Below are 57,671 nucleotides of genomic sequence, written 5' to 3' on the forward strand. Positions count from 1 at the left end.
TGAAAGCTTTAAACATCTTACACAACTACAGCCTAGTCAAGCTAAGTGGTGGCTGGCACTTGCAACCTCAAAAGATGCATTAGGAGAGTACCTCGATGCTAAACAGCTTTACAAAGTGGCTCTAGATTTAGGTGGATTAAATACAGCTATGACGCAGCATGCATTACAGCGTTTAGTTGCGCTAAAGGAGGCCGTATGAGACCTAGTTTAAAAATGCGCTTAGGCGATTTACTTGTTCATGAGCACATGATCACCGAGGCGCAACTAAGCGAAGCGCTAAACGTTCAAGCTGCGACGGGTCGTAAATTAGGTTCGACGCTTATTACACTTGAGTTTATTAGTGAACCACAACTATTACGTTTTTTAGCGCAGCAATTACAAGTACCTTTTTTAGATATATCACAGCGAAAAATATCAGCTGATGTATCTAAGCTTTTATCTGAGGTTTATGCACGTCGCTACAGAGCATTAGTAATTGAAGACAATGGTGACTCTGTTTTAGTTGGGATGAGCGATCCTGCTGATCTAAGGGGGCTTGATCAACTTGCGACTATGCTTGCTCCTAAACGAATAGATTTAGCTGTTGTTCAAGAAAGCCAAATTATGGCTGCGTTTGACAACGTGTATCGCCGTACAGATGAAATTACCAACTTTGCAGCACAACTTCATGAAGAATATCAAGACGTAGAAGAGTTTGATTTAAATTCTTTAGGTGATGAGACATCAGATGCAACCGTTGTAAAGTTACTGCAATCAATATTTGAGGATGCTGTACAAGTTCGTGCATCCGATATTCACATTGAGCCAGATGAAGGTTTGCTTCGCATTCGTCAACGTGTAGATGGCATATTACAAGAGCACACTCTTAACCAAGTAAAAATAGCATCGGCATTAGTGTTACGTTTAAAGCTTATGTCGGGATTAGATATATCTGAAAAACGCCTCCCTCAAGATGGCCGGTTTAATATAAAAGTACGCAGCCATAGTATTGATGTGCGTTTATCTACCATGCCGGTTCAGCATGGTGAATCAGTTGTAATGCGCCTGCTTGACCAATCCGCAGGATTACTATCGTTAGATGAAACGGGTATGCCTGTACACATATTAAAACGTGTGCGCAGCATTATAAAACGTCCGCATGGCATGGTTTTAGTTACCGGGCCAACAGGTTCGGGTAAAACAACCACACTATACGGTGCATTAAGTGAGCTGAATCAACAAGAAAGTAAAATTATTACAGTAGAGGATCCCGTTGAGTATCGTATTGGCCGTATTAACCAGGTACAAATAAATAATAAAATAGGGCTGAGCTTTGCAAGTATTTTACGGACCGCTCTAAGGCAAGATCCTGACATTATAATGGTTGGCGAAATGCGTGACCAAGAAACCGTAGATATTGGATTAAGGGCCGCTTTAACAGGCCACCTCGTACTATCAACGTTACATACCAATGATGCAATTACCAGTGCTATGCGTTTAATCGACATGGGGGCACCGGCTTACTTAGTGGCAAGTTCACTGCGCGCGATTATTGCTCAGCGATTAGTAAGACGAGTATGTAATGACTGCAGAGTACCGTACTTGCCAGATCGCCAAGAATTAAGTTGGTTAAAATATTTAGGCGAAGAGATTACAGATGCTCAATTTTCTAAAGGGCAAGGTTGCACCGCATGTAATCACAGTGGCTATAAAGGGCGTGTAGGTATTTTTGAGTTACTCGAAATGGATGATGCAATGATGGATGCATTACGAGTTAACGACACGCAAGGTTTTGCAAAAGCCGCTAAAAATAGCGCGAATTTTTCGCCGCTCTCAACAATGGCATTAAACTATGCTAAGCAAGGTGTTACCTCTTTAGATGAAGTATTTAAAGTGGCTGAATATATCCCAGAAATAGTAGGGGATATTGATGCAACTATATAGCTACAAAGCTAAAGACAGCAAAGGTATGTTGGTTAAAGGGCAATTAGAAGCGAGTAACCAAGCTGGCGTAGCTGATAGTTTAATGAAGCGTCAATTTATACCAATATCAATCTCTTTAGTTGAAACAAAAAATAACATCAAAATTTTTGATAATTTATTTGTCGAAAAAATAACGCTAGACGACATGATTATGTTTTCTAGGCAAATGTATTCGCTATTAAAAGCAGGTATACCAATTATACGAGCAATGGTTGGGTTGGCAGAAACAACACAAAATAAAAAATTTAAAAATGTACTAATAGAAGTTACCAAGCAGCTCGAACAAGGCCGCGACTTATCCAGTGCAATGGCGATACATAACGAGGTATTTAGCCGTTTAACAGTATCCATGGTAATGGTTGGTGAAGGCTCTGGACGATTAGAAGATGCGTTTTATCAACTCGCTATTTATTTTGAGAAAGAACAAGAAACCCGAAAGCGTATAAAAGCAGCTATGCGCTACCCTACTTTTGTTATTTTGGCTCTAGTAGCGGCTATGATTATTTTGAATATTTTTGTTATTCCTACCTTTGCCAGTATGTTCGAAAAATTTGATGCCGAATTGCCATTAATGACTCAAATATTAATTGGCACTAGCAGCTTTTTTGTTAACTACTGGTGGTTATTATTGGTGATGGTTATTGGTTCTGTTTTTGCTTGGAGGCGTTATTTAAATACAGAGCCTGGACGCTTTAAGTGGGATCAATATAAATTAAAAATTCCATTTATTGGGGATATTTTAAAACGGACATTGCTTGCGCGCTACAGTCAAAGTTTAGCTATGGTATTGCGCTCCGGTGTGCCTATGACCACTGGTTTATCACTAACAGCGCATGCCGTAGATAACAGCTATATGGAAAAAGCGATTATTACTATGCGCCAAGATATAGAAAAGGGCGATAGTTTACTCAGAGCCTCAAAAAGTTCTCAGCTGTTTTCTCAGCTTGTATTACAGATGGTGGCGGTAGGTGAAGAAACGGGCCGGGTTGATGAGCTCTTACAAGAGGCTGCTGATTATTATGAGCGTGAAGTTGATTACGACTTACGGAGCTTAACTGCAAAAATAGAACCTATTTTAACTGTGTTTGTTGCCATTATGGTGCTGATTTTAGCGTTGGGTATTTTTATGCCGATGTGGAACATGATGTCCGCGATTAAAGGTAATTAACCAAGTGATTGCATCAAAGGCTTACTCAAAAGGTTTCTCATTATTTGAGTTAGTTATTGTTGTGATTTTACTGGCAGTAATTTTGAGCTTTGCTATACCTCAATATATAGGGATTAAAAATCAAGCGCATAATGCAAGCGTTGACGCTATAGCAGGTAGTTTCTCATCGGCCGTTGGCATGGTTAGGGGTCAATGGGAATTAGAAGGTAGGCCAAACAGCAGGTCAAACAAAACATTTGTTAATTATGGAGGTGTAATAGTTGGTATTGATGGATCGTTAGGTACACCAACAAGTGATGAAACAGAAAAAAAAGATACTCGTGCAGAAGCTATAAATGCGAATAAATGCCGCCAAGTTTTAAATATAATTTTACAAGATGCACCCAGTAGTACGTTAAGTAATGAAATATCAAGAATAAAAAGTGTAAGTTTTTTAGTTATGTACAATGCAGAAAGTACGCAATGCGACTACTATTTAACTCATACCATTGATATTAAAAGTATACCTACCAATACGGGTGAAATATCAGGTTTAACAGGTTTTTCATACTTTGCTAAAACAGGCAAAGTAAAAATATTTAAAAATTAAGTAATTAAAAAGAGGCTTACTTATGAAAACGCAATCGTTAAAAAGTTTACCAATGAATAAACAAGCAGGTTTTACACTTGTTGAATTGATCATCGTAATTGTTATTTTAGGCATTTTAGCTGTTACCGCAGCACCTCGCTTTTTAAACTTGCAAGGTGATGCCAATGCTTCAACACTTGAAGGCTTACAAGGGTCGATTCGCAGTGGTATGAATATTGTGAATGGCAAATCTATTATTGCTAGTGATCACAAAAAGGATGAGGCTACAGTTACAGTAGATACTGGTGTAGCAGTACCTACTGTTTATGGTTATCCAGCAGCAACAGAAGAAGCCTTTGAAGCATTTTTAGATGTCAACTTTGCAGATGGAACACCAAATGCAATTGATTCAGCTGATTTCAATTTATTTGTAAACGATACAACAGTAACTATTTTTCCTAATAGTTACACTGTGGATGCAACTACTGTTGATGATTGTCGAATTGAATACACGCAAGCTACTGCGACGACAGGCCCTGTAGTTGTAACTCCTCCAGTGATTACACTTGTTACTACGGGTTGTTAATTACATAAATGATAAGCAGTAGTAAGCAACGATTGCGTGGCTTCACACTCATTGAGTTAATTATTACTCTAGTGATATTGGGAATACTGTCGGTAACGGCAGTTCCCAAATTTCTGGGCAGCTCAACAGAAGACGCCTATTCGTATCGAGACCGTACTTTAAATGCACTTAGGACAGTGCAGCTACGTGCAATGCAAAATACAGCAACAACAAGTTGCCATACCCTTTATATAACCTCCACACTTATTGCTCCCTCCACACCCGATACATGTACCGGTGGAGCAGATACCAATAACACCGATCATTTAGTGGTACAAATAAACACGCAAAGAAGTGATATAACATTTAGCGCTTTAGATAGTAACGCGAATATATTTACCCAAATTAGTTTTGATCCTTCAGGTAAATCAAATCAAACCTGTACTACGCAGTGTCGAATAGATGTTGGATTAGCTGGCGTATGCATAAGTGGTGAAGGGCTTATATATGCGTGCCCTTAAAGTAAAAGGTTTTACTCTAATAGAGCTTATTATTGGCATTGTCATGTTTGCAATTGCATTAAGTATTATTACAGCTTTAATTGCCCCACAAGCCAAAAAAAGTGCAGAGCCGATTGTGGCTTTAAGAGCCTCTGAATTTGGTCAATCATTAATGAACGAAATCCAAAGTAAGTCGTTTGATGAGCACAGTGATAGAAGCGCACCTTTTAGACGTTGCGGCGAAACAACCTTAGGTGCTGAGGCTTGTACCGCACCTGCTGACTTCGGAGTAGATAACTCAGAAACCAGAACCAGTTATAACGATGTAGATGACTATATTGCACTGTCTAACCAGCCTATAACTAATAGCTTAGGTGAGGTGTTAAGCCAATACAGTGACTTTAACTTAGTTATTACAGTCCAGTACGATAGCGACTTTAACGAATCGACCACCAACGATGGCACAACCTTTAAGCGCATTACTATAGAAGTAACATCACCCTTAGGCGAAGTTTACGGATTTAGTGCATATAAAGGGAATTACTAATGCAAAGAGCTAAATACCAAAATGCATTTACCCTTATAGAACTATTACTTGTCATGGTTATTATTGGTATTTTAGCCGTAAGTGCATTTTCATTTATTGGTGCTGGGGTCAGTATTTACTCACAAGGGGTTGAGCGCCAAGAAGCAGTAGCTCAGGCCCGCTTTTTAATAACGCGACTTAGTAAAGAGCTTCGCCACGCTACGCCAAACTCATTAAGGCTCTCTTGCGATAACAGCACTAGCGGAGCATGTAGTGCTCAGCAGTGCTTAGAATTTACGCCGTTTTTATCAGCGACTCACTATACAAATTACCTACCTACCGTAGCGCCTTTTAATGTTAGCGCTGTTGATTTTGAACTTAATAATTTAACGCAGCCGCAAGTTGGAGATTGGGCAACAACTTACCCGTTAAGCAGCGCTGATATATACGATGAGAATAATAATAAGCGTTTAAAACTATCAGCATTTAATAGCTCCACCACTAGTGCAATTGATGAGTGGCAATTTAGTAAAGCGTTTGCCCAAGAGTCGCCAAGTAAGCGCCTTTATTTACTCTCTCAACCTGTAAGTTTTTGCGTTGAAGAGCAGTATTTATATAGATATACCGATTACGGTTTTACTGTTAATCAATTAGATGCCGTGAGCTTACAAATAAGCAGTGGTGTTAAACGTGATTTATTAGGTATTTACATTGCCAATAATTTAGCGAGCGATTTATTTTTTACTCTTGATGCGCTCTCCCTACAAAGAAACGCTGTGCTTAATGTGAATGCGCAAATGCAATTTAACGATACTGAAGTAATGAATTTTAACCATGAGGTGCATATTCCTAATGTACCTTAAAAAAAATCATCACGGAAAAGCCTTACCCAGTAAACAAAAAGGGAACTTAATAATTGTTTCTTTGGTAATTATTGTTGCTTTATTAGCACTAGGATTAGCATTAGTTAAAGTGCTTTCTGGTGCATCTCAACAAAATACCATTGAGTATTACGGCGCTCGCGCTTTTATGGCGGCGCAAAGTGGATTAGAAAGTGGTTTAACGCAACTCTTTCCAATAAATAGCTCAGTGCAAAGCTGTGCATCAGTTACAACTAATTTAACCTTTCAAACTGCATATTTAGCTAATTGTAACGTGCTGGTGAGTTGCGATGAATATATAGACCTACCCGACAGCAGCACAACAAACGGGCTTGTTAATATTTATTACTTACAAAGTAGTGCAACGTGCGCCGCAATTGATTGCCCTGCAGGAAATGATTGCAGAAAGGATTATTGGGAAACACAAAGAACACTCAGTGTGGAGGCTAAAACTTTACCATGATAAAAAGTGCATTAGTCATTATATTTTTTAGCTGCGTGTTACTTTGTAATCACGCAAATGCAGTGCCTCCAAAAATCGAGGGCCGTTATATAGAGCTGCAAGATACATACACATCGCCTGTTTGGACAAAAGTAAATTTTCAACAGCAATATATAACGCCTCCTGCTGTATTTATGCTCTCAACAAACCAAGGTGGAAACCCTGCAATAATAAGAATACGTAATATAACCACAACTAGCTTTGAGGCCTTACCGCTTGAACCTTCAGGAGAAGATGGTGGGCATATTAGTATGGGGGCGCACTATTTAGCTGTTGAGTATGGTGTGCATCAATTTCCAGACGGCACAATTATGGAAGTGGGCAGTACAGACTTATTACTCGAATTACAGTATGGCTCTAAGTCTGGCTTTGCTCCACTGACACCTAAAGGCTATAAGTCTTTAACATTTGCTGAACCGTTTACTCAAAGGCCAAACTTTTTCCATTCGTTACAAACACTCAATAGCATAGACAGCAATCCACCTTCTGAGGCATTAATTCCGTTTTTAACAGTTGCAGTAGAAAGTAATTCGCTATCTGCCAGCGGCGTTAATATTGCTTTAGAGGCATCTGAAACAGCACTTGGGCTCATAAAAAACGAAACTGTTGCTTACATGGCAGTGGAGCCAGGAAGTAACCGCACATTTACTGACGATAATGGCGTTGAGGTATCGTGGGAAACTTTTTTCACAGGCTTTGAAATTGACGGTTGGAGCGATGGCTGTAATTACTTTAATTTTACTAATAACTTTAGTGTGGCTCCTTTGGTGGTTGCAAGTAAAAACTCACGCCAAGAAGATGATGGCGGGTGGCTACGCAGCTGTAACCTAAGAACTGACAGGCTAGGGCTTGTTGTTGACGAAGACCGTGATGGCGATAACGAGCGCCGTCACGTAAACGAGGAAGCATCAATACTCGCCATGACCAGTACCTTTGTATTTAATGGTGATATTTTAGATTGTGATACGTTATTCCCAGGCGCTATTTCTACTTATAACAACGGTGAAGTACAGCTGGTGCAGGGGGTAGAAATAACCGATGGTAATGCGCAGTTTGTCACCACCACAAATTTAATTTCTACAGCGCTGACGAGCCCTCCTTTGTGTAATGGTCAGGCGTGTGTTGCTGGTGGTTATAACTCTTTAGAACCGAATCAAGCGGCGCAGGTGCCAACGGTTACAAATGATGGTAGCTCAACAGGGCCCGTACCTACTTCTTTAGCTGGCGACTATTATTACGATGAGTTGCAGTTAAGTATGCTGGAAACACAATACAGAGTAACAGCGCCTACACGTATTTTTTTAAAAGACACAACCTCACTTCTATCAACTTCATTTTTGAATATAGGTAAAACAAATATAGTAGTAGAAACTGGCGCGTACTTGGCTATTTATGTCGATGGTGCGGTTGCTATTGCAGCCGATGCAAATATTGCGGGCTATATTGTTGCCACTGGTGAGGTAAGAATCGCTCAAAATGTGACGTATCAGGGATCAATTACATCGGCTACTCAAATTATTACCGAAGGGAGCTCAACGTTTGACGCTCTACCAGTACCCGAAAGTATCCCTGGTTTTTGTGGTATTTATACACCAGAAACACTGGATCATTATCGTTTAACAATAAGCGATAACAAAGGTCTAACGTGTGAAGCTAAAGAAATGACACTCACAGCCTGCGCTAATGATGCCTGCGACTTATTATTTGCGGAACCCTCTAGTTTAAACCTTTCTCCAGATAATAGTGGTCAGCAAAGTTGGGTTACAGGGGAGAATATTAATTTTACAGGCTCAACAACTGTTGAGTTTGCTAAACGTACAACTGGTAGCGTTACATTTGGATATAACACTGCTGATCCTTCTGCACCTCTTCGTTGTTATATCGGTGGTAATAATGTTGGTTTGAGTGGCTGTAAAGTTACGTTTTCTGATGCTGGATTTATTTTTAATAATGATACAGATGGAAATACTACAATTCCTACTCAGTTATCAGCAAAGCCTTCAAATACTGGATTTAATGCAAAAGCGCTATCTATTCAAGCGGTAAAAACAAATACCACTACGGGCGTATGCGAAGCTGCATTTCCCGCTGGTGGTGATGTAAGCTTAGATTTATCGTATACATGCAGTGCTGGTGCAAGTTGCTCTGATACGGTTTCACTTAGTAACAACAATAATACCTTTGCGGTCGAGCAAGCAGCTAAATCGTTCACGCTAAACTTTGATAGTGAGTCTAAAGCCCCGATTGTTATAAATTATCCCGACGCAGGAAAGTTGAGTTTAAATGTAAATACCAATTTAATTTTAGACCCAGTCACTAATTTATCAGTAAATCTAACGGGGAGTTCAAATGAGTATGTTGTAAAGCCATTTGGATTAGCGATGGAAGTTGCAAGTGATGGCTATGCAGCAGATGCCAATGGAAGTTTATTTAGATTAACTGGCGAAGCATTTGATTTAAAAATGAATGCGGTGCAATGGCAAACAGGGCAAGACACTAACAACGATGGTTACCCAGATAACTACAGCAATATTACAAATAACACCATTGCCAAGCACTTTATTACAGAGCAACCACTTGTAGAGGCATTACTTAAAGCGCCTACGCCAGGCGTTCAAGGTACGCTTGAAGCGATGAGCACTGTTGCCTTTAGTGACACAGGCAGTTTGAGTGAATCTATATCGCAGTATAATTACGACCAAGTTGGCATAATTGATTTAACAGCAGGTCTGCAAGATGCCGATTACTTTGGCGCGGGAGATGTAAAAGGTGAATTATATAACGTTGGCCGTTTTGCACCTTCGCAGTTTCAGGTAGTGGGGGTTCAAGCTGCCGCACAATGCACGCAATACGGCAGTAATTTAACTTACCTTGATCAACCTTTTGAACTCGGCTTTACAGTACAAGCACTAAATCAAAATGGTGAGCTAATGGCTAATTATAAAGAGGGCTTTGATAAGTCCAGTGTAGCCATTAATGCCGAAAATAATGAAGTAGCTAACTATGTACCCGCAACTAATTTTGCTAGCCGCTTAGTAAACCTAGGGAATAATAACTGGGGAGATATAAGCGACGGCCAATGGCAAATGAGTCAAATAAACACCACACTTCAAAGATTAGGTGTAGGGCAAGCAGATGGACCGTTCGCTATGGTCAGTTTAATGGCAACGCTTTCTGACATAGAAGGAGCAACGCTCATTGATGCAAATGATAAACCTAATACACAAACAGCATGTTCGGGTGGCTGTAATAGTGTACGACTAAATACATTACCAATAGAGTTTAGATTTGGACGTTTAGTACTTGGTAATAACGCAGGCTCCGATCTCGACCCTTTACTTATTCCTATGCAGGCTCAGTATTACAACGGCAGTGGATTTGTAAATAACGCAGAAGATAACTGTAGTGTATTTGATCATACCCAAATCACTCAAATATCACCTAACAGCCCGCAATTAGCCTACGAATATGGAACGGGTGTATCTGGCCAGTTAGAGGCGGGAGTGTATCCGGCAAACAATGGTATTTATGCGCAGCCAAATGGTTTGGGTGAATTTACCTTAGAATATAATACTTATGATTGGTTAAAGTGGGATTGGCAGGGGGATGAAACACAGCTTGATCCTCGTACTATTTTACAATTTGGACGCTTTCGAGGAAATGATCGGGTTATTTACTGGCGTGAAACACGCGAATAGTTGTAAACTAAGATAATAATTGAACAAAGCTTGTGTTTTGTGCTGCAAGTACATAGCATAAGGCTTTAATTATAAAAAATAATAACGACCAAATAATTGCCGCTTTTTGGGACTGGAATATATGCGAATTACTCCTTTATCTCTGTTAATTTCAGCTAGTTTGTTAGCTAGTAGTGCATTTGCACAAGACACAGCTACAGTAACTGGAATTGAGTCAGAGATTAGTGTTAAACAGACAGAATACGATAACTCGACAAGAATACTTGAAAAACATCTTAAAGAAGAAAGTCAGTTACAAAATCAACTAGAGCTACTTCGTTCTCGTTCTACAGAGCTAGATAAAGAAAAAAACCAAGCGCTCGATGCGATGAACGAAATGTACCGTCGTTTAATTGACGATCCCACTATTAATATTAGTGCGGCTCAATCACGCTATCAAAAAGCGGTGATTGATCATAAGCAAAACAAAGATGATATTTCTATGCAGTTGGCGGCAATTGCATCCCACCGTAAAGATATAGAGCAAATTCGTGTTGCTAAGCATACGCTTTTAAATACTTTAGAAAGTTTAAAAGAGCAGTTAACTACAGCCAGAGTAGAGCGTTTACGTAACGAGTTTACACGTGAAGGCACGCTTGAAGTTAACCATACGATTAACTGTAAGCGAACAGAAACGCTAGCAGCGTGTGAGCAACGCGGTCAGCAAATGGGGCTACAAAAAGCAACTAAACGCTTTGTAGATCAAATATTTGCAAACTTAACAGAAGAGCGCATTGTTGAGCCAAAACGTAATTTGGCGGGCGCTCAAGTACAAATATTAAGTAGCCATGTAGTTAACAGTGCATTTAGCGGCCAAGGTAACTACAACGTTAACTTAAGCGTAACCATGCGCGGCGAAGTAAACAGTAGCCGTTTATGTAGCTTATTAAGCATTGATAACCGTTATTGTTCTGAGTACGGCACGCCACTTACTGCTGCTTATCAACCCGCGTATAACAATACATTTACTGATAGTCAGTTAACATTCAGTAATAGCGCGGATAATAGCAACACGGTGTCGGTTTCTCGTTTAGAAAAGCAGCCAGTACGTGATTATTCAGTTAAACCTGCATCGGTGAAAAAAGATTACCCTTCTATCCTTAATAAGAAGAAGGATCAATCAATAGAGCTGACATTACGATCAAACGTATACGACGATGAAGTGTTTATCGATGGTGTAAGCTTTGGCTCAACACGCTTGATCACACGTTTACCGCCGGGTATTCACAACATTGAAATACGTAAACTTGGCTATAAGCCTTATCAAGTTCGTGTTGATTTAAATAAAGCACAAACAATTAATGCAAATTTGGTAAAAAAGCCTAAGTCGATTGCTGCACCGACCTATACTCGAGAGCAACCAGAAGTAACAACACGCCAGGTTAGTGAAAACGTTAATGTATTAAATGCAAACGTTGAAACGCCGGTTGTCGTTATTCCTGCAGGCAAATTTAAAATGGGCGATATCAATGGCAATGGTTTAGCTAATGAACGTCCAGTAATTGAAAAAGTAATAGCAAATTCTTTCGCTATGCAAAGTAAAGAAGTAACCGTAGGTGCCTACGAAAAATTTGTAGCAAATACAGGTTATAAAACTCAAGCGGAAAAAAATAAAGGGTGTGCGTATTATTTAAATGGCGAACCAGTATGGGAAGCAAATTTAAATTGGCGTAATCCTGGTTTTGAGCAAGGCAGTGACTTTCCTGCTGTATGTTTAACTTATAACGATGCAAAAGCTTACGCTGAGTGGTTATCGGGTCAAACAGGGCAGCAATTTCGTTTACCTAACGAAGTTGAGTGGGAATACGCAGCACGTGCAGGAACCGAAACAGAATACCCTTGGGGTAACGAAATTGGTAAAAACCTAGCTAACTGTGGTTGGTGTGGTAGTGAATGGTCAAATAGACGTGCATCACCAGTAGGTTCTTTTTCTCCAAATGCATTTGGATTATACGATACCGTAGGCAATGTATGGGAATGGACCGATAAAGAATCAGGTGAGTCTGATGTAGCAGTAAGAGGCGGAGCGTGGAATTTTGCACCAAGCCTTGCTCGTGCATCTACGCGTTTAATTTTAGCGCCTGATTTTAGATCTAACTACATTGGTTTTCGCTTAGTTCGCGAACGATAAACTCAATTAAGGAAGCTTTGCTTCCTTTTTTCACAAATTCACAAAGGCGCTGCGCTTTATATTGCTCATATAGTTGAGCATGTTAAAGTGAGGCAGCTAATATAAGAACGTATTTCAAAGGTCATCCAGCCTCATGTTTAAAAAACTCCGTGGTATTTTTTCTAACGATCTATCGATCGACTTGGGTACAGCCAATACCCTAATTTATGTAAAAGAAGAAGGTATTGTATTAAACGAACCTTCTGTTGTTGCTATTCGCCAAGAACGCGCTGGTGGACCTAAAAGTGTTGCATCTGTAGGTACAGAAGCAAAACAAATGCTAGGCCGTACACCGGGAAATATTAAAGCAATCCGTCCAATGAAAGACGGTGTAATTGCTGATTTTTATGTAACTGAAAAAATGTTACAACACTTCATTAAGCAAGTGCATAACAATAACTTTATGCGCCCAAGTCCGCGTGTACTAATTTGTGTACCGTGTGGTGCGACTCAAGTAGAAAAACGTGCAATACGTGAATCTGCAATGGGTGCCGGTGCTCGTGAAGTTTACCTAATTGAAGAACCAATGGCAGCAGCTATTGGGGCCGGTTTACCAGTATCAGAAGCAACAGGTTCTATGGTTGTTGATATTGGTGGTGGTACAACTGAAGTGGCTATTATTTCACTTAACGGTGTTGTTTACTCATCATCTGTTCGTATTGGTGGTGATAAGTTTGACGAAGCTATTATTAATTATGTACGCCGTAACTTTGGTAGCTTAATTGGTGAAGCGACAGCTGAAAATATTAAGCATCAAATTGGCTCTGCGTTCAAAACTGATGAGCCAATCGAAATTGAAGTGCGCGGTCGTAACCTTGCCGAAGGTGTTCCGCGTTCATTCACGCTTAACTCACACGAAATCCTAGAAGCTCTACAAGAACCGTTAATGGGTATTGTGAGTGCAGTAATGGTTGCGCTTGAGCAATCACCACCTGAGCTGGCATCAGATATCTCTGCCCACGGCATGGTACTTACTGGCGGTGGTGCATTGTTAAAAGATTTAGACCGTTTATTAATGGAAGAAACGGGTATTCCGGTTGTTGTAGCTGATGATCCACTTACGTGTGTTGCGCGTGGTGGTGGTAAAGCATTAGAAATGATCGATGTTCATGGTGGTGACGTTTTTAGTTACGACTAATGAAATTAATGTTTGGACGCACAGTCTCTTTGCAACTGCGACTTTTTGTCGCAGTGCTTTTGAGTATCGTACTCATAGTTGGAGACAGATATACGCAAGGTGGTACCGTTGTTCGTACCAGCCTTAATACTCTAGTTAGCCCACTAATCTATGTTGCTAATTTACCCTACGAATTATTTAGCTTAAGTGCTAAAAGCCTGCATACGCGGGATCAACTTCTTACAGAAAACGAAGCGCTGAAAAAAAAGCAAATGCTACAAAGCGAGCAACTTCAGCAGTATCAATTTCTAGCCAGAGAAAATCAAAAACTGCGTGCCTTATTAGGCTCATCTGCAAAGCAATCAAATCGTAAAATAATTGCTCAAGTACTTTCTGTACATTCAAACCCGTATAGTCATCAGGTTGTTATTAACCGTGGTACAACTGACGGGCTTAGTGAAGGCCAAGCTGTAATTGATGAAATGGGTGTAGTAGGGCAGCTTACAAAGGTTGGTTCAACAACTTCACGCGTGCTACTAATGACCGACACCACACATGCCACACCTGTGCGTATACTTCGTAACGATGTACGAACGGTTGTTGAAGGCATAGGTAAAATTAACGTCGTTAAGCTCTCTCACGTTCCGCACAGTTTAGATGTACGAATTGGCGATGTACTTGTTACATCGGGTTTAGGGGGCACATTCCCTGAAGGATACCCGGTGGCAGTAGTAACTGAAATAAATCGTGATGAAGGGCGACCGTTTGCACAAGTTTTTGCAGAACCTATTGCGCAACTAGATCGCATTCGTTTGCTGGTTATTTTATGGCGTAATCAACAGGAGCAAATCAGCGATGATTAACCGTTATTCATTGTTAATTGCGCTAAGCATCTTTTTTGCGTTAATAATGGCACTGATGCCACTTCCATTTTCGTTTGAACCATTTAGACCTGACTGGGTTTTACTTGTACTTATGTATTGGTCGCTAGCAGTACCGCATCGTTTAAATATTGGTACTGCTTGGGTCGTTGGTTTATTAATAGATTTAGCGTCTGGCTCACCGCTGGGCGTGAACTCGCTTACATTCTCGGTATGTATTTTTGTAACCGCGAGCAACTTTCAAAAAATTCGTAACTTTTCGCTTTGGCAACAAAGCCTACTAATTGGTTTATTTTTAACGCTGTATCACTTAATGCAGTTTTGGCTAAATCACTTTTTGTTAGGGGTTTATTTTAATCCACAGTACTTATGGCCAGTAGCAACCGGAATGGTTAGCTGGTTTTGGGTCTTTTTACTACTTCGTAAATATCGCAGACATTTTAGGATCAGGTAATGACTACCGCAGTATATTTGGCATCAGCCTCTCCCCGTCGTAAAGAGTTATTAAGCCAATTAGGTGTCGAATTTACACAATTTAGTGTTGATGCAGATGAAAGCCCACTTCCAAACGAGCAACCTAGAGCACTTGTTGAGCGTTTAGCGCGCTTGAAAGCCCAAAGCGGTGTAGAGCTTGGATATACCGATCGCCCTGTACTTGGTAGTGATACCGTGGTTGTTATAGACAACGAGTCATTGGGTAAACCTCGCGATAAAAACGATTTTACACACACGTTAAAACGCCTATCGGATAACACGCATCAAGTTCTTACCGCAGTTGCATTTGCGACGCAAAATGATGTGCTTAGCTGTGTTGTAAGCACAGATGTTACTTTTAAAACCTTAACAGATGAAGAAATTAATGCTTATTGGGAGTCAGGTGAGCCACAAGATAAAGCCGGTGGCTACGGTATCCAAGGTTTAGGTGGTCGCTTTGTAACTCACATTGCGGGTAGCTATTTTTCTGTTGTAGGCTTACCTTTATATGAAACCGAACAATTACTAAAAACATTCTTAAGAAGGTAACATGAGTACAGAATTACTGATCAATGTCACACCGAGCGAAAGTCGTGTTGCCCTAATAGAAAACGGTGTACTGCAAGAAATACAGCTAGAGCGAATCGGTAATCTAGGTATTGTAGGCAATATTTACTTAGGAAAAATAAGCCGTGTACTTCCGGGTATGCAGGCTGCTTTTGTTGATATCGGCCTTGAAAAAGCTGCATTTTTGCATGCATCCGATATTGTAAATAGTGCCTCTATTGTTGAAGGCGTAGACGACGTACCAATAAAAAAAGTACAAGATATTAGAGAATTAGTTCGTCAAGGCCAATACATTATGGTGCAAGTGGTAAAAGATCCGCTAGGCACTAAAGGCGCAAGACTCACCACTGATATAACTATCCCTTCTCGCTATTTAGTGTTTATGCCTGATGCGACCCATGTAGGGGTTAGTCAGCGTATAGAAACTGAAGAAGAGCGCTCACGTCTTAAAAAAATAGTCGCAGAATATGGCGATGAAAATGGCAGTTTTATTGTACGTACAGCAGCTGAAGGTGCTAGCGAAGCTGAATTACGACACGATGCCGGCTTTTTAAGAAAATTATGGGAAAAAATAACATCACGTCGTAGAAAAACGAGTAAAGCCAGTATCCTACACGAAGATTTAACGCTTGCCTTTAGAACCCTGCGTGACTATGTAGGCGAAGATATGGAGCGCATTCGCGTTGACTCTAAACTCAGCTATGAAGAACTAAAGTTATTTACTGAAGAGTTTGTTCCACAGCTTTCTCAAGTGCTTGAATACTACCCAGGCGAGCGACCTATATTTGATTTGTTTGATGTTGAAAACGAAATTCAAAAAGCACTACATCGTAAAGTTACGCTAAAATCGGGTGGTTATATAATTATTGACCAAACAGAAGCAATGACGACTGTTGATGTTAATACAGGTGCATTTGTAGGGCATCGTAATTTAGAAGAAACAATTTTTAATACCAACGTAGAAGCAACCTCTGCAATTGCTCGCCAGCTTAGGCTGCGTAACTTAGGCGGTATTATCATTATCGACTTTATCGATATGGTAAGTGAGGATCATAAAAGGCGGGTGCTTCATTCACTTGAATCAGCCCTTGCAAAAGATCGCACTAAAACGAATATTAATGGGCTTTCAGCGCTTGGCCTTGTTGAAATGACGCGTAAACGTACACGCGAAAGCTTAGAGCATATTTTATGTGATGTATGCCCTGCATGCTCCGGTCGTGGTTCACAAAAAACAGTTGAAACGGTTTGCTATGAAATACTACGTGAAATAGTGCGTGTTAACCGAGCATACGCAGCGGACAAGTTTATGGTGTACGCAGCACCTGCTGTAAGTGAGGCGCTACTAAACGATGAGTATCATAACCTTGCTGAGCTTGAACTATTTATTGGTAAGCAAGTCAATATTCAAACCGAGAGCTTATACAGCCAAGAACAGTTTGATGTGGTAATGATGTAATGAAAGCAAAAGCGGTCTGTTTTTTTTGTTTTAGAAAGTTATGGCAGACTTGCGCCATAATTTTGGTATTACTGGCCGTTATTGTTTCAATTTTAAAATATACCCTCCCGTATGCAAACGAATACAAAGGTGACATAGAAAGCTATTTACACGAAAAGTTTGAAATAAGCTTATCTATTGGCGAAATATCAGCTAGTTGGCAGGGCAGTGGTCCTGCATTAGTGCTAGAAAATTTATCGTTTAAAGATAACGAAACCGCGCCAATATCACTCACCATTGCTAAAACCAGCTTAGAGCTAAACCTATGGGAAAGCTTAAAAGCACTGCAACTTAGATCTAATTATTTTGTTATTAATGGTTTTCATACCAGTGTAAATATCACCAACTTATTTAAAACCGGTGATAACGACGAAGTTTCTTTTGAGCAAAAAGAGCTAATTGAAGAACTGTTTTTGGGTAAAACGGGTCATTTTGCAATAGAAAATTCCAGTATTAACTTTATTTTAGAAGACGGTAAAGAACGTAAATTACTTCTTCAAAACATTGTTTGGCAAAATGAAGATGAGCAGCACTTTGGCAGTGGAAGCTTAGCACTACCGGGAATTTCGGTCGGAGACTTTGACGCGCGCATAGCACTTACCGGGGATACTCTAGAGCAGGTTGCGGGCGACATCTATGTGCAGGCTAATAAGGTCGATGTATCTAACTGGTTAGCGCAATATATAAATACGCAAAAACAACAACTACATAGCGATATTAATTTACAAGCATGGCTAAAACTAGATAAAGGTTTTGTAAGCGATGTGAAAATGCAGTGGTTACCAAGCTTTGTACGCTGGCAGCGAGAAGAGCAAAGCCACCAAGTTAGTTTGAGTGAAGGTGGATTCCATCTATATCCAGAACAAAATAGCTGGCACTTAAAAAGTACCGGTTTAACATTTAATAGTAACGATAAAGCATGGCCAAGTTTAGAGTTTGAAGCCCAACTAGGGCTGCAAAATAAAGTGTGGCTGCATCAAGTTGATTTTGAATTACTGAGTAACCTAGCCGGGCTAAGTAATTTTAATGCACTTGAACCATTTTTAGAACGCCAACCTAGTGGGCAAATAGATCAAGCTTATTTAAGTTTTTCTAATGCACAGCAATGGCAATTATGGTTTGAGGCTAACAATATTGGCTGGCAAGAATTAAGATCGGTACCAGCAGCGCAAGGGCTTAGAGTAAATGGTTTACTTACCCAAAGTACTGGTCGAATAAATTTATTTGGCGAAAGTGGCACATTAGTCACAGGCGAAAGCTTTAGTAACGACATAAATTATAATCAGCTAAATGTAGAGCTAGATTTAGCTAAGCGAGATGATGGCTGGCATATAAGTAGTGACAATATCTGGTTTGATAATGATGAAGTTACTCTTGCTGCAGAATTACAAATTAGCCTAACAGATGATCCTCGATTAGATCTTTACGCAGAAGCGTTCGCCCCAGATGCCAATATTGCAGATCATTACTTCCCATTAAAAGCGATGAGCCCTGAACTTGTTAGCTATTTAAATGGTGCAATTAAAGGCGGAGAAGTATCTAAAGCACAGGTCTTATTTGCAGGGCCTTTGTCTGGTTTCCCATTTACTGATGGTAGTGGTCAGTTTGATGTATTAGCACAAATAGACAATGCAACCTATGAGTTTGACCCTGATTGGCCAGCGGTCACTAATGCTGATGTACAGCTACATTTTGCTAATGAGCGAATGGACATATATAGCCAGCAAGGCAAGTTGGTTAATTTAGATATTGGTAATAGTGTACAGGTGAGCATTGCAGATTTAATGAATGCTGATGAACTTATTGTGCAAATTGATAAAAAAGCAGAGATGGAAAAGTTACATGACTTTTTTGCAGCGACACCTATTGCCAAACCTCTTGCTGAAATTTTTAAAGTTGTACAGGGCAAAGGCGAAGCCGATGCCAGTATTGAGCTTTTAGTAGGCTCTAAGTTTAAAGGCGGAGCCAGTGTTAGCGGCAAAGTTAATTTAAATGACTTACCAGTATTTATAGCAACGCCAGGTATTGAGCTTAAAAACTTAACTGGCGAGCTTAATTTTAAAAACGACAATATTACACTTAAAAATGCGACTGCGAAGTGGTTGGGCATGCCGCTAAATATTAATTACAGCAGCAAAAGTGATACTAAAAATTACCAAGCAAACATAGATATAAACGCCAAAATTGACGCCGATACACTAATTGATAGTGGACAAGGTATATTAAAAAATTATTTAAGCGGGCAAAGCGATGTTGATATTGGTTTAGTACTTAATTTTACCGAACAAGGCTTTAATTATCGTGCACAGGTAAACTCAGAACTACTTGGCTTAACGAGTAACTTACCCGCACCTTATAATAAAAATAGCGAACAAGCGTGGGCACTTGATGCAGTAGTTCAAGGTGATGATATTTCTAATCTCATTACAGCAAACGCTAATCAACAGTTTTACTTTAATGCTATTTTAGAAAATGGAAAATCACAGTTTAGTAATGCCCATTTTGTGCTCGGAAAACAAGATTTAGGATTAAACCAAAAAGACTTAAGCGTAAATATAAATCTTGAGCAGAGTGAATTAGTGCCTTGGTTTGATCTGATTGATCAAATAATTAAAGCAGGTAAATCAAACCCAGATAAAGAATCAAAAGGGATTATGCCACCGCTTAATGAGGTGGTCGCAAATATAGGTATGCTTGATGCGAGTAACATCATCTTTAATGATTTTGAAATGCGTTTAGCACCATCAAAAGACGATTTATACCTAAAGCTAAATGCTAAAGAACTTAGAGCTGGGGCTTTTATTCCTACATCACAGCCTAGCCAGCCTATACGAATTAATGCCGATTACTTAAGGCTTAATTTTGCACAGCCTAGCGAGCAATTAATTGAAATAACAGATGTGCTTCCTGAGGAAGACTTGAGCTGGCTTACTAAAATACCTGCCATTGAGTTTGAATGTAGTGACTGCAAAATTGATCGCTATCAGCTTGATAAAGTGAGTGCGTCATTATTAGGTGATGGCGAGCGCTTATCGATATCAGAACTTGTAATCGATAAAGGAGATCATGTACTGCGCACTAAAGGGCAGTGGCAAAATGGTTTAACAACGCTAAGTGGTGAGCTTAAAAGTGATGATATAGGCGCATTGTTTGGCGAGTTTGATATTACCTCTGCAATTAAGGATTCTAAAGCTGATCTAAATTATGATCTTACTTGGCAAGCAGCACCTTATGATTTTGATGTGAAAACTTTAAGTGGTGAGGTTACTTGGGATTTAGGGGAAGGTCACTTAACTGAAATAAGTGATGGTGGTGCACGCGTATTTTCGCTGTTGAGCCTTGATTCACTCGTACGCAAACTGAAACTTGATTTTAGAGATGTATTTTCAAAGGGCTTTTTTTATAACAGCATGCAAGGCTCTATGCAGTTAGAAAACGGTATCGCTTACACTAAAGATACTAAAATGGACGGCGTACCCGCCGATTTAACCATTAAAGGTTATGCAAATTTAAACACGCTAGATATAGATTACGACCTTGCTGTAGCGCCACAAGTAACCTCAAGCATTCCGGTTATAGTTGCGTGGATGGTTAATCCAGTAACAGGGCTTGCTGCTTTAGCACTTGATAAAGTTATTCATTCTGCGCGCGTCATCTCAGAGATCAATTTTAAAGTAACGGGTAAAATGAACGACCCTATTGTTCAAGAACTCGACAGAAAAAGTCGTGAAGTTACACTACCTCAAGCTGCGCAAAATCAGCCACAAGCATCAGTCGATTTAAAACTTAAAGATGCACAAGTAACAGTAACGCAATGAACAAAACAGCAAGCATAAGCACACCCACAATAGTTGCCCTACAAATGTGTTCAGGGCTAAGCCCTGATGAGAACATAACAAGCTTAAAGCGCGCACTTAAAACTCTGCCAGCAACAAGGCCATTACTTGTTTGCTTGCCTGAGGCTTTTTTAGTGTTTAGTAAAACTGGTAACGATACGTTACGTGTTGCTAAGCAAGTTGAGCAATACAAATTACAACTTAGTGAATTGTGCCAACACCATAATATTTGGTTAAATGCAGGCACAATGCCTGAGCCATTTAACGAACATAAGTATTACGCAGCATCGCACTTATATAATAATCAAGGCGAGCTGGTTGCAACGTATAACAAAATACATTTATTTGATGTAACCGTAGATGATAAAACAGGTAGCTATCGAGAGTCAGATTTTACCCAAGCAGGTCGCGATGTAGTGGTTGTTGATTCTCCCTTTGGTAAAATTGGCTTAACAGTATGTTATGATCTGCGCTTTAGTGGCTTATTTAACGAACTAGTACGCCAAGGCGCCAATATTATTTTAGTACCCAGTGCATTTACAGTCCCTACAGGGCAAGCGCATTGGCAACCGCTATTAGCAGCTCGCGCAATAGAAACACAATGTTATGTAGTTGCAGCAGCTCAGTACGGTACACATGAAAATGGCCGACAAACATATGGCCACAGTATTATTATTTCGCCTTGGGGCAATACCCTGAGTGAATTGCCAACAGGCACCGGTTTTATAAGCTGCAACGCAGATTTAGACCAGTTACAAAAAATTAGACGAGATATGCCCGTGCAGTCTCATCAACGATTTAGAGAGCATTTATTATGAATTCGGTTGAACAGCATTTACTACAAGACAGCCAGCTAAATAGAGAAGAGCTCGAAAAAACGCTCGCTTACATACATCAGCATGAAGTGGATTACGCCGATTTATATTTTCAATCAAGCCACCACGAATCATGGGTGCTTGAAGACGGCTTAGTTAAAGAAGGCTCTTATAACGTTGAGCGTGGCGTTGGCGTACGTGCTGTAAGCGGCGAAAAAACAGGTTTTTCTTACTCTGATGCAATAAATCTTGAAGCACTTAATAAAGCGGCTACAGCGGCTCGTAGCATCGCAGATGCTGGCGAAGATAGAGCGATTAAAGTATTTAGTGATGTTAAAGCTAAAGAGCAGTTTGCAGCGCATCAGCCAATTTCGAGTATGAGCGATACCGACAAGGTGAGTTTATTACGCGAACTTGAAAACTATATTCGTGAACTAGCACCCGATGCAGAGCAAGTAATTAGCTCAATGTCAGCGGTATACGAAGAAGTATTAATCGCAGCAAGTGATGGTACGTTTGCCACCGATATTCGCCCGCTTATTCGTTTAAACTGCTCAGTGCTGCTTGAAAAAAATGGTCGCCGTGAACGCGGTGGCGCAGGTGGTGGTGCACGTTTAGATTATGGTTACTTTAAAGAGCTTGTTGATGGTAAACCACGTTGGATGGAATTTGCTGAAGAAGCTGTACGCCAAGCTAAAGTAAACCTTGAAGCTATTGATGCACCTGCAGGCACGATGGAAGTTGTACTTGGTAATGGTTGGCCTGGCGTGCTTTTACACGAAGCAGTAGGGCATGGACTTGAAGGCGACTTTAACCGCAAAGGCGCGTCTGCGTTTAGTGGTAAAGTGGGCCAAAAAGTAGCATCTGAGCTGTGTACTGTTGTTGATGATGGCACCATGGCTGATCGCCGTGGGTCACTTAATGTTGATGATGAAGGCACACCAGCCGCTTACAACGTACTTATCGAAAACGGTATTTTAAAAGGCTATATGCAAGATAAGCTAAACGCGCGTTTAATGGGTGTAAATCCTACCGGTAACGCACGTCGTGAGTCTTATGCGCATTTACCAATGCCTCGCATGACTAACACCTACATGTTAGGTGGTGAGCACAGCCAAGCCGATATTATCAGCTCAGTTAAAAAAGGGGTATTCGCGCCTAACTTTGGCGGCGGACAAGTTGATATAACCTCAGGTAAGTTTGTATTTAGTGCATCAGAAGCGTATTTAATCGAAAATGGTAAAATTACCCAACCAATTAAAGGCGCAACGCTTATTGGTAATGGACCAGAAGTAATGCAGCAAATATCTATGGTTGGTAACGACTTAGCACTTGATAAAGGTGTTGGTGTTTGTGGTAAAGATGGTCAAAGCGTACCGGTAGGCGTAGGCCAACCAAGCCTTAAGATTGATCAGTTAACGGTCGGCGGTACAGCTTAAATATTACTCAAGCGCGAAGTGAATTCGTACCTACATGCTTGATGTTTATTGTAGGTGAGGTTTTATACCTCGCTTTTTGAATACAGACTTAGAAATAGAGCGCGAAATAAATTCGCACCTACGATTTGTATTTTTACTTTGTGTAGGCGAGGTTTATGCCTCTCCTTCACCTTCTTTATTTTTTTCAGCCTCTTTGTACCATAACGCAAAAAAGCACTCTGTTAATTTGTGCTCTATCTCAAGCGCTTTTTCTGTCGGGCAAAACAAGGTAAAGCTTGCTTTAAATTCACCTAAATCGGTTGTACCAAAGTGAATTACCGGCTCTGGGCCAGATATTTTTGCATCAAGTTTACGCTCAATCATCGAATTATAACGGCTTGCTACTTCTTGAAACTCTTCGCAGTACAGTTTAGCTTGCTCAGTGAGTGTGTCGTGAATAGGGTACGGGTTAAAGCTCTCTCTTCGGACAATAATAAAATGATGTGTAACAAAGCGTTTTACAAAGTTTAAGTTTTTAATAGAGCTGGTGATCAGCTTATTATTAGGTATGTATATGGTTTTTCTAGAAAATTGATAAGTATATATATCAATTTCATGCATGGTTGTTTTTATCCAATCCGTTTCAGCTACTTCACCAAAGTAATCACCAACTTGTATCCAATCACCCACTCTAAACGGGCGAGTTGTTACGAGGTAAAAAAAGCCTATTACACACTGAATAAACTCACGCGTTGCAAGTACAATCGCCACGGCAAAAGCAGCAATAGAAAGTGCAAAGTTTTGAATTTCAGTAGACCACACAAATAGCAGCGATATCATCATTACAAAATTAATAAAGTGCTTAATATTGTGTGCGATGTAACGGATGTCTTTTTCTTTTTTTTCTGCGCGACTTTTAGCAAGCTTATCAACAAGCACTTTTAGTACAAATGCAATTGTGATCATTACAATTGAAAGAAGAAACGGATGCAGCAATATATCTTTAGTCATGGTATCCAATTAAATGTGAGTTGATAAAAACAGGCTCAGTATATTGATTTATTAAACCAATTAGCAAATTTAGTGTAAAAAAAGTAACCAATAAAAAATGTAGCTATGTTATTGAATTACTTGATCAGTGCAATGCTTGTGATTTTTAGCCATTCTTTTTCGGCATATGAGTACAAGCTCAATGGCTGAAATAAAAATCAAAGTATAGCCAAGCGTTTCTATACCTTCTTCAACAATGTTTTTTACCGCACGTACATAGTCATCACCCATTACTGAATGCCAAAATGCGCCTTTGCCCATCATTCGCGAAAATGCGAGTAAAGTAACCATGCCTGATAAGCAAATTCCATAACTAGGAGTGAGGCTATAGGCTTTTAAAGCGTTAAAAATACTTCCTCTGTTTGTTATTAAATAAACAAACACGCCAGCTAAAATTGAATAGACGATACTTTGCCAAGCGCCATCAAAAAAGTATAAGTCGAGGTAGGTATCAAACTCTCTCACAAACATCATTGCCGATAACGCAGCTAGTAACACAGCCGGTATTTTGAGTTGAAAGTTAATTTGCGAAGCATAAAAAAATAAAATACAACTTAAAAAAGTTAAAACATCTTGCATATGTTCGGTAAGAGTTTCTTCACTGTAAAGTGCATCCTGTTTTAATTCAAACCCTTCAAGTTGAATTAAATGAGCAACACCCGCTAGGCATAATAAATAAATAAAAGATCGCAGTAAAAACATAAATAACCAAGAGAAACTATAAATGCGCGGGATTCTAATCGTTAAAATACTTTAAAGCCAAAACAAAATTTAAACTTTTAACCTTTTTATCGGTCTAAAATTTTTTCTGTTAAAATAATGGCTTAGATGTTTTTTTAATGTTGAACGGATGTTTTTAATGTGACGTTTTAAGTGGTTTGTTGTGCAAAATATAACAAACATTAAAAAGCCCTTACTAATTACTTAACAAGGGCTTTTTATAATTGAGCGCTTAGAGTTTAGCGTCTAGCGCATCGTTACAAACTCTTCAGAACCTGTTGGGTGAATCGCAACAACGGCATCAAAATCAGCTTTAGTTGCGCCCATTTTCATGGCAACTGCAAAACCTTGAATCATTTCATCAACCGCAAAACCAATACCATGTAGGCCAACTACTTTTTCGTCTGGGCCGGCACATACAAGTTTCATTTTACAAGGCTGGCGATGTTTAGTTACCGCTGTGTACATAGCTGTAAAACCAGATTGGTAAATCTTAACGTTTTCTTCGCCATATTGAGAAATAGCTTCTTGTTCAGTAAGGCCAATAGTACCAATTGGTGGGTGACTAAATACAACAGTAGGAACTAGGCTGTAATCCATTTTTAAATCATCAGGTAGTTCTTTATTAAATAAACGCTCTGATAAAGTACGCCCTGCTTTAACTGCTACAGGCGTAAGTTCAATACCGTTTTCGATAATATCGCCAACCGCGTATACATTTTTAGCTGTGGTATTTTGAAACTCATCAACTTTAACAAAACCATCGCTGTTAACTTCTACGCCGGCAGCGGCAACATTAATTGCATCTGTTGTTGGCTGGCGGCCAATGGCCCAAATTACTTGGTCAACGTTATGAGTTTTGCCATTATCTAAATGTAGCGTTACAGAGCCATCATCTTCTTTAACTAATTTATGAGGTACAGATTCTGTATGAAGAGTAGGGCCTTCAGAAGCCATAACATCAACAAGGGTTTCAACTATGTATGGGTCAAAGTTACGAAGTGGAGAATGCTTACGAACAAATAAATGTGTTTCAGTACCTAAACCATGTAATACACCAGCAAGCTCAACGGCTATGTAGCCTGCGCCTATTACTGCAACGCGTTTAGGTTGCTCTTTTAATTCAAAAAAGCCATTTGAATCGATACCGTGTTCAGCACCTTCAATATGCGGAATGCTTGGGCGTCCACCTACTGCAATTAATATATGATCGGCTGTGTAGTGCTCGCCGTTTACTTCAACTGTTTTATTATCTACAAATTTAGCAAAGCCTTTAATTACAGTAACGCCATTGCTAGCAAGGCCACTGTCGTAACCTTTATGAATTCGGCCTATGTAGGCTTCACGGCTTTCTACTAACTTGCTCCAATCAAAGCCTTTAACTTCAACATTAAAGCCGTAATCTGGGGCATATAAATTAATTGCTTCAGCAACCTGAGCACCGTGCCACATTACTTTTTTAGGTACGCAGCCCACGTTTACACACGTGCCGCCCATGTGTTTTGCTTCTATAAGTGCTACTTTAGCGCCACGCATTGCCGCTCTATTTGCAGAGGCAATACCACCACTGCCACCACCGATTGCAATATAATCAAAGTGTTGTGTCATTTTATGTCCTTAGGCGTTGAGTTTTATGCGCATTAGCATAACATTAAGTTTTAAAAATAAAGAGTGTTTAGGTGACCTATGTTTAGTAAAAAAACATTCGAATTTCTTGCTCTGCTTGATCAAAACAATAATAGAGACTGGTTTAACGACCATAAATCACAGTATGAGGAATACGTAAGAGAGCCCGCTTTAGATTTCATTAGGCAAATGCAAGCACCACTTGCTGAGGTTTCTAGCCATTTTGTCGCATCAGATAAAAAAGTCGGCGGTAGTTTAATGAGAATCCATAAAGACGCGCGTTTTAGTAAAGATAAAACCCCATATAAAATTAATGTAGGGATTCAATTTCGCCATTTTATGGGAAAAGACGTACACGCCCCTGGTTTTTATTTTCACTTAGCAAATGACGAATGTTTTGTAGGTGCTGGTATTTGGCGACCAGAATCAAAGGCGCTTAATGCCATTAGAACCTGCATAGATGAAAACCCAAATAGCTATAAAAAAGCAATTTATGATGAGCAATTTAAATCTATATTTGAAATGTCAGGAGAGTCGCTAAAACGCCCACCAAGGGGCTTTGAAAAAGATCATCCCTTAATAGATGAGCTCAAACGAAAAGACTTTATAGCCATTAGCCCACTTACTCAAAAGCAAATATGCAGTAATAACCTAGTTGATACGGTACTAGAACGTTATAAAGTGGCCGACTCATTAATGGGTTATTTGTGTTTTGCTTTAGAGCAACCTTATTAAAATTAAACAACTTAAAAGCGGCTGAGTTGTTTTTTTACTTTTAGACCCAATTTAAAACGTAATGCATTACCTCAAAGAGAGTATTTATGAGCAACCCACTAATTGGCCTTGAAGGCTTACCACCATTTTCAAAAATAAAGCCTGAGTACGTAGTACCAGCACTAAAAGACGGTATTGAGCTTTGTCGTAAAGCCATTGATGACGTGCTAGCGAAAGGCTCGTACACGTGGGATGACTTAGTATTACCCCTTGAAGAAGCCGACGACAAATTATCGCGTATGTTCTCCCCTGTATCGCATTTAAATTCAGTAATGAATAACGACGAATTACGTGAAGCTTACGAGCAGTGCTTACCGTTAATATCTGAATATTCAACATTTGTAGGTCAGCATCAAGGTTTATACAACGCGTATAATACGCTTTATAACAGCGACGAATTTAAAACGCTGACTACAGCACAGCAAAAAACAATTACTAATGCGCTTCGTGATTTTAAATTATCGGGTATTGCATTAGCGCCGAAGCAGCAAAAACGCTACGGCGAAATTAGCGCGCGTTTATCAGAACTTGCCTCAAAATTTGGCAACAACGTAATGGATGCCACACTTGCTTGGCACAAACATATTACTGATGAAAGCGACTTAGCTGGCTTGCCAGAATCTGCTTTAGCGCTTGCAGCTGACACAGCAAAAAGTAAAGAGTTAGACGGTTGGGTATTCACCCTTGATTTCCCGTCGTATTTACCAATTATGACCTATGCAGATAACCGCGAACTCCGCAGAGAAACTTACACCGCGTTTTCTACGCGCGCATCAGATCAAGGCCCTAATGCTGGTGAATTTGATAACTCAGAGATTATGAGTGAGGAGCTTGCGCTTCGCCATGAACTTGCACAGTTACTAGGGTTTAACAGCTACGCTGAAAAGTCACTGGCAACTAAAATGGCCGAAACACCGGCGCAAGTATTCTCGTTTTTAGAAGACCTAGCGGCTAAATCAAAACCACAAGCAGAGCAAGAAGTGGCAGAGTTAAAAGCCTATGCTGAGCAAAAACATGGTATTTCTGAATTACAGGCATGGGATTTTGGTTACTACAGCGAAAAACTTAAGCAAGAAAAATACGCTATTTCAGATGAAGTACTACGTCCTTACTTCCCTGCAAATAAAGTATTAAGTGGCTTATTCGAAACCGTTAACCGCTTATTTGGTATTAGCGTAAAAGAAGTTACTGATTTTGATACTTACCACAAAGATGTACGTTTTTTTGAAATTGTAGATAGCAGCAATACCTTACGTGGACGTTTTTATCTCGATTTATATGCACGCGACCGTAAACGCGGTGGTGCGTGGATGGACGACTGTATGGGTCGTAAAGTACGTGCTAACGGCGAACTACAAACTCCAGTGGCTTATTTAGTGTGTAATTTTAATAAAGCGGTTGGCGATAAACCTGCATTGTTTACTCATGACGAAGTGACTACCTTATTCCACGAGTTTGGTCATGGTATTCACCACATGCTTACACAAGTTGATGCTGCCCCTGTTGCGGGTATTAATGGTGTAGCGTGGGATGCGGTAGAGCTTCCTAGTCAGTTTTTAGAAAACTGGTGTTATGAAGAAGAAGCATTGAGCTTTATTTCAGGTCATTATGAAACGGGCGAGCCGTTACCTAAAGAGCTACTTGATAAGCTACTAGCGGCTAAAAACTACAACTCAGGCATGCAAATGCTGCGTCAAATTGAGTTCTCGTTATTCGACTTTAAAATCCACAATGATTATAAAGCGGGTGAAGAGTGTCAAATTCAAGCAGTACTTGATGACGTACGCAGCCGTACCTCGGTCGTTAAGCCTCCTGAGTTTAACCGTTTTCAGCATGGCTTTAGCCACATTTTTGCAGGCGGTTACAGCGCTGGTTATTACTCATATAAATGGGCTGAAGTACTCTCTGCTGATGCTTATTCTAAATTTGAAGAAGAAGGTATTTTTAACCCGCAAACCGGTCAAGCCTTCATGCAAAATATTTTAGAAAAAGGCGGCAGTGAAGAGCCAATGGAATTATTTAAAAAGTTCCGTGGTCGTGAGCCTAATGTTGACGCGTTACTACGCCACAGCGGTATTGCAGCTTAAAAACTAATATTTAGCACAAACTAAATTAAAGCGCCTAAATGGCGCTTTTTTATTATTTGTAAATTATTATCTAATAATTTTTAGTAATTTCATCCTGTCGTACTATGCTTTTAGCACACCTATTAAAATGGATTAAGGCATGGCAAAGTTGGTATTAGCAATTGATGACGACAAATATGTTCATCATATAATTGAAGAGTCTTTAGCAGGGTTTTGTAAAATAATTCATGCAAAAGATGGCGATGAAGGATTAAGGCTAACCAATAAATATAACCCTGATATTATTTTACTCGATATTGAAATGCCAGGTATGTCAGGCTATGACGTATGTAAAACGATAAAGCACAGTGAAAGCACTCAAGATATTCCCGTTATGTTTCTCTCATCTAAAATAGAGTTAAGCGATCGGGTAAAAGGTTATAGTGTTGGCGCATCTGATTACATTACTAAACCCTTTAACGCAGAAGAGTTAATAGCGCGTATAAAAGTGCTTTACGAATATCGACAGCAATGTGCAAAGCTAAAACTGGATATAGCAAAAGCGAATAAAACAGCGGAAATAGCGATGACAGAGTCGGGCGATATGGGCCGTATAATGCGCTACGTTGGACAAAGCTATCACGCTAATAACTTTCAATCGTTGAGTGAACACTTTTTTACCTTTTTTGCTCCTTTAAATTTAGATGTTGTGGTTGTGTTTTGGTATCAAGGAACAGGTGTTTTTTACAGCCAGCAAAGTGGTGTTTGCCCGTTAGAGCAAGAGCTGCTGGAGCAACACAGACAAGCTCAACGATTTGTTGATATTGGTAGTAGTACTATAATTAATTACCCCAAAGTATCCCTTTTAATAAAAAATATGCCAGTTGATAACGATGCTTTGTACGGGCGCTATAAAGATCTGTTCCCGCATATATTAGAAGTAACCAACGAGAAGGTTATTACCATGGAAAGAAGCGAAAGCAGTTATGAGCAGGCAGCTCAAATAAGTACAGCCCTTCAAGATATTGTTAAGCAGTTAACTACACAAAATATAGAGCAAAACAAAAGTACTAAAGTGTTTATAGAGCAGCTACATGAGCTTGACTGCGCCATTAAGCTACAACAAACACAAGCAAATCCTGCCGATCTCACTTTATATATATCTCAATTAGATCAAACAATGCAGTTATTTGTATCGGCTAATAGCGATTTAGCCTTTATCAAATATCAGCTTAAACAAGTTGCCGAAAGCCGCAATGAACTTATATCTAATTTACGCACTAAAGCGGAAGCCGCAAAGGTCAATACGAATCATCACAGTGATATAGAGCTATTTTAGTGCTTTAAAGTAAAGCGGTTGATATACTACAGGCGTATTTTATCGTCGGAGTTTATTGTGGTTATTCAGTGTGCTTTTAAAGAGTTACGTCCTTATTTAAATGAATTAGAAACACGCTTTGGTTTAGCCCAATGGGCGCAAAATTGCTGTGGCTTTAGCTTACATTACGATGATAAAGGATTAAGCCTATTTAAAACCGATGAGCCTAAACTAGGTGCAATTAACGTTGATTTTGTAACCGGTGCTGCCGCCCATAGGCGCAAGTTTGGCGGTGGTAAAGGGCAAGCTATTGCCAAAGCAGTTGGCTTAAATAAAGGTGCAACGCCTGTTGTACTTGATGCTACCGCAGGCCTTGGGCGAGACGGCTTTGTACTTGCCTCGCTAGGGTGCAAAGTTATATTACATGAACGTCATCCGGTTGTTGCAGCCCTTTTATACGATGGGTTAAAGCGAGCTTATAGCGATATTGAAATTGGTGTGTGGATGAAAGAAAACATGAGCCTAATATTTGGCTCAAGCCATACCTTGCTCTCTCAGTGCGAAAGCATGCCCGATGTTGTTTATTTAGATCCCATGTTTCCGCATCGCGAAAAATCAGCATTAGTTAAAAAAGAAATGCGCGTATTTCAAGAGCTAGTTGGTGCAGACAACGACGCAGACGACCTACTTGATTTTGCCTATCCACTTGCCAGTAAGCGTGTCGTTGTAAAACGCCCCGATTACGCGCCATTCTTAAACGAAAAAACCCCAAGTATGCAAATCAAAACCAAAAAGAACCGTTTTGATGTTTATGTAAAGGCGGCAATGGTTTAAACATCAAAACAAATTGGTGGTATATCCCTAGAATTTACCCATGTAAGAATCGTTATATTGGCTTGGATCTTAGGATCTAGCCTTTTGAATCTAGGATCTTATTACATTTTCATGTTAGAATTTGCGCAATTTTTTGGCATAGCAAAGTAGCACAGTAATGATCTTAGATGATATTCGCATTGTTTTAGTTAACACGTCACATTCGGGCAATATTGGTTCGGCGGCTCGCGCCATGAAAACCATGGGTTTATCAAAGCTTTATTTAGTTGATCCTGCTTGTGAAATAGACAGCCAAGCAAGTGCTTTAGCTGCAGGCGCAACTGATGTTTTAGGCAATGCAGTTATTGTAGGTACTGTTGAAGAAGCTATCGCTGACTGTACATTAACAATTGGCACAAGTGCGCGTTCTCGTACGCTTTCGTGGCCAATGGTTGAACCACGTGAATGTGGTGAAAAACTCGTTGCTGAAGCTGTAAATGGTCCTGTAGCGCTAGTATTTGGTCGTGAAAACAGCGGCTTAACTAATGAAGAATTACAGCTTTGTAATTACCACGTATGTATTCCTGCTAATCCAGAGTACAGCTCGCTTAATTTAGCTATGGCCGTACAAACACTTAGTTACGAAACACGTATGGCGTTTTTAAATCAACAACCTAAAAAGGTTGAAGAAGACGATGCTGTTTACCCAAGCTCAAAACAAACAGAGCTGTTTTATGAGCACCTTGAAGAGACGCTTTTCAAAACAGGCTTTATTATCAAACAGCACCCTGGTTTAGTTATGACTAAATTACGTCGTTTATTTAACCGAGCTCACCCTGAAGATGCCGAAATGAATATTTTACGCGGTATTCTCACCTCAATTAATAAGTCTATCCCTAAGTAACTTAGGTATAGCTATTAGTTATAAAAACCAATGGGTAAATAACTAGCTAATACTTGACTAAAATACTCAGGTAATTACAATGGCTGTAATACTTGACCAAAGAGGTCAAGTATTGAAAGTTTGTTAACTCTACAATTTAAAAAGTAAGAGTTTATAAATCAAATTTTTATCAAGTGATAATACTTGACTAATTTACTCTGGTAATTAAAATTTGCACTCTTTTGTGCAGGGGGCGTTATGAAGTTAACATCAAAAGGCAGATATGCCGTTACAGCTATGCTGGATGTTGCACTACACACAGGTGTAGGTCCTGTAGCCCTTGCTGATATTTCACAAAGACAAGAAATTTCTTTGTCTTACCTTGAACAATTATTTGCTCGTTTACGTAAAAATGGCCTAGTAAGTTCTGTTCGTGGACCTGGTGGTGGTTATTTACTAGGGCGTGAAGCGGGCGTTATCTCTGTTGGCGATATTATTAGCGCCGTAGACGAATCGGTCGATGCAACACGTTGCCAAGGTGCCGATACCGGCTGTCAGAGTGGTATGCGTTGTTTAACACATAATTTGTGGTCAGACTTAAGCGCACGCATAGAAGAATTTTTGAATAATATTACCCTTGCTGAATTGGTGGAAAAATCAGATGTGAAAGAAATAGCATCGCGCCAAGATAACAGTATCAATAATGCAATTAAGCAGTTGGAAAACATTCAAGTAAGCTGTCAACTTTAAGGTTGACCTGCAGCGGAGAGAGAAATGAAGTTACCGATTTATTTAGATTACGCAGCGACCACGCCTGTTGATGAACGTGTTGCTAAAGAAATGATGCAGTGCCTGACAATGGACGGTAAGTTTGGTAATCCTGCGTCACGCTCACACCGTTTTGGTTGGCAAGCAGAAGAAGCTGTTGACCAAGCGCGTACAGATATTGCTGATTTAATTAATGCAGACCCACGTGAAATTGTTTTCACATCGGGTGCAACAGAATCAAATAACCTTGCTATTAAAGGTGCAGCACAGTTTTACAAGAAAAAAGGTAAGCACGTTATTACCGCTAAAACTGAGCATAAAGCTGTAATCGACACATGTCGTGAGCTTGAGCGCCAAGGTTTTGAAGTAACTTACATGGACGTTGAAGAAAACGGCCTACTTGATTTACAAAAACTTGCCGACACAATGCGTGACGACACAGTACTTGTAAGCATCATGCACGTTAATAACGAGCTAGGTGTGATTCAAGATATCGCGACTATTGGCGAAATGTGTCGCGAACGTAAAATTATGTTCCACGTAGATGCAGCGCAAAGCGCGGGCAAAGTATTAATCGACGTGCAACAGCTTAAAGTTGATTTTATGTCGTTCTCTGCACATAAAGTGTATGGCCCTAAAGGTGTTGGTGCACTTTACGTTCGTCGTAAACCACGTGCTCGCCTTGAAGCGCAAATGCACGGTGGCGGACATGAACGCGGTATGCGCTCTGGTACACTAGCAACTCACCAATTAGTGGGTATGGGTACTGCGTTTAAAATTGCTAAGCAAGATTTCGAAAAAGATCACGCACACATCAGCGCCTTACGTAATCGTTTAATTGACGGCATTATGGCTGATATGGACGAAGTATACTTTAACGGCACACAAGACCAATCAGTACCGGGTATTGTAAACATCAGCTTTAACTTTGTTGAAGGTGAGTCGTTACTTATGGCAGTAAAAGACATTGCAGTATCGTCAGGTTCAGCCTGTACATCTGCAAGCTTAGAGCCTTCTTATGTATTACGTGCACTTGGCCGTAACGACGAATTAGCACATAGCTCAATTCGTTTTAGTATTGGTCGCTTTACTACCGAAGAAGAGATTGATTACACCGTCGAATTAATGAAAAACTCTATCGGTCGCCTACGTGAGATGTCTCCACTTTGGGAGATGCATCAAGAAGGTATTGATTTAGATTCAGTTGAATGGGCTCACCACTAATAGTGTGAGCACATACCCTAGCAGGTAATGAGGATAGAATAATGGCTTATAGTGATAAAGTAATCGACCACGTAGAAAACCCACGTAACGTAGGTACTCTAGATAAGAACGATCCGTCAGTGGCAACGGGTATGGTAGGCGCACCAGCATGTGGTGACGTAATGAAACTGCAAATTAAAGTATCTGCCACTGGCGTTATTGAAGATGCAAAATTCAAAACCTACGGTTGTGGTAGCGCAATTGCTTCATCTTCACTTGTAACAGAGTGGGTTAAAGGCAAAACGCTAGACGAAGCAGCGACAATTAAAAACACTGACATCAGTGCAGAGCTTGAGTTGCCACCAGTGAAAATTCACTGTTCAATTTTAGCCGAAGACGCAATTCAAGCAGCAATTGCAGACTACAAAAGCAAACAAGCGAAGTAAGAAGAGAAACTCATGGCAGTGACATTGACAGATGCGGCAGCAAACCGCGTACAATCATTTTTAGCAAACCGCGGTAAAGGTTTAGGCCTGCGCGTTGGCATTAAAACGACGGGCTGTTCAGGTCTTGCTTATGTACTTGAGTTTGTTGACGATTTAAACGAAGACGATGAAACTTTTGCGGCTAAAGGTGTCACATTAATTGTTGACGCTAAAAGCTTAGTTTACATCGATGGCACAGAGCTCGACTACACTAAAGAAGGCTTAAATGAAGGGTTTAAATTTAATAACCCGAATCAAGCAGATGAGTGTGGTTGTGGCGAAAGCTTTACCGTTTAAGCTTTAAATATCTTTGTAGTATAAATAAGCCCTGCCAGTTAATGTAGGGCTTTGTTATTTCTGAATATTATTGGTTGAAGTTATGCGTTACTTTGAATTATTTGCAGTCCCCGTTGATTACAATATTGATTTAGCAACGGTTAACAAGCACTACTTGGAATTACAGCGTACTGTACATCCCGATCGCCACGCGAATGCGAGCAGCCGCGATAAGTTAATGGCTGTGCAAAGTACCGCCGAAATTAACGATGCGCTACAAACATTAAAGCACCCAGTAAAACGTGCTGAATATATGTTGAGCGAGCTAGGCGTTGATATTCGTGCAGAGCAGCAAACCTTGCAAGATCCAATGTTTTTAATGCAGCAAATGGAACTTCGCGAAGAACTTGAAGAGCTAACATCAGCTAGCGATCCTGATACCGCCATTGTAAATTTTGAAAAACAAATTAAGCAATTAAACGCGCAATACAGTGCACAACTTGCTGAGCAATTAGCAAGTAACGATGAGCAGCAATATCAACTTGCCGCAGATAATATTCGTAAACTGAAGTTTGTTTATAAGTTACGTGAAGAACTAGAGCGTATCGAAGACAGTTTATTTGACGATTAATTACTTGCTGCAAAGCGAGCAACACGAGTTTAAAGAGCATTATGGCATTATTGCAAATTGCTGAGCCGGGGCAAAGCGCGGCACCACACGAACATAAACTAGCAATTGGTATTGACCTTGGTACAACTAATTCTTTAGTTGCAACAGTGCAAAGTGGCGAAGCCCGCACGTTAACTGATGATCTTGGCGCGGCTATGTTACCGTCGGTTGTTCGTTATCAAGCAGGCGGTATTACTGTTGGCGCAGAAGCTGCACAAGCAGCAACGCAAGACCCTGCTAACACACTTATTTCGGTTAAGCGTTTTTTAGGTAAAACTCAGGCTGAAATAGAGCAAAGTTATGGCCAACTACCGTATGAATTTTGTGAGCACAATGGTGCGCTAGCAATAGAAACTGCGGCAGGTAAAATTAGTCCAATTAAGGCATCAAGCCATATTTTAGCCGCATTAAAAGCACGAGCTGAGCAAAGTTTTGGCAACCAAGAAATTTTAGGGGCTGTAATTACAGTACCAGCGTACTTTGATGACGCGCAGCGCCAAAGTACTAAAGATGCCGCAGAGCTTGCTGGTATTAACGTACTACGTTTATTAAATGAGCCAACAGCAGCAGCGGTTGCTTATGGTTTAGATTCAGGTCAAGAAGGTATTATTGCAGTTTACGATTTAGGTGGTGGTACGTTTGATATATCAGTACTTAGATTACACCAAGGTGTGTTTGAAGTAATGGCAACCGGTGGCGACTCTAGCCTCGGCGGCGATGACTTTGATTCGCTCCTTGTTGATTACTTTAAGCAGCAAACAGGTGTGTCAGCATTATCACCTTCAGTTTTACGTTTATTTATCAATAAAGCAAAAGCGTGTAAAGAAGCATTAAGCCAATACGCTAAAGTAAACGTGGGCCTTGAGTTTGACGATCAAAAATACACCGTTGAAGTAACGCGCGAAACGTTTGATGAAATGGCTATGCCACTAATTAAAAAAACGCTGCGCTCGTGTCGTCGTGCTGTAAAAGATGCTGGCATTGAAAATGAAGAAGTGCTGCAAGTTATTATGGTAGGCGGTTCAACCCGTATGCCATTGGTACGTAGCCAAGTACAAAGCTTTTTTGATAAAGAGCCGCTAACTTCAATCGATCCTGATCGTGTTGTAGCCTTAGGTGCCGCGCTTCAAGCCGACGTGTTAATTGGCAATAAGCCCGATTCTGACATGTTATTGCTTGATGTATTACCGTTATCGCTAGGCCTTGAAACGATGGGTGGTTTGGTTGAAAAAATCATTCCGCGTAATACAACGATTCCGGTAGCACGCGCACAAGAATTTACAACGTTTAAAGACGGTCAAACAGCAATGTCATTACATGTGCTGCAAGGTGAGCGTGAGCTTGTTGATGATTGTCGATCGCTTGCTAAGTTTAGCTTAAAAGGTATTCCACCAATGGCGGCAGGCGCTGCGCATATTCGTGTAACCTTTAAAGTTGATGCTGATGGCCTATTAAGTGTTTCAGCTATGGAAAAATCAACAGGTGTACAAGCTGAGATTCAAGTTAAGCCTTCGTTTGGTTTATCTGATGACCAAGTAGCTAACATGCTAAAAGAATCAATGAGCAACGCTAAAGGCGACATGCAAGCGCGTATGCTTAAAGAGCAACAAGTAGAAGCGTTGCGCGTAATAGAAGCGCTTAACGCATCACTTGAAGCCGATGGTGCATTACTTGACGATATGCAACTAGCTAACTTACGCGCTGAAATTGCAGAACTGGTAAAAGTGCGCGAAAATGCACAAGAGCCTGGCGAAATTAAAGCAGCTATCGAAAAAGTCGATAATGCGAGTAGCGACTTTGCATCGCGTAGAATGGATGCATCAATTAAAAAGGCCCTTACAGGGCAGTCAGTAGACAACATTTAAGAGAGATTAGAATGCCACAAATTGTTTTTCTTCCACATCCTGAATTATGTCCTGACGGCGCTGCAATTGAAGCTCCTACAGGTCAAACGGTACTCGACGCTGCGCTTAAAAATGGTATTAGCATTGCGCATGCTTGTGAAAAGTCTTGTGCATGTACTACGTGTCACTTAGTGATTCGTGAAGGATTTGACTCACTTGAAGAAAGTGATGAGCTAGAAGACGACATGCTAGATAAAGCATGGGGCTTAGAGCCTGAGTCACGCCTTGGTTGCCAAGCAATTATAAGAGATGAAGACCTAGTGGTTGAAATACCTAAGTACAATCTCAATATCGTTAATGAAGAGCACTAGTTTTTAACGATGTATATATTAAAAGCCGCTGTTTGATACAGCGGCTTTTTTGTTTGTGAATTGTAGGCGTGACAAGCAAAGCTCTTATGTTATTTTGTAGACGCAAAGCTTGCTGGCGTTATGTGTTTTAACTCTAGGTTATAAATATAGAAGCTGCGCTTCTCACGTGAGCAAAGATCCTAAAATGTTAGCCTTGGCTCTATGTCACGCATTAAAAGCTAACACCTTAAAACGTAATTTTGGAGGTTTATTTTGAGTAATCTTATTTTTTCTGACTCATTTATTAACGGCGAATTTTATAAAACCGATACGCGCTTTAGCGTCAACGATCCCGCTACCGAAAAAAGTATTGTTGAAGTAAGCGATATTGACGAGCAGGGTGTAAATAGCGCAATAACCGCAGCTCAAGGGGCTTTTGTTAAGTTAAAAACGACAAATGCCACTGAGCGAAGCGAAACCTTGATGCGCTGGTATGAGCTAGTAATAAAACACAAGCAAACACTTGCAGAGCTAATGACCAAAGAGCAAGGCAAACCACTCAAAGAATCTCTTGGTGAGATTGATTACGGTGCAGGTTTTATCAAATGGTTTGCAGAAGAAGCCAAACGTAGTTACGGAGATGTAATTCCGCCAACAGATGACTCGCATCGTTTAACTAGCTTTAAGCAGCCTGTCGGTGTTGTAGCTGGTATAACGCCGTGGAACTTTCCTATTGCTATGGTTACTCGTAAAGTAGCGCCAGCTTACGCTGCGGGCTGTAGCTTTATACTTAAACCTTCTGAACACACGCCACTTTGTGCTATCGCACTTGCTCATCTAGCCGATCAAGCTGGTTTTGTTAAAGGTGCATTTAATGTACTGGTTTCTCAAGATGCCAAAACAGTAGGTAAAATGCTGACTGACTCAGAAGTCGTGCGTAAGTTTACATTTACCGGTTCTACCGGTGTTGGTAAGCAGTTGCTATCGCAATGTGCAGACACAATTAAACGCACCTCGATGGAGCTTGGCGGTAATGCACCTTTTATTATTTTTGATAATGCCGACTTAGATGAAGCTGTTGAAGGGCTAATGGCGGCTAAATTTAGAAACAGTGGGCAGGCATGTGTTGCTGCAAACCGTATTTTTATACAACGTAATATTCTCGACAAAGTACTTTCAAAAATCACGCCTAAGGTTGCAGCATTAAAAGTGGCAAATGGTTTTGAAGACGGGGTTGATATTGGTCCGCTTATTTACCCTAAAGCCAAAGAGAAAGTACAGCAGTTAGTACAAGACGCACTCGATAAAGGCGCGACGCTGATTGGCGATAATAGTGACTTAGGTGGCAGCTTTCAAAATCCATTAATAGTAAACAATGTCACCACAGAAATGGATATTTATCACGAAGAGGTATTTGGTCCGGTATTAACGGTTATTCCTTTTGATGAAGAAAGTGAAGTGCTTGCACTTGCTAACGATGTACCATTTGGCCTAGCAGCCTATTTTTACAGCCAAAATATTAAGCAAATTTACCGAGTTAGTGAAGGGCTTGAATTTGGTATGGTCGGCGTAAATGAAGGTGTTATATCAAACCCAGTAGCGCCATTTGGTGGTGTTAAGCAATCTGGTTTAGGCCGAGAAGGCGGCCATCAAGGGCTTGATGAGTACTTAGAAGAAAAGTACGTGTGTATTAAAATATAACGCCCGTTAAGTTTATGAGCGCGAATTTACTTCGCGCTTTTTTATGACGTTAATATGGCAGATATATGAACTTTACCTTTTACTGTTGCTACACAGAGCACTAAATGCTACCTTTGGAGCCATATTTTTTGTTAATAAAACAACATAAAAAAACAAATAAAAAGTAAAAGGATTTCTATAAGTAGAAATAACCCCGTGTGTAAATGCCACCGTATGGTGGCATTTTTTTGTTTGAATAGTTATAGACTGTAATAAGCGCATTTTGAATAAAGGCATGGCTTATAGGTGCTAACTTATAGGTGTGTAACCGGGTAAATTATCAAAATCTATCTCATCTAGCTGCTCTGGATCTGCATACTCGTTGATATAATTTTTATAAACCTCTGACTCAATAAAAATAGCAAAAATATCACCATCAAGATGGTTTTTAGCAACCATTGACCCTAAAATAAATAAACACTCACTGACCGGTTTTGCTTTTTTGTAGGGTCTGTCTACTGCAGATAGCGCTTCAAAAATATCCGTAATAGCCATTAACCTTGCAGGCACCGACATTTGCTCTTTGGTTAAACCTCTTGGGTAACCAGTACCGTCAAGTTTTTCATGATGACCTAAAGCATATTCAGTAACATTGCTTAAGTGTTTAGGGAACGGCAGGGCATCTAAAATATTTTTAGTTACATCCATATGGCGCTTCATTACTTCACGTTCGGCTTCGGTTAGCGTGCCTCTTCGTATTGTTAAGTTTTCAACTTCATCAGCTGAGAGCAGTGGTGTATTAATATCATTAATAACGAGTTGGTATTTGTTTGCAATGCGTTCAATGTGCTCAAGTTCTGCATCACCTAAAAACTCGCCCCCTACATTAACACGCTGTAATAATGCACGGTCTAATGCCAACTGTTTAAGCTCGGTATCAAGTAGGCGTTCAAATTGTTGAACTTCGATAGGTTTTTGCAGCTTCATCGCACAGATGATCTTTTGCTGATACGCTATTTTTAAATCTCGGCTAATTATTTCAAATTTAGCATCTACATATTTTATTCGATCAAAAATAGTTTCTAGTTTTGTCGACTTTTCCATGATGTGATCGGGGGTCGCTATTTTCCCACAGTCATGTAACCAGCCAGCTATATCAAGCTCATGTCGGTCAGCTTCAGTCATCGAAAATGAAGCCAAAGGACCTATATTTATATCATTAACGGCATCAGCTAGCATTAACGTGAGTGCTGGCACTCGTTTACAATGGCCACCGGTATGAGGAGACTTTTCATCTATTGCCATCGCAATTGTTTCAGCAAAGGTCGAAAAGAGATCTTCCATTCCCTTAATTAGTGTTGAGTTAGTTAGCGAAATAGCGCCTAAAGAGGCAAAAGATCGAATTAGAGTGACGAGCTCTTCACTAAAAGGAATGTTTTTATTTTGCGCATCTTTTACATTTATAAGCTGGATTACGCCAATAATGTCATCTTCATGATCTTTTAAAGGAATTGTTAGCATGGACTCAGAACGATAACCCGTGCGTGCATCCATTTTGCGTGCAGCGCTCATATCAAAAGGCAAGGCATCATACACGTCAGGAATGTTAATCACTTCCCCTGTATTAACAGAATGCGCAACAATAGCAGTGTCATTTGGTTTGCCATCAATAAAAAGATCTATATTAGGAAAATCAACAGGACCACCTAACGTGCCACCTAAATAAAGATTTAATGACTTGTTTATTACCGTTTCAAACTTGAGTTGTTTGTTTGGGGTAATAGAGTAAATGCTGCCAGCATCAGAATGTGCTATCGACATTACAACTTGCAGTATTTCATCAAGTAACTTAGACGAGTTTTTTTCGGTTGTTAGTCTAATGCTAATATCGATAAAGTGCTGAAGATTTGTTTTGTCTTTAATGTGCTGTCGCATATGTTTACTACTTTTGAGTATGTTTGAAGGCACCATTCCAATCCTTAGCTAGTGTTTGCAAATCAGTGCCCTTAATACGTTCAATAAAAATGGCATAAATGTTGGGGCTAAATACGGTTGTACTGCGTAGTTCTTTAAATAATCTAAGTGCTTGTGGCCAGTTTTTATTATAAAAAAGCGTCATGGCCTGCTGCGACTTTTTAACTTCATTTAACTGCTCTTCATCGAGCTTATCTGTAAAGTTTATAGGTTCAAACAACTGTACAGCGGCTGTTTTACCAACAACTTGCACTTTATCTATTAAACGAAATGAAATATGAGGGCATTTTTTCATCGTCTCTTCTGTAACAAGAATAGCTACGCCATAAAATTTGGTCAAGCTTTCTACTCGAGCACCTAAATTAACAGTATCACCAAGAACTGTATAGGCTTTACGATAAACCGAACCCATATCACCTACATTCATGTCGCCAGTACTTAAACCGATACCTATTTTTATTGCAGGCTGGTTGTTTTCTGCAAATAACTGATTTATTTTCGTTAACCCGTTGATCATAGACATCGCGGCTTCAACACCATGGCGAGCGTGGTTTTCATCTTTCAGTGGGGCATTCCAAAATGCCATCACCATATCGCCTACGTACTTATCAATAGTTCCGTGATGATCAAATATGATTTTGGTAATAGCTGTAAGATATTCGTTTAAATATTCACTTAACTGATGAGGCGACATACTTTCTGATAGTGAAGTGAAACTACGAATGTCGGCAAACAACACCGTCATATTTTTTCGCTCACTTTTTTGAGATAAACTTTTACCTTGAAGTATCATTTGGTTTATTCGCTCAGGAGGAACATATTGGTCAAACATAGATTTTATTTTTCGGCTGTGTTTCATTTCAGCGATAGAGCCTACAATGATGTAATAACCGGCTAATATAATGATAAGTAAAAGAGGCATTAATAAAGGTAAACTAATTTTTTGTACTGACCATAAATAAACGTTTAAAAATATAACGACACTTGTGACTGTAAGAGACAAAACAATAATAAAACGTGCGCTCTTAGCGTGGCTAAAAAACGACAGTACGCAACCCGTCAATGCAATGATGAGTAAGCTTGCTCCCTGTGACCAATTAGGTTTAGATGGCAGTAGCTCTGGGTGCATTAACCCTTCAAATATATTGGCATGAACCTCCACACCCGGGTATTGCAAACCAACAGGTGTTGATCTTAAATCAGCAAGCCCTACGGCGGAAGTACCAATAAAGGCTACTGTGCCTTCTAATTCATCTAAACCAATTTTTTTGGTCAAAATATCGGTAGCCGAATAATAGGGGAAGCTATGCGCACGCCCTTTGTAAGGAATTAATATTTGCCCATACTCATCAGTTTGAATCCACTTATCTTGAAACTTTATACCTTCGAATAAGGTTATACCATCTAACCTATTGGAACGGGTTTCTATGTTTTCAGCAAGGGTATAAAGTCGAGCAACTTCAAGTGCTAAAGAAGGATAAAGCTTATCGCCAACTCGATTTATAAGAGCTGCTTTACGTATAAAGCCATCTTCGTCGATATGTGCATTAATAAAGCCGGTGCCCGTTGCAGCATTTTGTAACTGTGGAATATTTACAATAGCACCAGGAAACTGGTTTATTTGTGAATTAGTGTGTTCTTCGCTTGCCCATACAACACTGTTTTTAGCTGGCAAGTTTTGATTAGTCAGTTGTTCATCAATTAGTAAAAAACCAAGAACAGTATCATTTTTAGATAATGCGCTTGCTAGTTTTGTGTCTGCATCGACTTGTTTAGTAATTTCAGCAAAGGGGATGGTGTACTTTTTTGATAAATCAGGAATTTCAGACATAATTTTTGTAACAGGGTTTTCTTCCCGTTCAGAAAAAAATATATCGAATGCAATAACAATAACACCTGCATCACTAAGCTTTGTAACAAGGTCTGCTAATTTTGAGCGACTCCAAGGAAAGCGTCCTTGTTCTTGCATGCTCTTTTCATCGATATCAATTATTACAACGGTTTCATCGATGCGTCTAGGCGTCTCTGAAAGCGTCAGTAATAATCGAGAGTCGTATATTATACCTTCTACACGGTTAACTAACTTTGCAAGCGACCCAGTTGAAAATAACTCTATTGATGCAATTAATAATGTAATAACAGCGCCAATAAAAAAGTGCTTTGAGGTAATGGGTTTTAAGAAGCTAATGAGCAACGCTCCTTGATAGACTAAAAATCAAAAACTCGTCCTTCTCGGCCGCATTCTATTTTTACCTGTTGAGCGTACTGCGTCTGTAAATACTTTTCTATAGAGACTAACTGTTCATCGGTTCTTGATGGATCGTGGCTAATAATAATCACATTTTTAATACTCGCTTTTATAGCAAGCTCAGCAACCTGATCTATGGTGCTATGACCCCAACCATGCTTAAGAGGCAAGTCTGCATCTATAAATTGAGCATCGTGAATTAGTAAATCAGCGCCTTCAATAAAATTACTCCATTCGCAAATACTTGTGTTTAGCTTGTCTGGTGGGTTTAGCTCATTGTCGGTAACGTAAGCTATCTTTTTTTCATCTGCTTTAATGCAATAAGCAGTACCGCCACCAGGGTGATTCAGTGGAGCAGTAGAAACCAAAAAACCGTTAAGTGTAAATTGCTTTTGAGACGATAAATCAGTATTAAGCGTAATATTGGCAGGTAAATCCTGATAACACACAGGAAAGTACGAACCACTCATTTGCTTTAATATGGCATCTTGGCTTTTTTTATCATCAACGTTGCCAGCTACAATGGTTATATTGCGGTTGGGCTGGTAGATAGGTTTAAAAAAAGGAAACCCTTGAATATGATCCCAATGATTGTGCGTTAGCAAAATATTGATAGGACTTTGTGTTTCTAGTAAACGTGTACCGAGTTCTACAATACCGGTACCAGAGTCTAAAATAAGATCTTTACCGTTGTTTTGTTCAATGTACACACATGAGGTATTTCCCCCAAAAATGTGTGTATTACTTCCAGCTGAAGGCATCGAGCCTCTAACACCAAAAAATTCAACTTTCATAATTTAAGGCTAAGCTCCATCTGCTTCAAAATTGAATTTAGAAATACTAACATTGTTAGAGTTAGTGTCATTACAAGTGCTACTTACAACAACTTGGGTATCATTTTGCAGGATAATTGAAGTAAATACATGTGTACTGACACATTGGCTTGCTTCATAAAATCCGACACCACTGGCTCCAAACGTATTATCTAAAGTACCGTCAGTTAAAATGCGCGCTAACATTCCTTTATTATTGCCCATACCAACTAAAACAATATTGTTGTTGCTATCAAAAACGGCACTTTTTACTTCGGTATCCCCCGTTGAAGCTAATGTATATTGGTCTAAAGGGTAGCTGTCATCAATTACTCCAGATGCGAGTAATCGCGTAATACTAGCTTTATTAGGCGTATCTACAACGTTTGCAATTAAATATAATTTATTTGATTCGTCGACTAATACTTTTACCATTTTATTCTCGGAATCAATGGTTGTTTCACCTATGTATTTGTAGGTTTGCTCACCGTCAGAGTCGAGCTTTAATGCTATTAATTCTGAACTGGCACCTGATACAGATTTACCACCAATAAAAATACTATCATCACTGATAAAAACACTTTCATAATATTCAAAAGGTGTTCCTATAATTTTTCCATTGCTACCAAAGTCATCGTCAAGTGTACCGTCAGAATCTAGCATCATGATAAACGAACTAGGAGTATCGGCTATAACTACAGAGCCAACTGCTACAACGTTGCCATCATGTAGTGCTAAATCAGTTAAGTTAAGCTTTTCAGCACCTGAAATAGAAGTAGAGTAAATACCATCACTGGCGAATGAGGTATCTAAATCACCATTTTGATCAACTTTAGCTATAAAGCCCTCTTCACCGTCAGTTTTGCTTTTAGATCCCGCAATAAATAAGCTGCCGCTATTGTGTTCAACCAACGCTATATTAGGTACGCTCAAATCTATGGCAATTTCTTTATGACCACTTTCGCTAAAGCTAGTATCTATAGCACCCGTACTCGTAAAGCGTGTTAATACTAACTTAGTAATTGAGTTCGATTTAGCCGTTGATGCAAGAATATACTTACCGACCTGAGGGCCATTGCTCAGTTGTAAAACGTGCATTGATTGATCGTCAGATTCTGCGCTTATAGTATCAAAAGCAAGATAACCAACGTCTGCAAAGTTACTGAATAATGTGGCTTGCTCGTCAATTGCTGCAACAAATGGTTTAGTGGTTGAGTCGTCAATAACACCCGATACCCATACTGTATCATTCGCATCTATAGTTGCCGATTTGGCAAATTGCTTACCATTGATACCTGAAATAATATTAATACCTGATGCACCATAAGTACTATCAAGTGAGCCGTCTGAAGTTAAAATACGGGCAGAATATAACTTTTCGTTAGCTGAAACACCGGTAGTGCCAGATAAAGTAATTCCATTTTTAATTGGCTCGTATTTTACGCCTGTTACGTTCGCGCCACCATTACCTGCACCACCGTTACCATCAATATCGTAAATAGCAGTACCTGCATCACCAAAACTCGTTATAAGAGTACCCGTTTTATCAATAGCCAAAACCACGGCTTCTTTTTCACCACTGTTACGAGTTATGTAACCACCTGCAAAAGCTGTAAAGTCGGTGTTTTTAGCACCGCCAATTGCAAATAATTCGTCATCTTTATTATTCTCAGACAAGTCGAACGATAATGCTGCGCTACCATTAAAACTTCCGTTGTTTTCACCATCAGAAATTAAATAACGAATAAGTACGTCTTTATCGCCAGTTGCACTTGTTACACTGCCAGCAACCATAAGATCAGAGCTATTAAAGTTTTTAATAGCAAACGCTTCGTCATCTCTATTAGCGCCGCTCACATCGACTATTTTAGGGCTTCCGGCTTCATAAGCGAGTGTAGATATATCGTATTTTATCCATAAGCTATCGTCGTCGTTACCATTAAATGACTTACCAACAGCTTGAATTTTATTGTCGCTAAACTCAAGGTCATTAATAACGAGAGTGCTTGCTAATGCGGTACAGTGAATACCTGAATTATTATCTCCAGAGTTATTACTTAATACGCCAGCGGTATTCATTTTCAACAAACATGCTTCGGTATTTGTGCCATCAAAACTAGTGTAAGCAACAAAGAGGCTTGTACCATCAGAGATAATAGCAGTTGCTTCTTCATCATTTTCTAAATCTAATACTTTAACGCCATCACTGTTAAATGCTGTATTTATTACACCACTCGTTGTATAGGATGCAATAACAATATCTTTGTCGCTGTTATTACTAAAACCTACAAAGTAAAGGTTATTATTTAGCTCAATACTGTCATTAAATTTACCACTTGAAAAAACACCCGAAAGCTCAAGTTCACCTGTTATAGGACGACCAAATGTTTCATCTTCAACAGGAACTAGAGGCTCCGCATCATCAGTGACATCAATTATTATATTAATAGTAGTTGTTTCGTTAGGCGTACCGTCGTCAGTAATAGCTAGGCTCAATATGTACTGAGGAGTTGTTTCAAAATCAAACGGGCTTTCACCTTTTACAGTTAATAAGCCAGAATCATTATTTATTTCGAATATGGGAGCACCACTGAGTAGGGTGTAACTTAAATTTTGGTTCTCAATGTCTGAGGCACTAACAGTCCCAATAGTGTCACCATCGGTTGCGTTTTCGCTAATATTAAAACCTTGGTTTGACGCAACTGGAGCATCGTTAATAGGAGTAATCGTAATTGATAAACTACCAGTACCTGTAGCGTTATTCCCATCATTTACAGTATAACTGACAACAACAATACCGTTGTTATTTGCAGCCGGTGTGTACTGTAGTTTGTTATCGACAACGAATACTGAACCGCTATCGACTGACGCTGCTGTTATGCTTAGGCTATCACTATCAGCGTCTGTATCATTAATCAGCACATCAATGAGTAGCGGCGCAGCATCTTCATCCATAGTCGCGGTGTCGGCATTTGCAATGGGTTCATCGTTTACGGGAGTAATAGTAATAGATAGTGTTGCTGTACTGGCACCACCGTTGCTATCAATTGCCGTATAAACAACAGTTGCGAGTCCATTTACATTGGCTGCCGGTGTATATTGAATTTGATTGCCAACTACTGAGACCGAACCAGTATCTGCCGAGGCTGCACTGATAGTGAGGCTATCGGCATCCACGTCTGAGTCATTTGCCAATACGTTTATTAGTATCGGCGCTGCATCTTCAGCCATGGTAGCCGAATCGGCGTTTGCTATTGGAGCATCGTTTACGGGGGTAATAGTGATAGTTAACGTTGTTGTACTGGCACCACCGCTGCTATCGCTTACAGTATAAGTAACTGTTGCTACGCCGTTGTCGTCGGCTGCCGGTGTATATTGAATTTGATTGCCAACCACTGATACAGAGCCAATATCAGCTGATGCTGCGCTTATGGCAAGGCTGTCGCCATCCACGTCTGAGTCATTTGCTAATACATTTATTAGTATTGGCGCTGCATCTTCATCTATTGTAGCTGAGTCTGCGTTTGCTATTGGAGCATCGTTTACGGGAGTAATAGTAATTGTTAAGTTAGTAGTTGCAGTACCGCCGTTCCCATCATTTATTGTGTAGTTAATAATTGCTGTTCCATTTGTATTAGCAGTAGGCGTATATTGGATTTTATTATCAACAACAGATGCAGAACCTATATCTGCAGTAGCAGCTGTTATCACAAGAGTATTGCCATCAATGTCGGAGTCGTTAGCTAATACGTTAACTAATAACGCAGGAGCATCTTCGTTCATCGTTACTGAATCAGCATTTGCAGTAGGGGCATCATTAACAGGTGTAATGGTAATCGTCACACTTGCTGTTCTGTCGTTTATACCTTCATTACCAGTGCTATAACCATCAGTAATGGTGTAAGTTAGTACTATCTCACCTGAAAAATTTGCTGGTGGAGTAAACTGTATTTTTCCGGCGACAATAGTCGCTTCACCAGCAGTATTTTCTATATTAGAAATAGTAATTGTATCGCCATCTGCATCAGTGTCGTTAGCTAGCACATCTAATAAAGATGCAGAGCTGTCTTCGTCTAACGTATATTGATCGTCATTGGCTTCTGGAAAAGTATTAACGCCGCTTTCACTTAAGGTTACTTGAGCTGTTGCAGTTAAGCCTTGCTCATTTGAAATTGAATAGGTAAAGCTATCTACACCAATAAAACCTAAGTCTGGCTGATAGGTAAACGAGCCATCAGCATTTAATGTAAGTTCGCCATTTTGAGTTGCATTAATTGCCGTGGTATTAACCGATAAATCACCAGCCTCAATATTAAAGTCGTTAATTAACAAGCCATTTTGTACTGTTACTTCAAATAGTTTATTTTTGCTAAATTGATAGGCATCATTTTGTGCAACAGGGTTATCGGGTTCGCTGTTTATTACTAAAGTTACTGTGGCTGTAGAGGTTGCACCTAATGAGTCTATAGCTTGATATTGAAATTGATCAACACCATTAAAGTTAGCATCCGGCACATAACTAAAGCTGCCATCAGTTGCTAATAATAGTTGGCCATGTGTGGGTGCCACCATAAACGTTTCATCAACTGAAAAACTGTCATTATTTGGGTCAGTATCGTTACTAAGCACACCATTGGCTGCTGTAACCACAAGTGTTTCATCTTCGCTTAAACTATAGCTATCATTTTTTGTAATAGGGGCTACGTTAGTGTTTGAGCTTACAATAGTTACATTTGCAATAGCCTGAGCACCTTGTGCATCAACAACTCTGTACTGAAAGCTGTCTTGGCCTTGCATATTTTGCTCGCCTTGGTATTCAAAGCCACCATTATCAAAAAGGGTTAATTGTCCTCTTGTTGGTTCGCTAACCGGCGTTGTATCAACAGTTAAGTCATCTAAGTCTATATCGCTATCGTTTATAAGTAAGCCTGGCGATAGGACAACTAAGGTTCCATTGTTTGTAATGCTGTAAGTATTATCAAGCGCAATAGGAGCGTCGTTAATAGCTAAAATGGTTATCTCTACAACTGCGGTATCTGTCATACCTAGCTCGTTAGCAACTTGATAGCTAAAGGCATCTTCACCATTAAAGTTTGCAATAGGGATATAAGTAAAATCCCCATTTTCATTTATATTAAGAGTGCCATGCTGCGGTAGAATTAATGCATCTGTATTTACACGTAAATCGCCACTGTATTGATTCGTATCATTTGTTAGCACGTTACCTTGCAGAGTTTGATCTTCATTTATCTGAAACTGATCGGCATTAGCCTCTGGTGCAAATGCAAGCTCTCCACCCACTGGCGCTATATTTATTATATTAGCAAAACCACTTTCACCACTGCCATCAACACCGGTAATAAGTACTTGATAACTTTTATCTGTAAGTGACTCGGTAATGCTTAATGCAGTATCTTGAATACTTAAAAATTGTTGCCCATTCTCTAATTCATTAATGTTAGTAGATGTGACTCCAGCTTGAGTTGCAATATAAACGTTGTAACGATTAAGTTCGGGGTTAGCTTGCCACGAAAGATTAATATTATCTTCGTCTCGTTGTGCTGTAACACCTTCAATTTGATATGGTTGCCAGTTAAAAGTGATTGCATCAGCAAGTACCTGATTATTTAAAGTGTCAGTTATCCATATTTCGAGACGTATTTCCCCTGGAGTTACGCCATAAAGCGCAGGGCTGAGGCCTATAATTGACTTTCCGTAGCCAACACCACAATCAGAAGAACACAGTGATATGCTTTTATTAACACTAGGGAGCACTAAATTAACTTCAGCAATGCCATCAGTATCCGAAGCTTCAAGTAAAAAAGAAACATTACCTTGTACGGTGTCGTTTGTTTGTGGAAAAACAATATTAGCGCGAGTATTTGCTAAACTTGCTCCAACAACTCCTCTACTTGAAGTGACAGCACCTAAAACTTTTGTACTCTTGGTTTGATTACTCGCTATAACACCAGCCAAATTTATATAGCTAGTCACCGTTGGCGGTACTACTTCAGCCGTAGGTGATTGTATTGTCTCTTGAGTGGGGCTTTCTTCTGAGCCTCCACAGGCACTTAACAAAAACACCATAGAACCAAGCAAAAATAAATTTTTTGCTGTCATTTTAAATACTCCATAATAAAAGCTTTGTATCCAATGTGTTTATGGTTCTAATTTAAAAGAACCGCTAGCATTTACATCAGGATTATTTATTTCGTTAAGATTAAAGTTGCCAGTAATATTGTCTAGGTCATTCAAAAATATTGCATCAACATCGCCCTCGGCTTTATTGTTACCATGGGATGCAAATGTAACGGCCAGCTCAAGTTCGCTTAAATTTATTAAGCCGCTGTAAGCTGCATACCAATTTCCACCGGCGTCATTAAAACTAATTTCGCCATCAGGTACGGTGCCATTATCAAAATCAACTGCCATAGTCATAGCAAAGTCAGTAACAGCACCCACACTCGAATTTACATTAAAGCTTGATACTTCATAGTTAAATACACCTTGGCGCTGAGCTATTTGATCGACTAAAGATGCGCTGCTAACAGTTTGAAATTGCTGTTCAGAATATATATCCATAACACCTGTATCTGCTTCAAAAGCATTTACTTCAACTTCAGTTACCGATGCTTGCTCAGTTTCTTCTTCGTTGCCGTCTTTAGAGTCAATTGCTACTATATTTTGATCAAACACACGTGCCGCACGTGTTGTTTTAAAGACTTCACCAGTGGCTGTAATTTGTGCAAACGAAAATGCTTCGTTATCACCCAAAGAAACCACGTTATTATTTTCTAACGTTAAATCTATTGCGCCATTCCATACCGCTAAAAATACATCGCCTTTAACCAGCTGAACTTCAAAATGTGTTCCACGTATACCAATAGAGCCAACGGGGGTTTTTACATTATAAGAGCCGCCATTTTTTTTAATTACGCCGGAAATAGAGCGCAAACCGCCTTTAAGTAACTCAATAGAAGCAGAGCCCTGTTGGGTATTGTCATTAAATTCGTAGTTAGCAATATTTAATTCTGAGTTTTCTTTTAAGGCTATTAAACCACCATCCAACATCGAAAATTGCGCTTTGCTTTTCTCTCCAGTCGTAATGCGATCTACGCCAAAAACAGTATCTCTGCGCTGCAATTGTCGTTGTTGTTCATTGCTTCCATCAACCGCGAGTACAGAGCCTCGTGCTAAAATAGTTTTACCAGCAGGATCGTTTGCTTGTGTATAAAAACTTACACAAAGTAAAGTGGTAATTACAGGGAGTAAATGTTTCATAAATATCTTAAATTAAAATGAGTAAGAAGCGCTTAAATTGATATCTAAACGGTCATATTCGAATAAAGAAATATTACTGGATTTATCTTGATAGTTGGCAGCCAACTGTATGGCTAAATCGCGATTAACTAAGTAGCAAACAGAAGTTGAGAACATAAAGAGGTTATCGGCACGTTCTTGTAAAAATAAAGGGTGATCATCTTTATAATTAATCCATTGGTATCCAGCAAGAGATAACAACTGCCAATGTTGAGCCAACTGAGTGTTCACTTGGTAGTACAAGCTCGTAATATTACGGCTATTAAATTCACCTTCAGTAATGTCCGCTTCCTCGCTTTTAGCGTTAATGCTTAAGCTTTGAAACCAATTTTTAGCTGCATAGCTAGCACCTGCATTCATCGCATAAAATGAGTTATCGAGCTTTTCATCAAATCTATTGTTTAAAACACCCGCAGTCAAAGAGCTAAATAAATTAACTTGTTTATTTAGCGTAAAATTAGCTCCGGCCGTTAAAGCTGATTCAGTACGATAAAGTTCGCCATCAAGCATCAACGGAGTGGTAGCAACTCGTGCAAACCAACTTATGTCATTTTGTTTATATTGATAGGCGGCATTAATGTGCGCATTTATACGATCGTATTGACTGAGTTCTTCAAACTTGTACCACCCGGTATCAATACTTAAAGTGATTAAGCTTTTTTGATCAATAGGGTGAGAGTACTTTCCTCTGTAATTAAGTCGTGCATAGTTGTCCTGCGTACTTTTACTTTCTGGCGATAACAAAAACTCACCAATATTAGGAATTATAATCGTATTTTCTGCAGTACCTGCGTTTACGTTGCCATCTACGCCAAGGGCAAGCTCAATATTTTGTTTATAAGAGCGTCCAGCCTCTTGTTGCTTAAGTGCTGCAGTTTCTAGCAATGACTGTGCTGAAGACTTTATATTATTAGGTGTGTCAGGTGAGTTAATTAGTATTAAAGCTTGAGTATCGGCAGCAGGTAAATTATTAACTGTTAAATAAGCACGAACTAAGTACAAGCGAGCTTCATACCATCTAGGATTATTTTCAACCACGCGCTCAAAGGCAAATACAGCTGGCGCCGCATGCCCTGTTTTAAGTGCACTGACCCCTAATAAAAAGTCGTATACGGGTTCGCCTAGGTACTGATATTCACTATTACTTTTTTGATAAGCCTGAGTGTATTTTTTTTCAGAAACTAATTTTTGAAGCTCAATCAATAGCTTATTGAATTCATCATTGCTTTGAGCCAATGGGTTAAAGCTCATTACAGCTAAACAACTACACAGTAAATTTCCTAAAACCTGTTTAATCATGCTTAATTTTATATCCCAGTAGAAGTTTGATGTTTTGTAAAAAGTGATGCCAACATTAGAAACCTACCACTTTTTGTAGCTAAGTATAGTTAATACAGTCACATTGGTTAATTAATTGTAGATAAGTAACGAGTTATACCAATCCGCGATAATACTTAATCATTTTGCGGGGCTAAACGTGTCGCTACCAGTGTTAAAAAATTCTCATTTACGACTGCATGGATGCCGAAGGTAGAGCAATGCAGTAGCAGTTGCCGAGAACAACTAAATAGCGAATTTTTTGCCAAGCTATCAACATGTTTTTCCATCCTCAAAATAGATCACTTAATTAAGCGAATTGGTATTAAATACTTGTTTATTAAATATTATTACTAATTAGGGCGTGTTGATCTTTGTGGATTGAAATTTTTTATCTAGGGATGATTTAATCGCTGCGTGAGATTTGTAAATTAGTGGGTTTAACTAGAGTATTAATAATTGTGTTGCAAGGTTAATATATTAGAAGGTTTTAGAGTTTATATTACAGAGTAAAGATAGGGTATAAATATGAAGGCTTACTAGGAAAAAAGTGGGGCGATTGACGGGGCTTGAACCCGCGACAACCGGAATCACAATCCGGGGCTCTACCAACTGAGCTACAACCGCCACTACACACACCTTGTTTGGTGTGGCGCGCATAATACATAAAATAATAATTGTTGTGAAGCCCAAAAGTGAAATAAATTAAAATAATTTAAATCAGGCAAATATAATTAGTATTTAGTCGTTAATATTTTTTCAAGGTAGGCTATGTTTTATCGCATAAATACCTCTAAAAAATCGAATATACTTGCATTTAATAGTATTAATTCATTATTTCATGAGAATAAATTGTAAATTAATGTATAATAATGCCCGAAAACGCTTAATAAAAAACATTTGGAGTAAATATGGATTCAGTACTTAATTGGCTTAACGATAACTCAGGCCTAATTTTACACTACGGTATACAAGCAGTTGTTGCGCTTGTTATCTTTTTACTTGGTAGTCGTGTTGCTAAGTTTTGTTCTAACTTAACTGAAAAAGGTTTTGCTAAAAAGAAAGTAGATAAAGCTGTCGGTTCATTTGTTTCAAGTATTGTGTACACACTTGTATTTGCTGTAACTATTTTAATGGCACTTTCGCAAATTGGCATTGAAACAACTTCGTTCATTGCTATTTTAGGTGCTGCCGGTTTAGCTGTGGGTTTAGCATTGCAAGGTTCATTATCTAACTTCGCATCAGGCGTACTAATTATTTTACTTCGTCCATTTAAGTCTGGTGACTTTGTTGAAGCAGGTAATAAAATGGGTACGGTTAAAAAAATCGAAATATTCTCAACTGAACTACGTACTCCAGATAACAAAGTAATTATCGTACCAAACTCTCAAATAATGTCTGGTGCTATTACTAACTTCTCACGAGAGTCTACTCGTCGTATCGATTTAGTTATTGGTGTTGGCTACGATGCTGATTTACGTCACGCAAAAGAAGTATTAAAATCTGTATTAGATGCAGAAACACGCATACTTAAAGATCCAGCTTACAATGTATCTGTAAATGAGTTAGGCGATTCAAGTGTTAACTTTATTGTTCGTCCTTGGGTTAACGCTGCTGATTATTGGCCTACTTACTGGTCATTAATGGAAAATATTAAAATCGCATTAGATGATGCAGATATTACTATCCCATTTCCACAAATGGATGTTCACTTTCACAAGCAAGACTAATTTTAAATAGTTATTTAATTAAAGTTATCTTTAATTGTTATAGTGCTAAAGAGCTATTAAACATAAAATTTTCATGCGGTATTTGCTGCATGAAAATTTTTTACATTATTACTTAGCTGTTTAGCTTGCTCTAACAAGTAATGCTTTAATAAAATAGATGTACATTTATACAAAGGTTATTTTTTAATGAAATTAAAGCTTTTATCAGTTTTAGTTGCGGCTTCTGCTGCAACAAACGCATTTGCTGCAGACGCAGAACAAAGAACATGGGAAGTTACCAGTGAATTAGGTGCTATTGTCACAAGTGGTAATACAGAAACGACCACACTTAAAGGTGGCATCAAAGTTCAGCACAATCTTGAACACTGGAACAACGAATACAAGCTAGACGGCATCTACAAAGAAGATGAAGTTGAAGATGCAAATGGTGACAAAAACAAGCAGCGCACTAACGAAAAGTATTCAATTTCTGCACAAGGTAATTACAAATTAAATGAAGATCATTCTCATTTATTCATTTATGGTTCACACGTTTCAGATTATTTTGGAGCGTATAGAAGTGAGTCAGTAATTTCTGCAGGTTACGGTTTACGTTTATTAAACGAAAAAACTATGTGGTTAAGTGCTGAAATTGGTCCTGGTTATAAATACTTTGAATACCCAGATGACAGCACTGAAGTTGATGACAACGGTAACTCTCTTGCTGGTGAATTTGAAGGCGAAGTAATTGCCTTAGGTAAGTTAGATTACAACTGGCAAATTTCTGAGAATGCACGTTTTACTCAATTAGTTGCTGTTGAGTACGGTGATACAAACACTAAAACTCGTTCTGAAACTGCATTACTTGCAAAAATAAACGGCTCGTTACAAATGAAAGTCGCTTTTAATGTCACTAACAACTCAGATGTTGCTGACGACAAAGAAAGCACTGACACTGAAACGTCATTCACGTTGGTTTACAGTTTTTAACCAATGTAGTTAAGTTAATTACACTAAAGTGACAAAAGGGACGAAAGTCCCTTTTTTATTTGCTTAAAATTAAGGTATTATAGCGGCCAATTTTGGTTGTAGACCTAGGGATATACCTACTCGTGAAAGTTTTTACACAATTTATTAGTGCTTTTATTCTACTTTGTAGTTTTAGTACTTTGGCTTTTACGCCAACAGCGTCTCAAATTGAGCAATTTAAAAAGTTACCTAAAGCTCAACAAGAAGCCCTCGCAAAACAATACGGTGTTGATATAGCAACGATCACTGGTACAAACCAATCTAATAATCAAAATAATACACAGCAGCAAAATAGTATTGGTGAGCGCGCAGAACCCGAAAAAGAAAAGCTTACAGATGAAGAGCGCTTTAAACCAAAAACAGACGAATTAAAGCCGTACGGTTACGAATTGTTTGCAGGTGAACCAACTACATTTATGCCAAGCGAAAATGCCGCAGTACCAGATACATATATTGTGGGCCCTGGCGATCAATTAAAAATAAACTTTTATGGTAAAGAAAGTGACAGTTTTGAAGTTATAGTTGACCGTGAAGGACGTATTAGTATTCCAGATTTAAGCCCTGTAGAAGTGGCCGGTTTAACTTTTGCTGAAATTAAAGAATTAGTAAAAGTAAAAGTAGAGCAAGAGGTAATAGGTGTAAAAGCGTTTGTATCGCTTGGTCAGCTTCGTAGCATGCGTATTTTAGTGCTAGGAGAGGCCTACAAGCCTGGTAGCTACAGCGTTTCTTCATTAACAACCGTTTCGCACGCATTATTCGTAAGCGGTGGCGTGTCTGACATTGCTTCTCTTCGTAATATTCAAGTTAAACGCGCAGGCAACGTAGTTGCAAACTTTGACTTTTACGACTTACTTATTAATGGCGATAGCAGCAACGACATCGTATTAAAACCGGGCGATGCAGTATTTATACCTTCAGTTGGCGCTCAAGTAACAGTTGAAGGTGCAGTTAAACGTCCCGCTATTTTTGAACTTAAAAAAGGCGAGTCTGCTAAGCAGTTATTAGCGATGGCCGGAGGCCTTAAACCAAATGCATACGCTAAAAGCGCAATTGTAGAGCGCTTTAATTTCGATCGTAAAGAAGTACTCTCGGTCGATTTTTCAAAACCACAAATTAACTATATCCCACAAGATGGCGACCGCATTCGCTTTAATTCAGTTAGCTCGCAATATCAAAATTCAATTAGCTTAATTGGTGCAGTAGCACGCCCAGGTAATTATCAATGGCACCAAGGCAAGCGTATTTCAGATGTACTTAAATCTATACGCGGTGACCTACTACCGCAAGCCGATTTAAGCTACGGCCTCGTAATCCGCGAAATAAACGTAAACGGCGATATAGAAGCGCATCAGTTCGACGTTGCTCAAGCGATTATTAAAAATACTGAAAACAATTTACAACTTAAAGCTAATGACAAGATAGTTGTATTTAGTCGTTTTGAAGAAAAAGAAGCAGAGCAATCAGCTCTAGCAAATATGGCCCTTAGCCAAGAGCAACAAGAGCAGCAACAAAAAGCAGAGCAATGGCACAAGTTTGAGCAAAAAGAGTTCGAAA

General features: G+C 39.4%; 44 protein-coding genes and 1 tRNA gene (2 of these 45 running past the window's edge). 35 read left to right on the forward strand and 10 right to left on the reverse strand.

All coding sequences use genetic code 11. From position 1 onward, the window contains the following. The 19 genes from H5159_RS00475 to tldD all read left to right on the forward strand — a co-directional run. Positions 1–199: the 3' end of a tetratricopeptide repeat protein gene (locus H5159_RS00475; RefSeq protein WP_024594537.1), read on the forward strand. Its footprint begins 944 nt before the window's first position; 199 of the gene's 1,143 nt are visible here — the last part of the coding sequence; its start codon lies off the left edge, out of view; the stop codon is at positions 197–199. Then, positions 196–1,923, forward strand: coding sequence for a GspE/PulE family protein (locus H5159_RS00480; protein ID WP_024594536.1), 1,728 nt, complete (start codon positions 196–198; stop codon positions 1,921–1,923). Before H5159_RS00475 ends, H5159_RS00480 begins: the two co-directional genes overlap by 4 nt. Beyond that, a complete protein-coding gene (locus tag H5159_RS00485) occupies positions 1,910–3,130 on the forward strand; it encodes a type II secretion system F family protein (protein ID WP_024594535.1) in 1,221 nt (406 codons plus the stop codon). The genes H5159_RS00480 and H5159_RS00485 overlap by 14 nt, the downstream gene beginning before the upstream one ends. A gap of 4 nt (positions 3,131–3,134) precedes the next feature. Continuing rightward, the gene (locus H5159_RS00490) at positions 3,135–3,719 is read left to right on the forward strand and encodes a Tfp pilus assembly protein FimT/FimU (protein WP_165723725.1); all 585 of its coding nucleotides are present in this window, start codon (positions 3,135–3,137) and stop codon (positions 3,717–3,719) included. 22 nt (positions 3,720–3,741) lie between these two features. After that, positions 3,742–4,284: a prepilin-type N-terminal cleavage/methylation domain-containing protein gene (locus tag H5159_RS00495; RefSeq protein ID WP_024594534.1), complete on the forward strand. Its 543-nt coding sequence runs from the start codon at positions 3,742–3,744 to the stop codon at positions 4,282–4,284. A gap of 8 nt (positions 4,285–4,292) precedes the next feature. Continuing rightward, on the forward strand, positions 4,293–4,784 hold the full coding sequence (locus H5159_RS00500) for a type II secretion system protein (RefSeq protein ID WP_182779495.1): 492 nt from the start codon (positions 4,293–4,295) through the stop codon (positions 4,782–4,784). Further along, on the forward strand, positions 4,771–5,310 hold the full coding sequence (locus tag H5159_RS00505; RefSeq protein WP_182779496.1) for a prepilin-type N-terminal cleavage/methylation domain-containing protein: 540 nt from the start codon (positions 4,771–4,773) through the stop codon (positions 5,308–5,310). The genes H5159_RS00500 and H5159_RS00505 overlap by 14 nt, the downstream gene beginning before the upstream one ends. Continuing rightward, positions 5,310–6,152, forward strand: a complete 843-nt coding sequence (locus H5159_RS00510; RefSeq protein WP_024594531.1) for a type II secretion system protein — start codon at positions 5,310–5,312, stop codon at positions 6,150–6,152. The genes H5159_RS00505 and H5159_RS00510 overlap by 1 nt, the downstream gene beginning before the upstream one ends. Further along, complete coding sequence (locus H5159_RS00515) at positions 6,142–6,633, forward strand: hypothetical protein (protein ID WP_024594530.1); 492 nt, start codon at positions 6,142–6,144, stop codon at positions 6,631–6,633. The genes H5159_RS00510 and H5159_RS00515 overlap by 11 nt, the downstream gene beginning before the upstream one ends. Continuing rightward, the gene (locus H5159_RS00520) at positions 6,630–10,370 is read left to right on the forward strand and encodes an H-type lectin domain-containing protein (RefSeq protein ID WP_182779497.1); all 3,741 of its coding nucleotides are present in this window, start codon (positions 6,630–6,632) and stop codon (positions 10,368–10,370) included. Before H5159_RS00515 ends, H5159_RS00520 begins: the two co-directional genes overlap by 4 nt. Before the next feature lie 121 nt (positions 10,371–10,491). Continuing rightward, positions 10,492–12,540 carry a formylglycine-generating enzyme family protein gene (locus H5159_RS00525; RefSeq protein WP_024605452.1) on the forward strand — a complete coding sequence of 683 codons (2,049 nt, stop codon included), beginning with the start codon at positions 10,492–10,494 and terminating at the stop codon, positions 12,538–12,540. 133 nt (positions 12,541–12,673) lie between these two features. Continuing rightward, positions 12,674–13,717 carry a rod shape-determining protein gene (locus H5159_RS00530; RefSeq protein WP_002958401.1) on the forward strand — a complete coding sequence of 348 codons (1,044 nt, stop codon included), beginning with the start codon at positions 12,674–12,676 and terminating at the stop codon, positions 13,715–13,717. Beyond that, the gene (gene mreC, locus H5159_RS00535; RefSeq protein ID WP_173400216.1) at positions 13,717–14,559 is read left to right on the forward strand and encodes a rod shape-determining protein MreC; all 843 of its coding nucleotides are present in this window, start codon (positions 13,717–13,719) and stop codon (positions 14,557–14,559) included. Before H5159_RS00530 ends, mreC begins: the two co-directional genes overlap by 1 nt. Next, complete coding sequence (gene mreD / locus H5159_RS00540; RefSeq protein WP_002958403.1) at positions 14,552–15,031, forward strand: rod shape-determining protein MreD; 480 nt, start codon at positions 14,552–14,554, stop codon at positions 15,029–15,031. Before mreC ends, mreD begins: the two co-directional genes overlap by 8 nt. Next, positions 15,031–15,600 (forward strand): nucleoside triphosphate pyrophosphatase, encoded by a 570-nt coding sequence (locus H5159_RS00545; protein WP_182769495.1) that lies wholly within the window; start codon positions 15,031–15,033, stop codon positions 15,598–15,600. Before mreD ends, H5159_RS00545 begins: the two co-directional genes overlap by 1 nt. 1 nt (position 15,601) lies before the next feature. Then, positions 15,602–17,074 carry a ribonuclease G gene (gene rng, locus H5159_RS00550; RefSeq protein WP_002958405.1) on the forward strand — a complete coding sequence of 491 codons (1,473 nt, stop codon included), beginning with the start codon at positions 15,602–15,604 and terminating at the stop codon, positions 17,072–17,074. Next, on the forward strand, positions 17,074–20,931 hold the full coding sequence (locus H5159_RS00555; RefSeq protein WP_182779498.1) for a YhdP family protein: 3,858 nt from the start codon (positions 17,074–17,076) through the stop codon (positions 20,929–20,931). The genes rng and H5159_RS00555 overlap by 1 nt, the downstream gene beginning before the upstream one ends. Then, complete coding sequence (locus tag H5159_RS00560) at positions 20,928–21,767, forward strand: carbon-nitrogen hydrolase family protein (protein ID WP_182779499.1); 840 nt, start codon at positions 20,928–20,930, stop codon at positions 21,765–21,767. Before H5159_RS00555 ends, H5159_RS00560 begins: the two co-directional genes overlap by 4 nt. Beyond that, positions 21,764–23,203: a metalloprotease TldD gene (gene tldD, locus H5159_RS00565; protein ID WP_182779500.1), complete on the forward strand. Its 1,440-nt coding sequence runs from the start codon at positions 21,764–21,766 to the stop codon at positions 23,201–23,203. Before H5159_RS00560 ends, tldD begins: the two co-directional genes overlap by 4 nt. Positions 23,204–23,356: 153 nt before the next feature. Here the strand turns inward: tldD and H5159_RS00570 are convergent, their stop codons facing one another. The 3 genes from H5159_RS00570 to gorA all read right to left on the reverse strand — a co-directional run bounded on the left by H5159_RS00570 (position 23,357) and on the right by gorA (position 26,560). After that, positions 23,357–24,193, reverse strand: coding sequence for a mechanosensitive ion channel family protein (locus H5159_RS00570; protein WP_182712127.1), 837 nt, complete (start codon positions 24,191–24,193; stop codon positions 23,357–23,359). 108 nt (positions 24,194–24,301) lie between these two features. Then, on the reverse strand, positions 24,302–24,934 hold the full coding sequence (locus H5159_RS00575; protein WP_182779501.1) for a hypothetical protein: 633 nt from the start codon (positions 24,932–24,934) through the stop codon (positions 24,302–24,304). Between the two features lie 264 nt (positions 24,935–25,198). After that, positions 25,199–26,560: a glutathione-disulfide reductase gene (gene gorA, locus H5159_RS00580; protein WP_182779502.1), complete on the reverse strand. Its 1,362-nt coding sequence runs from the start codon at positions 26,558–26,560 to the stop codon at positions 25,199–25,201. Positions 26,561–26,638: 78 nt separating this feature from the next. Between gorA and H5159_RS00585 the strand changes: the two genes are divergently transcribed. From H5159_RS00585 to H5159_RS00645, 13 genes are all read left to right on the forward strand, one after another. Continuing rightward, the gene (locus tag H5159_RS00585) at positions 26,639–27,313 is read left to right on the forward strand and encodes a DUF2461 domain-containing protein (RefSeq protein ID WP_039485717.1); all 675 of its coding nucleotides are present in this window, start codon (positions 26,639–26,641) and stop codon (positions 27,311–27,313) included. An 86-nt stretch (positions 27,314–27,399) separates the two neighbouring features. Beyond that, positions 27,400–29,439 carry an oligopeptidase A gene (gene prlC / locus H5159_RS00590; protein WP_149602058.1) on the forward strand — a complete coding sequence of 680 codons (2,040 nt, stop codon included), beginning with the start codon at positions 27,400–27,402 and terminating at the stop codon, positions 29,437–29,439. A gap of 139 nt (positions 29,440–29,578) precedes the next feature. Next, entirely contained in the window at positions 29,579–30,757 is a 1,179-nt protein-coding gene (locus tag H5159_RS00595; protein WP_182779503.1) for a response regulator transcription factor, read from the forward strand. A 57-nt stretch (positions 30,758–30,814) separates the two neighbouring features. Continuing rightward, positions 30,815–31,570, forward strand: coding sequence for a class I SAM-dependent methyltransferase (locus H5159_RS00600; RefSeq protein ID WP_182694804.1), 756 nt, complete (start codon positions 30,815–30,817; stop codon positions 31,568–31,570). A gap of 157 nt (positions 31,571–31,727) precedes the next feature. Continuing rightward, positions 31,728–32,453, forward strand: coding sequence for a tRNA (cytosine(32)/uridine(32)-2'-O)-methyltransferase TrmJ (gene trmJ / locus H5159_RS00605; protein ID WP_002958423.1), 726 nt, complete (start codon positions 31,728–31,730; stop codon positions 32,451–32,453). A gap of 237 nt (positions 32,454–32,690) precedes the next feature. Further along, positions 32,691–33,182, forward strand: a complete 492-nt coding sequence (gene iscR / locus H5159_RS00610) for a Fe-S cluster assembly transcriptional regulator IscR (RefSeq protein ID WP_002958424.1) — start codon at positions 32,691–32,693, stop codon at positions 33,180–33,182. Between the two features lie 24 nt (positions 33,183–33,206). After that, positions 33,207–34,424: an IscS subfamily cysteine desulfurase gene (locus H5159_RS00615; RefSeq protein WP_002958425.1), complete on the forward strand. Its 1,218-nt coding sequence runs from the start codon at positions 33,207–33,209 to the stop codon at positions 34,422–34,424. Between the two features lie 41 nt (positions 34,425–34,465). Then, on the forward strand, positions 34,466–34,849 hold the full coding sequence (gene iscU, locus H5159_RS00620) for a Fe-S cluster assembly scaffold IscU (protein WP_002958426.1): 384 nt from the start codon (positions 34,466–34,468) through the stop codon (positions 34,847–34,849). A gap of 12 nt (positions 34,850–34,861) precedes the next feature. Beyond that, positions 34,862–35,185 carry an iron-sulfur cluster assembly protein IscA gene (gene iscA, locus H5159_RS00625; protein WP_002958427.1) on the forward strand — a complete coding sequence of 108 codons (324 nt, stop codon included), beginning with the start codon at positions 34,862–34,864 and terminating at the stop codon, positions 35,183–35,185. Positions 35,186–35,267: 82 nt separating this feature from the next. Further along, a complete protein-coding gene (gene hscB / locus H5159_RS00630; protein ID WP_024597117.1) occupies positions 35,268–35,795 on the forward strand; it encodes a co-chaperone HscB in 528 nt (175 codons plus the stop codon). A gap of 41 nt (positions 35,796–35,836) precedes the next feature. Continuing rightward, complete coding sequence (gene hscA / locus H5159_RS00635) at positions 35,837–37,699, forward strand: Fe-S protein assembly chaperone HscA (protein WP_002958429.1); 1,863 nt, start codon at positions 35,837–35,839, stop codon at positions 37,697–37,699. Positions 37,700–37,710: 11 nt separating this feature from the next. After that, positions 37,711–38,049: an ISC system 2Fe-2S type ferredoxin gene (gene fdx / locus H5159_RS00640; protein ID WP_002958430.1), complete on the forward strand. Its 339-nt coding sequence runs from the start codon at positions 37,711–37,713 to the stop codon at positions 38,047–38,049. 252 nt (positions 38,050–38,301) lie between these two features. Continuing rightward, positions 38,302–39,729 carry an NAD-dependent succinate-semialdehyde dehydrogenase gene (locus tag H5159_RS00645; RefSeq protein ID WP_182779504.1) on the forward strand — a complete coding sequence of 476 codons (1,428 nt, stop codon included), beginning with the start codon at positions 38,302–38,304 and terminating at the stop codon, positions 39,727–39,729. 288 nt (positions 39,730–40,017) lie between these two features. On the opposite strand, the gene H5159_RS00650 is transcribed toward H5159_RS00645, so the two are convergent. The 7 genes from H5159_RS00650 to H5159_RS00680 all read right to left on the reverse strand — a co-directional run bounded on the left by H5159_RS00650 (position 40,018) and on the right by H5159_RS00680 (position 54,006). Beyond that, complete coding sequence (locus H5159_RS00650) at positions 40,018–41,679, reverse strand: HD family phosphohydrolase (RefSeq protein ID WP_182779505.1); 1,662 nt, start codon at positions 41,677–41,679, stop codon at positions 40,018–40,020. Further along, positions 41,651–43,876, reverse strand: coding sequence for a CHASE2 domain-containing protein (locus H5159_RS00655; RefSeq protein ID WP_182779506.1), 2,226 nt, complete (start codon positions 43,874–43,876; stop codon positions 41,651–41,653). The genes H5159_RS00650 and H5159_RS00655 overlap by 29 nt, the downstream gene beginning before the upstream one ends. A gap of 14 nt (positions 43,877–43,890) precedes the next feature. Next, entirely contained in the window at positions 43,891–44,724 is an 834-nt protein-coding gene (locus H5159_RS00660) for an MBL fold metallo-hydrolase (protein WP_182736306.1), read from the reverse strand. A gap of 9 nt (positions 44,725–44,733) precedes the next feature. Then, a complete protein-coding gene (locus H5159_RS00665) occupies positions 44,734–50,862 on the reverse strand; it encodes an S-layer family protein (RefSeq protein ID WP_182779507.1) in 6,129 nt (2,042 codons plus the stop codon). A 39-nt stretch (positions 50,863–50,901) separates the two neighbouring features. After that, on the reverse strand, positions 50,902–52,023 hold the full coding sequence (locus tag H5159_RS00670; RefSeq protein ID WP_182779508.1) for a FecR domain-containing protein: 1,122 nt from the start codon (positions 52,021–52,023) through the stop codon (positions 50,902–50,904). Positions 52,024–52,035: 12 nt separating this feature from the next. Further along, positions 52,036–53,361, reverse strand: a complete 1,326-nt coding sequence (locus tag H5159_RS00675; RefSeq protein ID WP_182779509.1) for a surface lipoprotein assembly modifier — start codon at positions 53,359–53,361, stop codon at positions 52,036–52,038. A gap of 569 nt (positions 53,362–53,930) precedes the next feature. After that, positions 53,931–54,006: transfer RNA gene (locus tag H5159_RS00680), tRNA-His, on the reverse strand. Positions 54,007–54,290: 284 nt separating this feature from the next. On the opposite strand from H5159_RS00680, the gene H5159_RS00685 reads away from it, so the two are divergent. From H5159_RS00685 to H5159_RS00695, 3 genes are all read left to right on the forward strand, one after another. Next, positions 54,291–55,109 (forward strand): mechanosensitive ion channel family protein, encoded by an 819-nt coding sequence (locus tag H5159_RS00685; protein WP_002958438.1) that lies wholly within the window; start codon positions 54,291–54,293, stop codon positions 55,107–55,109. A gap of 186 nt (positions 55,110–55,295) precedes the next feature. Further along, positions 55,296–56,078, forward strand: a complete 783-nt coding sequence (locus tag H5159_RS00690) for a YdiY family protein (RefSeq protein ID WP_024596589.1) — start codon at positions 55,296–55,298, stop codon at positions 56,076–56,078. A 122-nt stretch (positions 56,079–56,200) separates the two neighbouring features. Next, on the forward strand, positions 56,201–57,671 hold the 5' portion of the coding sequence (locus tag H5159_RS00695; RefSeq protein WP_182779510.1) for an SLBB domain-containing protein. 1,208 nt of this gene lie beyond the right edge of the window; only the first 1,471 of its 2,679 coding nucleotides appear in the window; its start codon is at positions 56,201–56,203; its stop codon lies off the right edge, out of view.

Source organism: Pseudoalteromonas sp. SG43-1 (assembly GCF_014164415.1).
Lineage (GTDB): Bacteria > Pseudomonadota > Gammaproteobacteria > Enterobacterales > Alteromonadaceae > Pseudoalteromonas > Pseudoalteromonas distincta.

Coding starts and splice junctions, on each gene's coding strand:
- H5159_RS00480 (WP_024594536.1), top strand. CDS start 196: ATGAGACCTAGTTTAAAAATGCGCTTAGGCGATTTACTTGTTCATGAG.
- H5159_RS00485 (WP_024594535.1), top strand. CDS start 1,910: ATGCAACTATATAGCTACAAAGCTAAAGACAGCAAAGGTATGTTGGTT.
- H5159_RS00495 (WP_024594534.1), top strand. CDS start 3,742: ATGAAAACGCAATCGTTAAAAAGTTTACCAATGAATAAACAAGCAGGT.
- H5159_RS00500 (WP_182779495.1), top strand. CDS start 4,293: ATGATAAGCAGTAGTAAGCAACGATTGCGTGGCTTCACACTCATTGAG.
- H5159_RS00505 (WP_182779496.1), top strand. CDS start 4,771: ATGCGTGCCCTTAAAGTAAAAGGTTTTACTCTAATAGAGCTTATTATT.
- H5159_RS00510 (WP_024594531.1), top strand. CDS start 5,310: ATGCAAAGAGCTAAATACCAAAATGCATTTACCCTTATAGAACTATTA.
- H5159_RS00515 (WP_024594530.1), top strand. CDS start 6,142: ATGTACCTTAAAAAAAATCATCACGGAAAAGCCTTACCCAGTAAACAA.
- H5159_RS00520 (WP_182779497.1), top strand. CDS start 6,630: ATGATAAAAAGTGCATTAGTCATTATATTTTTTAGCTGCGTGTTACTT.
- H5159_RS00525 (WP_024605452.1), top strand. CDS start 10,492: ATGCGAATTACTCCTTTATCTCTGTTAATTTCAGCTAGTTTGTTAGCT.
- H5159_RS00530 (WP_002958401.1), top strand. CDS start 12,674: ATGTTTAAAAAACTCCGTGGTATTTTTTCTAACGATCTATCGATCGAC.
- mreC (WP_173400216.1), top strand. CDS start 13,717: ATGAAATTAATGTTTGGACGCACAGTCTCTTTGCAACTGCGACTTTTT.
- mreD (WP_002958403.1), top strand. CDS start 14,552: ATGATTAACCGTTATTCATTGTTAATTGCGCTAAGCATCTTTTTTGCG.
- H5159_RS00545 (WP_182769495.1), top strand. CDS start 15,031: ATGACTACCGCAGTATATTTGGCATCAGCCTCTCCCCGTCGTAAAGAG.
- rng (WP_002958405.1), top strand. CDS start 15,602: ATGAGTACAGAATTACTGATCAATGTCACACCGAGCGAAAGTCGTGTT.
- H5159_RS00555 (WP_182779498.1), top strand. CDS start 17,074: ATGAAAGCAAAAGCGGTCTGTTTTTTTTGTTTTAGAAAGTTATGGCAG.
- H5159_RS00560 (WP_182779499.1), top strand. CDS start 20,928: ATGAACAAAACAGCAAGCATAAGCACACCCACAATAGTTGCCCTACAA.
- tldD (WP_182779500.1), top strand. CDS start 21,764: ATGAATTCGGTTGAACAGCATTTACTACAAGACAGCCAGCTAAATAGA.
- H5159_RS00570 (WP_182712127.1), bottom strand. CDS start 24,193: ATGACTAAAGATATATTGCTGCATCCGTTTCTTCTTTCAATTGTAATG.
- H5159_RS00575 (WP_182779501.1), bottom strand. CDS start 24,934: ATGTTTTTACTGCGATCTTTTATTTATTTATTATGCCTAGCGGGTGTT.
- gorA (WP_182779502.1), bottom strand. CDS start 26,560: ATGACACAACACTTTGATTATATTGCAATCGGTGGTGGCAGTGGTGGT.
- H5159_RS00585 (WP_039485717.1), top strand. CDS start 26,639: ATGTTTAGTAAAAAAACATTCGAATTTCTTGCTCTGCTTGATCAAAAC.
- prlC (WP_149602058.1), top strand. CDS start 27,400: ATGAGCAACCCACTAATTGGCCTTGAAGGCTTACCACCATTTTCAAAA.
- H5159_RS00595 (WP_182779503.1), top strand. CDS start 29,579: ATGGCAAAGTTGGTATTAGCAATTGATGACGACAAATATGTTCATCAT.
- trmJ (WP_002958423.1), top strand. CDS start 31,728: ATGATCTTAGATGATATTCGCATTGTTTTAGTTAACACGTCACATTCG.
- iscR (WP_002958424.1), top strand. CDS start 32,691: ATGAAGTTAACATCAAAAGGCAGATATGCCGTTACAGCTATGCTGGAT.
- H5159_RS00615 (WP_002958425.1), top strand. CDS start 33,207: ATGAAGTTACCGATTTATTTAGATTACGCAGCGACCACGCCTGTTGAT.
- iscU (WP_002958426.1), top strand. CDS start 34,466: ATGGCTTATAGTGATAAAGTAATCGACCACGTAGAAAACCCACGTAAC.
- iscA (WP_002958427.1), top strand. CDS start 34,862: ATGGCAGTGACATTGACAGATGCGGCAGCAAACCGCGTACAATCATTT.
- hscB (WP_024597117.1), top strand. CDS start 35,268: ATGCGTTACTTTGAATTATTTGCAGTCCCCGTTGATTACAATATTGAT.
- hscA (WP_002958429.1), top strand. CDS start 35,837: ATGGCATTATTGCAAATTGCTGAGCCGGGGCAAAGCGCGGCACCACAC.
- fdx (WP_002958430.1), top strand. CDS start 37,711: ATGCCACAAATTGTTTTTCTTCCACATCCTGAATTATGTCCTGACGGC.
- H5159_RS00650 (WP_182779505.1), bottom strand. CDS start 41,679: ATGGTGCCTTCAAACATACTCAAAAGTAGTAAACATATGCGACAGCAC.
- H5159_RS00660 (WP_182736306.1), bottom strand. CDS start 44,724: ATGAAAGTTGAATTTTTTGGTGTTAGAGGCTCGATGCCTTCAGCTGGA.
- H5159_RS00665 (WP_182779507.1), bottom strand. CDS start 50,862: ATGACAGCAAAAAATTTATTTTTGCTTGGTTCTATGGTGTTTTTGTTA.
- H5159_RS00670 (WP_182779508.1), bottom strand. CDS start 52,023: ATGAAACATTTACTCCCTGTAATTACCACTTTACTTTGTGTAAGTTTT.
- H5159_RS00675 (WP_182779509.1), bottom strand. CDS start 53,361: ATGATTAAACAGGTTTTAGGAAATTTACTGTGTAGTTGTTTAGCTGTA.
- H5159_RS00685 (WP_002958438.1), top strand. CDS start 54,291: ATGGATTCAGTACTTAATTGGCTTAACGATAACTCAGGCCTAATTTTA.
- H5159_RS00690 (WP_024596589.1), top strand. CDS start 55,296: ATGAAATTAAAGCTTTTATCAGTTTTAGTTGCGGCTTCTGCTGCAACA.